The organism is Pseudonocardia sp. ICBG1293 (assembly GCF_020131355.1).
Classification (GTDB): Bacteria; Actinomycetota; Actinomycetes; order Mycobacteriales; family Pseudonocardiaceae; genus Pseudonocardia.
The window spans coordinates 1-57152 of the sequence record NZ_JAHLEL010000046.1 but is presented as its reverse complement, the minus strand read 5'-3'; the positions used below and the strand labels follow the sequence as shown (position 1 = coordinate 57152).

Annotated in this window: 49 protein-coding genes, 3 rRNA genes and 3 pseudogenes (1 of these 55 running past the window's edge); 24 read left to right on the top strand and 31 right to left on the bottom strand. The window is 72.2% G+C overall.

The genetic code is table 11. The annotated features are described in order from the left end of the window. The 5 genes from KPF47_RS23375 to KPF47_RS23355 form a co-directional block, all read right to left on the bottom strand. Window positions 1-1079, bottom strand: the 5' portion of a protein-coding gene (locus tag KPF47_RS23375) for a B12-binding domain-containing protein (RefSeq protein ID WP_224390968.1). The gene continues 40 nt to the left of window position 1, outside the view; 1079 of the gene's 1119 nt are visible here — the first part of the coding sequence; it begins with the start codon at window positions 1077-1079; the stop codon falls past the left edge of the window. After that, complete coding sequence (locus KPF47_RS23370) at window positions 1076-2722, bottom strand: PP2C family protein-serine/threonine phosphatase (RefSeq protein ID WP_224390967.1); 1647 nt, start codon at window positions 2720-2722, stop codon at window positions 1076-1078. Before KPF47_RS23370 ends, KPF47_RS23375 begins: the two co-directional genes overlap by 4 nt. A 130-nt stretch (window positions 2723-2852) precedes the next feature. Next, window positions 2853-3602, bottom strand: coding sequence for a YqjF family protein (locus KPF47_RS23365; RefSeq protein ID WP_224390966.1), 750 nt, complete (start codon window positions 3600-3602; stop codon window positions 2853-2855). 53 nt (window positions 3603-3655) lie between these two features. Next, window positions 3656-4330 (bottom strand): DUF4383 domain-containing protein, encoded by a 675-nt coding sequence (locus KPF47_RS23360; protein ID WP_224390965.1) that lies wholly within the window; start codon window positions 4328-4330, stop codon window positions 3656-3658. A gap of 119 nt (window positions 4331-4449) precedes the next feature. Then, a complete protein-coding gene (locus tag KPF47_RS23355; RefSeq protein ID WP_305080465.1) occupies window positions 4450-5196 on the bottom strand; it encodes an AI-2E family transporter in 747 nt (248 codons plus the stop codon). Window positions 5197-5268: 72 nt separating this feature from the next. On the opposite strand from KPF47_RS23355, the gene KPF47_RS23350 reads away from it, so the two are divergent. Further along, a complete protein-coding gene (locus KPF47_RS23350) occupies window positions 5269-5721 on the top strand; it encodes an IS5 family transposase (RefSeq protein ID WP_224390964.1) in 453 nt (150 codons plus the stop codon). A gap of 171 nt (window positions 5722-5892) precedes the next feature. Here KPF47_RS23350 and KPF47_RS23345 read toward each other — a convergent pair whose 3' ends face one another. Next, on the bottom strand, window positions 5893-6735 hold the full coding sequence (locus KPF47_RS23345) for an IS5 family transposase (protein ID WP_224386276.1): 843 nt from the start codon (window positions 6733-6735) through the stop codon (window positions 5893-5895). Window positions 6736-6919: 184 nt separating this feature from the next. On the opposite strand from KPF47_RS23345, the gene KPF47_RS23340 reads away from it, so the two are divergent. Further along, on the top strand, window positions 6920-7759 hold the full coding sequence (locus KPF47_RS23340) for an IS5 family transposase (RefSeq protein WP_224386569.1): 840 nt from the start codon (window positions 6920-6922) through the stop codon (window positions 7757-7759). Window positions 7760-7790: 31 nt separating this feature from the next. On the opposite strand, the pseudogene KPF47_RS23335 reads toward KPF47_RS23340, so the two are convergent. From KPF47_RS23335 to KPF47_RS23315, 5 genes and pseudogenes are all read right to left on the bottom strand, one after another. Then, window positions 7791-8383: pseudogene (locus tag KPF47_RS23335) on the bottom strand (plasmid pRiA4b ORF-3 family protein). A gap of 206 nt (window positions 8384-8589) precedes the next feature. Further along, window positions 8590-9813 (bottom strand): IS701 family transposase, encoded by a 1224-nt coding sequence (locus tag KPF47_RS23330; RefSeq protein WP_374108788.1) that lies wholly within the window; start codon window positions 9811-9813, stop codon window positions 8590-8592. Window positions 9814-9867: 54 nt separating this feature from the next. Then, a complete protein-coding gene (locus tag KPF47_RS23325) occupies window positions 9868-10254 on the bottom strand; it encodes a hypothetical protein (protein ID WP_224390963.1) in 387 nt (128 codons plus the stop codon). A gap of 46 nt (window positions 10255-10300) precedes the next feature. Then, window positions 10301-11791, bottom strand: coding sequence for a cell wall metabolism sensor histidine kinase WalK (locus KPF47_RS40385; RefSeq protein ID WP_224390962.1), 1491 nt, complete (start codon window positions 11789-11791; stop codon window positions 10301-10303). Then, the gene (locus KPF47_RS23315) at window positions 11788-12492 is read right to left on the bottom strand and encodes a response regulator transcription factor (RefSeq protein WP_224390961.1); all 705 of its coding nucleotides are present in this window, start codon (window positions 12490-12492) and stop codon (window positions 11788-11790) included. The genes KPF47_RS40385 and KPF47_RS23315 overlap by 4 nt, the downstream gene beginning before the upstream one ends. 136 nt (window positions 12493-12628) lie before the next feature. On the opposite strand from KPF47_RS23315, the gene KPF47_RS23310 reads away from it, so the two are divergent. The 5 genes from KPF47_RS23310 (at window position 12629) to rrf (ending at window position 20185) form a co-directional block, all read left to right on the top strand. Further along, a complete protein-coding gene (locus KPF47_RS23310; protein WP_224390960.1) occupies window positions 12629-13147 on the top strand; it encodes a CvpA family protein in 519 nt (172 codons plus the stop codon). 92 nt (window positions 13148-13239) lie between these two features. Beyond that, window positions 13240-13890, top strand: a complete 651-nt coding sequence (locus KPF47_RS23305) for a hypothetical protein (RefSeq protein WP_224390959.1) — start codon at window positions 13240-13242, stop codon at window positions 13888-13890. Window positions 13891-15014: 1124 nt separating this feature from the next. Next, window positions 15015-16534: ribosomal RNA gene (locus tag KPF47_RS23300) — 16S ribosomal RNA — on the top strand. Between the two features lie 331 nt (window positions 16535-16865). Beyond that, window positions 16866-19961 (top strand): 23S ribosomal RNA (locus tag KPF47_RS23295). Window positions 19962-20068: 107 nt separating this feature from the next. Continuing rightward, window positions 20069-20185, top strand: a 5S ribosomal RNA gene (gene rrf, locus KPF47_RS23290). Together the 16S, 23S and 5S rRNA genes form the textbook arrangement of a ribosomal RNA operon. Before the next feature lie 709 nt (window positions 20186-20894). Here rrf and KPF47_RS23285 read toward each other — a convergent pair. Next, window positions 20895-21752, bottom strand: coding sequence for an IS5 family transposase (locus tag KPF47_RS23285; RefSeq protein WP_224389877.1), 858 nt, complete (start codon window positions 21750-21752; stop codon window positions 20895-20897). A 254-nt stretch (window positions 21753-22006) separates the two neighbouring features. Then, on the bottom strand, window positions 22007-22849 hold the full coding sequence (locus KPF47_RS23280; protein ID WP_224386276.1) for an IS5 family transposase: 843 nt from the start codon (window positions 22847-22849) through the stop codon (window positions 22007-22009). A 180-nt stretch (window positions 22850-23029) separates the two neighbouring features. Between KPF47_RS23280 and KPF47_RS23275 the strand changes: the two genes are divergently transcribed. Continuing rightward, window positions 23030-23623 (top strand): plasmid pRiA4b ORF-3 family protein, encoded by a 594-nt coding sequence (locus tag KPF47_RS23275; protein ID WP_224386178.1) that lies wholly within the window; start codon window positions 23030-23032, stop codon window positions 23621-23623. Between the two features lie 31 nt (window positions 23624-23654). Here the strand turns inward: KPF47_RS23275 and KPF47_RS23270 are convergent, their stop codons facing one another. Then, window positions 23655-24494 carry an IS5 family transposase gene (locus KPF47_RS23270; protein ID WP_224387494.1) on the bottom strand — a complete coding sequence of 280 codons (840 nt, stop codon included), beginning with the start codon at window positions 24492-24494 and terminating at the stop codon, window positions 23655-23657. Between the two features lie 68 nt (window positions 24495-24562). Beyond that, window positions 24563-26068, bottom strand: coding sequence for an IS1634 family transposase (locus KPF47_RS23265; RefSeq protein WP_374108799.1), 1506 nt, complete (start codon window positions 26066-26068; stop codon window positions 24563-24565). Window positions 26069-26202: 134 nt separating this feature from the next. Between KPF47_RS23265 and KPF47_RS23260 the strand changes: the two genes are divergently transcribed. Further along, window positions 26203-26604 carry a zf-HC2 domain-containing protein gene (locus KPF47_RS23260; RefSeq protein WP_224390958.1) on the top strand — a complete coding sequence of 134 codons (402 nt, stop codon included), beginning with the start codon at window positions 26203-26205 and terminating at the stop codon, window positions 26602-26604. Between the two features lie 109 nt (window positions 26605-26713). Then, on the top strand, window positions 26714-27229 hold the full coding sequence (locus KPF47_RS23255; protein WP_224390957.1) for a hypothetical protein: 516 nt from the start codon (window positions 26714-26716) through the stop codon (window positions 27227-27229). 10 nt (window positions 27230-27239) lie between these two features. On the opposite strand, the gene KPF47_RS40380 is transcribed toward KPF47_RS23255, so the two are convergent. Both KPF47_RS40380 and KPF47_RS23245 read right to left on the bottom strand, forming a co-directional pair. Beyond that, window positions 27240-28454, bottom strand: coding sequence for a glycosyltransferase (locus KPF47_RS40380; protein WP_224390956.1), 1215 nt, complete (start codon window positions 28452-28454; stop codon window positions 27240-27242). Window positions 28455-28493: 39 nt separating this feature from the next. Further along, on the bottom strand, window positions 28494-28937 hold the full coding sequence (locus KPF47_RS23245) for an Lrp/AsnC family transcriptional regulator (protein WP_224390955.1): 444 nt from the start codon (window positions 28935-28937) through the stop codon (window positions 28494-28496). Between the two features lie 154 nt (window positions 28938-29091). Here KPF47_RS23245 and KPF47_RS23240 point away from each other — a divergent pair, with 154 nt between their 5' ends. Both KPF47_RS23240 and KPF47_RS23235 read left to right on the top strand, forming a co-directional pair. Further along, window positions 29092-32550, top strand: a complete 3459-nt coding sequence (locus KPF47_RS23240; protein WP_224390954.1) for an indolepyruvate ferredoxin oxidoreductase family protein — start codon at window positions 29092-29094, stop codon at window positions 32548-32550. Window positions 32551-32727: 177 nt separating this feature from the next. Further along, complete coding sequence (locus KPF47_RS23235; protein ID WP_224390953.1) at window positions 32728-34875, top strand: transglycosylase domain-containing protein; 2148 nt, start codon at window positions 32728-32730, stop codon at window positions 34873-34875. A gap of 5 nt (window positions 34876-34880) precedes the next feature. Here KPF47_RS23235 and KPF47_RS23230 read toward each other — a convergent pair whose 3' ends face one another. Together KPF47_RS23230 and KPF47_RS23225 are read right to left on the bottom strand one after the other, a co-directional pair. Then, the gene (locus KPF47_RS23230) at window positions 34881-35396 is read right to left on the bottom strand and encodes an isochorismatase family protein (RefSeq protein ID WP_224390952.1); all 516 of its coding nucleotides are present in this window, start codon (window positions 35394-35396) and stop codon (window positions 34881-34883) included. A gap of 59 nt (window positions 35397-35455) precedes the next feature. Further along, window positions 35456-35905: a MarR family winged helix-turn-helix transcriptional regulator gene (locus KPF47_RS23225; RefSeq protein ID WP_224390951.1), complete on the bottom strand. Its 450-nt coding sequence runs from the start codon at window positions 35903-35905 to the stop codon at window positions 35456-35458. A 47-nt stretch (window positions 35906-35952) separates the two neighbouring features. On the opposite strand from KPF47_RS23225, the gene KPF47_RS23220 reads away from it, so the two are divergent. Together KPF47_RS23220 and KPF47_RS23215 are read left to right on the top strand one after the other, a co-directional pair. Beyond that, window positions 35953-36339 carry a DUF5313 family protein gene (locus tag KPF47_RS23220; protein ID WP_224390950.1) on the top strand — a complete coding sequence of 129 codons (387 nt, stop codon included), beginning with the start codon at window positions 35953-35955 and terminating at the stop codon, window positions 36337-36339. 91 nt (window positions 36340-36430) lie between these two features. Beyond that, window positions 36431-37471, top strand: coding sequence for a GAF domain-containing protein (locus tag KPF47_RS23215; protein ID WP_224390949.1), 1041 nt, complete (start codon window positions 36431-36433; stop codon window positions 37469-37471). Here KPF47_RS23215 and KPF47_RS23210 read toward each other — a convergent pair. From KPF47_RS23210 to KPF47_RS23195, 4 genes are all read right to left on the bottom strand, one after another. Next, on the bottom strand, window positions 37437-38669 hold the full coding sequence (locus KPF47_RS23210) for an IS110 family transposase (RefSeq protein ID WP_224386690.1): 1233 nt from the start codon (window positions 38667-38669) through the stop codon (window positions 37437-37439). The genes KPF47_RS23215 and KPF47_RS23210 overlap by 35 nt on opposite strands. A gap of 189 nt (window positions 38670-38858) precedes the next feature. Then, on the bottom strand, window positions 38859-40388 hold the full coding sequence (locus KPF47_RS23205; protein WP_224390948.1) for an MSMEG_0567/sll0787 family protein: 1530 nt from the start codon (window positions 40386-40388) through the stop codon (window positions 38859-38861). A gap of 3 nt (window positions 40389-40391) precedes the next feature. Then, on the bottom strand, window positions 40392-41564 hold the full coding sequence (locus KPF47_RS23200) for an MSMEG_0568 family radical SAM protein (protein ID WP_224390947.1): 1173 nt from the start codon (window positions 41562-41564) through the stop codon (window positions 40392-40394). Between the two features lie 160 nt (window positions 41565-41724). Next, window positions 41725-42243, bottom strand: coding sequence for an MSMEG_0572/Sll0783 family nitrogen starvation response protein (locus tag KPF47_RS23195; RefSeq protein ID WP_062396325.1), 519 nt, complete (start codon window positions 42241-42243; stop codon window positions 41725-41727). A gap of 293 nt (window positions 42244-42536) precedes the next feature. Here KPF47_RS23195 and KPF47_RS23190 point away from each other — a divergent pair, with 293 nt between their 5' ends. The 5 genes from KPF47_RS23190 to KPF47_RS23170 all read left to right on the top strand — a co-directional run bounded on the left by KPF47_RS23190 (window position 42537) and on the right by KPF47_RS23170 (window position 46306). Next, window positions 42537-43871, top strand: coding sequence for an MSMEG_0569 family flavin-dependent oxidoreductase (locus KPF47_RS23190; RefSeq protein WP_224390946.1), 1335 nt, complete (start codon window positions 42537-42539; stop codon window positions 43869-43871). Further along, complete coding sequence (locus tag KPF47_RS23185; RefSeq protein ID WP_224390945.1) at window positions 43872-44603, top strand: SH3-like domain-containing protein; 732 nt, start codon at window positions 43872-43874, stop codon at window positions 44601-44603. Next, window positions 44600-45187 (top strand): nitrile hydratase subunit alpha, encoded by a 588-nt coding sequence (gene nthA / locus KPF47_RS23180; protein ID WP_224390944.1) that lies wholly within the window; start codon window positions 44600-44602, stop codon window positions 45185-45187. The genes KPF47_RS23185 and nthA overlap by 4 nt, the downstream gene beginning before the upstream one ends. Then, entirely contained in the window at window positions 45184-45561 is a 378-nt protein-coding gene (locus KPF47_RS23175; RefSeq protein WP_224390943.1) for a nitrile hydratase accessory protein, read from the top strand. The genes nthA and KPF47_RS23175 overlap by 4 nt, the downstream gene beginning before the upstream one ends. Before the next feature lie 184 nt (window positions 45562-45745). Next, window positions 45746-46306: a hypothetical protein gene (locus KPF47_RS23170; protein ID WP_224390942.1), complete on the top strand. Its 561-nt coding sequence runs from the start codon at window positions 45746-45748 to the stop codon at window positions 46304-46306. A gap of 6 nt (window positions 46307-46312) precedes the next feature. Here KPF47_RS23170 and KPF47_RS23165 read toward each other — a convergent pair whose 3' ends face one another. Then, window positions 46313-46837 carry a PaaI family thioesterase gene (locus tag KPF47_RS23165; protein ID WP_224390941.1) on the bottom strand — a complete coding sequence of 175 codons (525 nt, stop codon included), beginning with the start codon at window positions 46835-46837 and terminating at the stop codon, window positions 46313-46315. Then, on the bottom strand, window positions 46834-47322 hold the full coding sequence (locus KPF47_RS23160) for a helix-turn-helix domain-containing protein (protein ID WP_224390940.1): 489 nt from the start codon (window positions 47320-47322) through the stop codon (window positions 46834-46836). The genes KPF47_RS23165 and KPF47_RS23160 overlap by 4 nt, the downstream gene beginning before the upstream one ends. Before the next feature lie 157 nt (window positions 47323-47479). On the opposite strand from KPF47_RS23160, the gene KPF47_RS23155 reads away from it, so the two are divergent. Then, window positions 47480-48058, top strand: coding sequence for a type 1 glutamine amidotransferase domain-containing protein (locus KPF47_RS23155; RefSeq protein WP_224390938.1), 579 nt, complete (start codon window positions 47480-47482; stop codon window positions 48056-48058). Between the two features lie 63 nt (window positions 48059-48121). Here the strand turns inward: KPF47_RS23155 and KPF47_RS23150 are convergent, their stop codons facing one another. Then, on the bottom strand, window positions 48122-48481 hold the full coding sequence (locus KPF47_RS23150) for a TraR/DksA C4-type zinc finger protein (RefSeq protein WP_224390937.1): 360 nt from the start codon (window positions 48479-48481) through the stop codon (window positions 48122-48124). Between the two features lie 280 nt (window positions 48482-48761). Between KPF47_RS23150 and KPF47_RS23145 the strand changes: the two genes are divergently transcribed. After that, window positions 48762-49559: an SDR family oxidoreductase gene (locus KPF47_RS23145; RefSeq protein WP_224390939.1), complete on the top strand. Its 798-nt coding sequence runs from the start codon at window positions 48762-48764 to the stop codon at window positions 49557-49559. 47 nt (window positions 49560-49606) lie between these two features. Here KPF47_RS23145 and KPF47_RS23140 read toward each other — a convergent pair whose 3' ends face one another. The 3 genes and pseudogenes from KPF47_RS23140 to KPF47_RS40375 form a co-directional block, all read right to left on the bottom strand. After that, window positions 49607-50281 carry a sigma-70 family RNA polymerase sigma factor gene (locus KPF47_RS23140; RefSeq protein ID WP_224386212.1) on the bottom strand — a complete coding sequence of 225 codons (675 nt, stop codon included), beginning with the start codon at window positions 50279-50281 and terminating at the stop codon, window positions 49607-49609. 308 nt (window positions 50282-50589) lie between these two features. Beyond that, window positions 50590-50964 (bottom strand): annotated as a pseudogene (locus tag KPF47_RS23135) (nuclear transport factor 2 family protein); the annotation flags it as partial. A 222-nt stretch (window positions 50965-51186) separates the two neighbouring features. Then, window positions 51187-51369 (bottom strand): DUF1508 domain-containing protein, encoded by a 183-nt coding sequence (locus KPF47_RS40375; RefSeq protein WP_224386213.1) that lies wholly within the window; start codon window positions 51367-51369, stop codon window positions 51187-51189. A gap of 123 nt (window positions 51370-51492) precedes the next feature. Here KPF47_RS40375 and KPF47_RS23125 point away from each other — a divergent pair, with 123 nt between their 5' ends. After that, a complete protein-coding gene (locus KPF47_RS23125) occupies window positions 51493-52086 on the top strand; it encodes a plasmid pRiA4b ORF-3 family protein (protein ID WP_224386178.1) in 594 nt (197 codons plus the stop codon). A gap of 31 nt (window positions 52087-52117) precedes the next feature. Here KPF47_RS23125 and KPF47_RS23120 read toward each other — a convergent pair whose 3' ends face one another. Beyond that, window positions 52118-52963: an IS5 family transposase gene (locus tag KPF47_RS23120; RefSeq protein WP_224386179.1), complete on the bottom strand. Its 846-nt coding sequence runs from the start codon at window positions 52961-52963 to the stop codon at window positions 52118-52120. Window positions 52964-53165: 202 nt separating this feature from the next. Between KPF47_RS23120 and KPF47_RS23115 the strand changes: the two genes are divergently transcribed. Both KPF47_RS23115 and KPF47_RS23110 read left to right on the top strand, forming a co-directional pair. Further along, the gene (locus KPF47_RS23115) at window positions 53166-54224 is read left to right on the top strand and encodes an SDR family oxidoreductase (RefSeq protein WP_224386214.1); all 1059 of its coding nucleotides are present in this window, start codon (window positions 53166-53168) and stop codon (window positions 54222-54224) included. A gap of 271 nt (window positions 54225-54495) precedes the next feature. Beyond that, window positions 54496-55584, top strand: a complete 1089-nt coding sequence (locus KPF47_RS23110; RefSeq protein ID WP_224386215.1) for a TerC family protein — start codon at window positions 54496-54498, stop codon at window positions 55582-55584. Here KPF47_RS23110 and mgtE read toward each other — a convergent pair. Then, window positions 55548-56875 (bottom strand): annotated as a pseudogene (gene mgtE / locus KPF47_RS23105) (magnesium transporter). The gene KPF47_RS23110 and the pseudogene mgtE overlap by 37 nt on opposite strands. Between the last annotated feature and the right edge of the window lie 277 nt (window positions 56876-57152).

The window sequence follows — 57152 nt, the reverse complement described above, 5'->3', positions numbered from 1 at the left end:
GCGCCCTCGGTGGCGGCGCCGGCCGGGACGGGGCTCGGGGCGGCGGTGTCGCCGCCCGGGGTGTGGGCGGCGGACGCGCGGCGGAGCAGGTCCGAGGCCCGGGTGAAGTCGCGCAGCTCCTCGCCGAGCAGGTCCAGGGCCGGGACCAGCGCTCCGGCGGGTACCGACCGGGCCGCCAGCACCTCGGCGGTCCAGCCGAGGAACTGCTCGAACAGCTCGGCGTCGCCGGTGTAGAGCGCCACGGCGAGGAAGTCGACGATGTGCCGGACGTCCTCGGCGGTGTGCTGGTGCTGCGCGTCGCTGTAGTGGGCCATCGCCGGGATCCGCTCCGGCAGACGCGCCAGCACGGCGGCGACGAGCCGCGGCGCGTTCCGGGTGACCAGCGTGTACTCCTGGTCGGACAGGTGCGGCAGGTCGTCCATCGGCTGGGCGTGCGGGTGGGCGGGGGCGGGCAGCCCGTCGGCCAGGGTCTGTGCTGCGGCGCGCGCGTCCGGGGCCCAGGCGTCGGCTCCGAGGAGGCGGGCGTAGCGACCGTCCGGACCGAACGCCGCACCGCCGACGATCACCGGGACGCCCGTGGCCTGGCAGGCCGTGATCGTCGCGTGTGCGGTCGGGAGCCGGGTCGCGATCGACGAGGACAGCGCCACCGCGTCCGGTCCGGTCCGGTGCAGGTGGGTGATGAGGTGCGCGGTGGGGACCTGGGCGCCGAGGTAGTCGACGGTGAACCCGCGCAGCCGCAGCACCTCGGCCAGCAGCCGGGCGGGCAGGGCGTGCCACTCGCCGTCGACGCAGGCCACGGTCACCCGGCCGCGCCCGCCGTCGTGCCGGCCGCTGGTCAGCGACAGCGTGCTGATCACGCGCTCGTTGATCGCGGTCGCCGCGTGCTCCTGGGCGACGGAGATGCGGTTGGCGGCCCACTCACGACCGACCCGCTGCTGGACCGCGCCGATCACCTCGAGCAGCACGGTCTCGGCGTCGACGCCGTCGCGCAGCGCGTCGACGACGACGTCGACGGCGCTGTACTCGTCGCCGCGCAGCACCGCGTCCCACAGCAGATCCGGGTAGCGCTCGGTCGTCATGCGGTGTACCGACCCCGGCCCGACCCGCCCACCGCGGTGAGGTGCTGACCGCGCGGAGCGGTCACCGCGAGCACCGCCATGTCGTCGTGGGGGTTGCGCCCCACCCATTCGGTGGCGAGCATCTGCACCCGCTCGACGACGGCCTCGGCCGGCATCCCGGCGCACTCGGCGGCCGCCCGCTGCAGCCGTTCGTCACCGAACTGGTCGCGGCCCAGCGGGCCACCCTGCGCCTCGGTGATGCCGTCGGTGAACAGCAGGCACGTCTCGCCCGGCCCGAGGCGGGTCTCCCAGGTCGTCGCGTGGATGTCGGGGAGCGCGCCGATCAGCGTGCCGAGCGTGGCGGCCTCCTCGACGCGGCCGTCCGCCCGGATGATCAGCGGTGGCGGGTGGCCCGCGCAGGTGATGCGCACCCGTACGTCCGGGCCGGAGCGGGACACCGACGCGAGCACCAGCGTGACGAAGCGGGCGTGGTCGTCGGACAGCAGCGCGTTGTTGAGCAGGTGCAGCATCCGCAGGTGGTCGTCGGCCAGCGGCAGCAGCGCGTGCACGGCGCTGCGGATCTTGCCGGTGAGCACGGCGGCCTCGAGGCCCTTGCCACACACGTCCCCCAGCACGGCGAGGGTCTCCTCGGAGCCCTCCGCACCGGGGTGCACGTCGTAGAAGTCGCCGCCGACCCGATCGGAGTCCTGCGCGGGCCGGTACCCGCCGGCGAACTCCACACCGGAGACGTGATGCAGCGACGGGGGCAGCAGGTCGCGCATCAGGATCTCGGTGATCGAGGCCTGCTGGGCGAATATGCGGGCCGCGGACATCGCGAGGCCGGACCGGGCCGCGAACTCGCGCGCGGTGGCCTCCTCGCCCTCGCTGAACGGGCCGGTGCCGGCGCGGCGCAGCAGCACGATCGCACCGGCCGGGATGCCGTGGCCCGGCAGCGGGGTGACGACGATCGACCCGACCTCGCCGAAGCCGTCGGGGGTGACCCACGCCGGCGCGACGGCCGGGTCGATCCAGCGCGAGGGGACGGGCGGGAAGCCCTGGAGGGCCTCGGCGAGCCCGGGGACCTCGTCCGGGTCGATGCGCAGCGTGCGCTGTCGCGGGGCGTCGCCGGTCACGGCGGCGACGACCTGGAACTGGCCGCGGGCGCCGGGGGTCATCACGAGCGCCCCGTCGGCCAGCCCGCTCACGGCCAGCTGGGCGGTGACCTCCATGCACCGGGCGAGGTTCAGCGACCCCAGCAGAGCCGCCGAGGCCTCGGACAGGAAGGCGGCGCGCGCCTGCTCCAGGTGCAGCTCGTCGCGGATGGACCGGACGTCGGTGACGTCGATCAGCCACCAGGTGACCGATCCGTCCTCGTGCCGTACGGGCTGGGCCTCCAGCGCACGGCCGTCGACGATGTCGGAGAACGCGGTGGGGACGCCGCCTGCGGCACCCGCGGTGGCCAGCCAGGGCGCCACCCGCGACAACGGGCCGCCGGGGCCGGCCAGCGGCAGCAGCGCGCGGGCGGCGGCGTTCGCCTGGCGCACGGTCCCGTCGGCGTCGACGGTGAGCGCGGCACAGGGTGCGTCGGCCCAGCGCCGGTCGACCGTGCTCGGCGCGTCCGGGAGGACGGTCGCGTCGCCGGTCGTCGGCTCCAGTTCGGTCACATCAGCTCCTGGCCCGGGCGGGCCGGTCGTCGGCGCCCGGAGGACCGGGACGCTGAACGACCCACCGTACCCCGGACGCGACAGGCCCTCACCCGGGGCGCGCGGCGCGGGAGCGGGGGATGCGTGTCCCTCACCGGGGATCACGGACCCGCCGCCAGCCGCCGAACCGGACGGGGAGACCGGGGGAGGCGAGAACGCTGTCCGGGGGGCCCGACGGCACCGGGGCACCGGCCGCGGCGACCAGGTCCTCGTCGAGGTCGAGCAGCTCGGCTCGGTGCAGCGGCCAGCGCGGATGGTCGTTGCGCCAGCGGACCGTGCCCAGTGGGCGCCGGGTGTGCAGTGCCCAGCGTGCGGTGAGGAAGTGCTCCAGCTCCCCGGGCACCGCCAGCGGTGCGCCGGTGCGGACCCGGGTGCGGGCGGACACCCCGCGCGGGCCGGGGAACCGGCGCGTGCAGGAGTAGGCGATCTCCTCGCCCTCCGCGATCCGCCCCGACACCGTCGAGGGCGACCAGTCGTAGGGCAGTGCCGCGACACCCCGGGCGGCGAGCACGGGCAGCATCCGGTCCGCGTCGAGCGAGCGGAACACGACCCCGCGGCGTCCCTCGGTGTCCACCGAGTAGAGGCGCACGTTGGTCTCGGCGAAGCTGCCCAGCCACGGGATGCCGGGCAGCGGACCGAACCCGAGCCGGTGCATCCGGAAGTGGACGAGCCCGACCCAGGTGACGCCGTCGTGCACGTCGGGACGGGTCCGGGGCGGCAGCAGCGGCGCCACCTCCCCGGGATCGGCCCGCCAGTGCAGGAACACCACGTCGGTCCAGCGCTGGTGCAGCAGCGGGTAGCGGACCGGGACGCGCGGCTCCGGGGTGACCGGCTCGGGCACGACGCCGACGGGCCCGGTCGCGTGGCGTCGCCGCGGTGCCGTGCGGCCCGCGGTCACGCCGGTGCGCTGCCGCGTTCGGTCAGCGACCGCCATGCCGCACGTCGTTCGCCGAGGTCCCGGATGGCGTCGACCTCGGCGAGCATGCGGCGCTGCTCGTCGGTGCCCTCGCCGTTCGCGACGAGCCGCTCGGTCTCGGCGAGCGAGCGGGCCGCGGCGACCTCGGAGGCGCCGGACGGGAGCCGCTGGTCGCGGTCGTCGCCCCCCTCGGCGTCGACGACGTGCTTCTGCTCCGCGGCGTACGGGTTGTCCGAGGGCAGCCGCCCGCTGAACCGTCCGTATGCGCCCAGGACCAGCATCACCAGGCCCACCAGCAGGCTGAACACGACGTTGGGCATCCGGAACGCCAGCACGTTGTAGGGCGTACCGATCAGCAGCACGTTGACCACGCCGGAGAGCAGGAACAGGGCGCCGACCGTCGTGCTGACCGTCGAGGCGAACCGCTCGCCCCGGGCTGCCGCGCCGACCAGCAGTGCCCCGACTACCAGCGACACCGTCGACAGCAGCAGGTTCGTGGACAGCCCCAGCACCGGGGACCCGGTGGTGGAGAAGAAGTCGAGGTTGTCCGTGAGACCCAGCGCCCCGAACACCAGGAGCACGATCCCGACCAGCGCGCTGCTGACCCGGTGCAACCCGTTCAGCCGGCGTGCGTCGGACCCGATCGATGACATGACGTCGTCCTCCGTTCGTCGAGCGAGGCACCCGGGGGATAGCCGGTCGCCTTCCCCGACAAACCGCGCTGAGCTGCGAAGGTGTGGCGTGTCTCGAAACCCGGATCCGGGTTGCGGGATCACACCGGGCCGGGGAGCGCCACGGGCCCGGGGCCCTCGCCGCGCAGCGGCCGCGCCGAGCGCGGGTCCAGCGGGTCGACGGTGCCGGCGTCGCTCAGCGTCCCGTCGCCGGGCCTGCGCAGCGAGCGGACCCCGGCGTCGGCGAGGGTCACCAGCGGCACCGCGAGCAGGGCGCCGGGCACCCCGCCGACGATCAGGCCCGCACTGATCGGCAGCACCACGGCGAGCGGGTGCAGCCGCACCGACCGGCCCAGCAGCAGCGGCTGCAGGATGTAGCCCTCGACGTTCTGGACGATCAGGAGCAGACCGATCACCAGCAGCGCGTCCACCCAGCCGCCGGAGGCGAGTGCGACGAGCACCGCCACGATCCCGGTGACGACGGCGCCGACGGTCGGCACGAACGCCCCGAAGAAGATCAGCGTCGCCAGCGGGACGACCAGCGGTACGCCGATCAGCCACAGGCCGACCGCGGCGGTCACCGCGTCGACCGCGGCGACGACCACGGTCGCCCGGGTGTAGCCGACGAGCGAGGCGAACGCCCGCCGTCCGGCGACGTCCGCGCGGCGGCGCACGTGCCGGGGCACCGCGCCGAGGACGAACCGCCAGATCCGCGCACCGTCGTGGATCAGGAAGATCAGCACGAAGAGCATGAGCAGGGTCTCGGCGGCCAGCTCCCCCGCGGTGCCCAGGGCGCCGAGCACGTTGTTGGCGAGCGCGGCCTGGTTGCGCGCCAGGGTGTCCAGCAGTGACTGGAAGACGGCCGCGAGCTAGGGCGCGTCTCCTAACCCGGCTGGTCGGGCCTGCGCGATGATCAGTAGGTGTCGCGCCGTGCCGTCCTGACCGATGCCCAGTGGGACCGACTCGAGCCGTTACTGCCCTCGTCGGACGGGATGCCAGGGCGCCCGTTCGCCGATCACCGCAGAGTGATCGAGGGGATCATCTACCGGTTCCGCTGCGGGCGGGCCTGGCGTGATGTCCCGGTCGAGTTCGGGCTGTGGCAGACCCTATGGAAACGCCACCGCCGCTACTGCGGTGACGGCACCTGGGACCAGGTTCTCGCAGCTCTGCTCGCCGATGCCGACTCCGCCGGTCTCGTGGACTGGGCCGTGTCGGTCGACTCGACGATCATCCGCGCTCACCAACACGCCGCGACCCTGCAGCGGGACACAGGGGGCCGGATCGAACTACAAGAATCTGCTGATCGAGCCGCCCGATCACGCGTTGGGCCGCTCCCGCGGAGGGCTCGGCACGGAGATCCACCAGCTCGTTGACGGACACGGCCGCCCGCTGGTCGTACTGGTCGGCCCTGGCCAGGCCGGTGACGCCCCGATGTTCGCGCACCTGATGTCACATCTGAGCGTCGGACGGGTCGGTCCGGGCCGACCGCGGACCCGGCCCGAGCGGGTCCGCGCAGATAAGAGGTCGCGCGGATTGGTTGGTGATCATGGACGTCGTGCAGGTCGGGCGTTCCAGCGGTGTGTGGTCCAGGCCTGCCGAATCAAGCTACGGAGTGTGACGATCGTGTCGGCGAGGTCGAAGAACGCGTCGACGACGATTTCTCGTCGTTCGTAGCAGCGCTGCAGCCGGTTGAAGCTGTTGTGCCAAGCGTTGGTCCGCTCGACGTGCCAGCGGCGGGTGGCCTGGATCGGCGCTTTCTCACCCTTGTGCGCGATCTCGCCGTGCAGGCCTCGTTCGGCCAGCGTGTCGCGGGTCTTGCCGGAGTCATAGCCGGCGTCGAGGTGCACGGTGATGTCGTCGGGCAGCGGGCCGAGAGCATCGAGGCGGTCGAGGGTGGGGCCCAGTAGCGGGGAGTCGTGCCGGTTGGCTCCGGCCAGGACTCGGCCCAGCGGGATGCCGTATCCCTCGACGAGCACCGAACGTTTCATACCCTGTTTGCGCCGGTCCACCGGCGACGGACCGGCGACCTCGCCGCCGCCGGGGGCCTTGGTGATGGCGCCATCGACGGCGATGTCGTGCAGCAGCAGACCGACGATGCGGTCGTAGGCGTCCAGGACGATCCGACGCAGCTGGGCGAAGACCCCGAGCCTGATCCACTCGTCACGACGATCGCGGATGGTGGTCGCCGAGCAGGTGCTGTCAGCGATGCCCTCATACGAGCAGCCGAACCGCAGTACCTGCAGGAGCTTGTCGAACACGATCCGATCCGCGATCCGGCGGCGATGGCAGCCCAGCGGATGGGTGGGATCGAACTCGTCTCGATGAGGCAGCAGCGCGGTGAACTGGTCCCACAACGGCTCGGTCAGCCATGATGGCAGGGTGGGCACGCGGCCTCCAGACGATCACGAAGCGTAGATAACTTCATGATCGGCAGGCCCGTACCCGCCCTCGCCCCCAGACACTCGACCGCGGCCAAGCTGTGACCAATCCGCGCGACCTCTAAGAGGTCGTTTCAGAAGTCGGCGTGTCGGTCCTGTGTGGATCGGCGCTGGTAGCTGATCATGTCCGGTCGTGGCGCGGCGATCTTGTGTCGAGCGATTGGTGAGCGACGAGCTGTGGGCGCTGGTGGAGCCGCTGCTGCCCAAGCCGCGCAAGCACAAGCGGGGACGGACAGGCCGTCCGCGGGTGCCGGATCGGGCCGCTCTGGCCGGGATCGTGTTCGTGCTCAAGACCGGGATCAGCTGGAACGCGCTGCCCGCCGAGCTCGGCTGTGGGTCCGGAGTGACCTGCTGGCGGCGGCTACGGCAGTGGCAGCAGGCCGGGGTCTGGGCCCAGCTGCACCGGGTGATGCTCGACCGCCTCGCCCAGCAGGGCCTGCTGGACTGGTCGCGGGCGGCGGTGGACAGCGTGAGCGTGCGGGCCAAGCGCCGCGGCGAGGCCACCGGGCCCTCGCCGACCGATCGCGGGAAGGCGGGCAGCAAGTACCACGTGCTCTGCGACCGAGGCGGGCTCCCGCTGCATGCGCTGGTCACCGGGGCGAACACCCACGACAGTCGGATGCTCGCCCCGCTGCTGGACACCAACCCCGGCGTCCGCGAACGGGCGGGACAGCCGGGGCGTCCGCGACGTCGGCCGGACAAGGTGCACGCCGACAAGGGCTACGACTATCCCCGCTGCCGCCGCTACCTGAGTGGGCGTGGGATCGGGGTGCGGATCGCCCGGCGCGGGATCGAGGACTCCACCCGGCTCGGGCGGGTCCGCTGGGTCGTCGAGCGCACCATGTCCTGGCTGCTGGACTTCCGCCGCCTCGCGCTGCGCTACGACCGCGCCGAATCCACGATCACCGCGCTGTTATCGCTGGCCTGCGCCCTGATCTGCCACCGCCGCCTCACCAAGCCGAAGCCGAAGTGATGGTCGACCCAGCCCTCGCTGAGGCACTCGCCTACGAGGTCGGGGCCAGCGGCCGCCAGGCCAGCCACTCCAAGGCCCGGTCGGCCTCGTCAGGGTCGAAGCGGTGCGGGTCGAACGGCCCGCCCGCCCACTCCAGGCGCTCGGCGCGGTCGGGATGGTCAGGGTCGGCGAGCACGGCCTGGAAGTCCTCATACCCCCGATCCCGCCGACGTCCTCGGGCGGGCACGCCCCCTGCCCGGCGACGCATCGCGGATAGCACACTCCCGGCTCGACGGCCGCGACCGCCTCGACGGTGATCTCGTGGGCCCAGTTGTCACCGAAGTCGTAGACGTAACCGAACCGGTCACCAGCCTTGACCAGCCGAAACAGCTTCTCTTTCGTCTCGTCGGCGACATCCTGTCCGGGCCAGTCCGGGTCTGGGATCCCGTAGCGGCGCCCGACGATCTCGAACTCGTGCAGATGAGAGTTCGTCCAGCCCATCACTGACTGCACCACCTCGTGCAACACCGCCAAGTCGACCTCGCCCGGCACCTGCACCCGACGCCGGACCGCCGGCACCACCTCGGTCAGGACGATCTCCAACTCGAAAATCTTCGTCTTCTCAGACACACGAGGCGCGACCATCAGCCGATGCTGCCAGCCCCGCCGTCACCGGCAGAACCGGGCCCACCACTTCTGAAACGACGTCTTAGGAGACACGCCTAGTACTCCAGCCGCACTTCGTTAGCTGAGCTGTCTTCGTCGTCGATAGTGGCTTTCGCGGGCTCGGTGTTGGTGGCGACGTCGCCAGGTCGACCAGGCCCAGCACGGCGCCTGGGTGGGAATGTGGATCAGAGGTGCCAGGAGACGTCGGATCTCGGCGAGGGTGAGCGGGATGAGCCCGTGATCAGGTCTTTTGGGGCGATCGCCGCGGTGACCGAGAGGTAGGCGTGGGCGAGAATAGCCAGGGTGACGTGGCGGTACCAGGCGTCGTAACGCCGCACTTGATAGTGGTCGAGCCCGACCTCGTTCTTCGCGGTCTGGAAGCACTCCTCGATCGCCCACCGCGGGCCGGCGACGCGGATGAGATCGTCGTCGGTGGTGCCGGGCGGGCCGGCGCACAGGTAGTAGGCCAGATCGGGCTCCTCGCCGGCGGAGAGCTGTGTGTCGGTGAGGATCTGACGTCGGACCAGTAGCCATCGGCCCCATCCGGCCGGGGCGTTCTCGGGCGGATACAGCGAGGCCACGGCCCAGTCGTAGAAGCGTTCTCCCTTCACACCCGGACCGGCTGAGCGGCGCTTCCACGCCCGTCCGGGAGCGCGGGCGACCAGGTCGTCGGCCCGTCGTGAGCCGCTGATCTGACAGATGTCGGCGTCCAGGGACAACGGGACGGACTGGCTGCGCGGAACCGCGACGACGTAGCCGATCCGGCGCTGCTCGCACCAGGTGCGGAACTTGTAGTCCTGCCCGTATGCCTCGTCCGCGGTCACCCATCCTGCGGGAACCCCGGCATCGAGGGCACGGCCGAGCATTTCCTTGGCCAGCGTGGCCTTGGTGGCGAACTCGATCTCCTCAGGCACCGCCGCGGCTCGGCAGCGTTCCCGATCACCGGTCCAGGACTTGGGCAGGTAGAGCTCGCGGTCGATCAACGTCCGGCCCTTGCTCGTGGCATAGGCACAGAAGACTCCGAGCTGGCAGTTCTCCACCCGCCCGGCAGTGCCCGAGTACTGGCGCTGCACCCCCGCCGACTTCGTCCCCTTCTTCAGGAACCCGGTCTCATCGACGATCAGCACCCCACCGGACTCGCCGAGGTGCTCGACGACGTAATCCCGCAGGTCATCACGGACACCGTCGACATCCCAGGTCGCGGAGTTGAGCAGCCGCTGCATCCCATCCGGAGTCGTGTCACCGGCGACCTCGGCCAGCGTCCACCCGTTCTTCCCCGCCAACGGCGCCAACAACCCCCGCACATACGCCCGCGCCCGACGCCGCGGTTCCGTCCGGAAGAACCGGCCCGCCACCAGCCCGAACAGCCCATCCAGGCCACCGGCCCACGCCTCGAGATCCTCCTCCACCTGCACAAGATCGAAGCTTAGCGCACATCAATATCACAAACTGCGGCTGGAGTACTAGGCGTCGTCGAGTCGGAACGGGGGTGCGGCCAGCCGGTCCCGCAGGGCGACGACGGACTCCCCGATGCTCGCCGAGAGGCCCGGCAGGCCGTCGAGGAACGCCGCGACCGCCCACCACAGCACCCCGACCGCCACCGCCAGCCCGCCTGCGACCACGACCCCGGTGGCGACGCCGCGGGGCACCAGCGGGACCCGGTTGACGATCCGGGCCACGGGCGCGAGGAGCGCGGTCAGGATCAGCGCGAGCACCACCGGCACCACCAGCACCGCGAGCTGGGCGATCAGCCACAGCACGACGGCGACGGCGGTCGCGACGAGCAGGCCGCGCCAGGCCAGGCCGGACGCGATGACCAGACCCCGGGGGATCCGCGGTTCCTCGGTCACCGCGGCCTCCCGGATCGGACGATGTCGCACTGACGGTTGCGTGACGTCACGACGGTAGTCCGCCGACGCCGCCCGGGCCCGCCACGGGCAGGGTGAGGACGAAGGTGGCGCCCCCGTCGTCGGGTGGGCAGGTGAGGTCGCCGCCGTGCGCGCGGGCCAGGCCGCGGGCGATCGCCAGCCCGAGACCGGCGCCGCCGCTGTCCCGGTCGCGGGCGTCCTGGAGCCGGACGAGCCGGTCGAAGACGCGCTCGCGGTCGCCGTCGGGGATCGGGGCGCCGGTGTTGCGCACCGTGACCGACACCGTCCCGGACGCGACGTCGGACGCGGTGGCGCCGTCGATCCGGCCGCCGTCGGGGGTGTGCCGGCGCGCGTTGTCGAGCAGGTTCGCCAGGATCCGCGACACCGCCTGCGGGTCGGCGCGCACGACGGCGGCGGGTCCGTGGCCGTCGACGGTCGGTCCGGGCGCGAGCACCGCGGCCCGACCGGCCTCGGCGCGGGCGATCCCTGCGACGTCGACCTCCTGCGGCGCCACCGCGGTGCCCCCGTCGATGCGGGCCAGGTCGAGCATGTCGGTGACCAGCCGCCCGGCCCGACGCGTCTCGCCGAGCAGCAGCTCCAGGCGCCGGGTGCGGCGCGCGGGATCGACGTCGGGCCCGGCGCGTTCCAGCGTCTCGGCGACCGCGGCGATCCCGGAGAGCGGCGTCCGCAGCTCGTGCGCGGCGTCGGCGAGGAACACCCGGGTCCGCTCGGCCTCCTCGCGGGAGCGCCGTTCGGCGTCGGTGAGGGCGTCGAGCATGCCGTCCATCGCCGCCGCGGCGGTGCCGAGGTCGGTGTGCGGGCGGTCGGGCCGGAGCCGGGCGTCGCGCTCGCCCGCGGTGATCCGCCCGGCGAGCGCGGTCATCCGGTCGAGCGGCCGCAGCGCGGTCCGGACGACGGCGGACACCGCGCCGAGGGCGACGAGCAGGGTCAGCAGCACCGATCCCGCCAGCACCGCGCGCAGCCCGGTGCGGACCTGGGTGAGGTCGGAGGCGTCGGCGACGAGCTCGACCGTCGCGCCGCCGGCCGCGTCGAGGGTCACGGACCGGCTGCCGGTCCCCGGCGGGACGGGTGGGCGTCCGCCCGGGGCCGGGGCGGACGGCGGGCTGCCCGGGACGTCGGTGCGGTCGCCACCGGGAGCACGGTCCGGCCGGCCACCGGGCGGTGGGGTGCCGGGTGCGTTCAGTCCGGGGTCGCCCAGGACCTTCCCGCCCGCGGTGGTCACCTTGATCCGGATCTGCTGGCCCGACAGACCGGTGACCAGCTCCGCCGGGGTGGCACCCGCCGCGATCAGCTGCTGGGCCTGCACCACACGGTCCCGCAGCCGGGAGTCGAGGTCGGACTCCAGACGGGCCCCGAGCGCGACGTCGACGAGCACCACCACCAGGACCAGCAGCACCGCCACCACCCCGAGCACCGCGGCGGTCACCCGGCGCCGCAGCGACGGCGTGGCGGTGCGGGCCTGCGCCGGGGTGCGGCCCCGCGCGGCGGCGGAGCTCACGCCGGCCCGCGCAGCGAGTAGCCGAGGCCCCGCACGGTGTGCAGCAGCCGGGGGCCGGGCGCCTCCAGCTTGCGGCGCAGCGCCGACACGTGGACCTCGACGAGGTTGGGGTCGTAGGCGTCGTAGCCCCAGACGGCGCGCAGTATCTGCGCCTTGGACACCGTGCGTCCGCGCTGCTCGGTGAGGTAGGTGAGCAGCCGCAGCTCGGTCGCCGACAGCTCCAGCGACCTCCCCCCGCGGGAGGCGACGGCGGCATCCGGGTCGAGGAGCAGGTCGCCGACCTGCACCGCGGACGGCAGCCGGCCCCGGCGGCGCAGCACCGACGCGACCCGGGCGACCAGCTCGTCGAGCGCGAACGGCTTCAGCACGTAGTCGTCGGCGCCGGCGTCCAGTCCGCGGAGCCGGTCGGCCAGCGCGTCGCGGGCGGTGAGCATGACGATCCCGGCGTCCCCGTGGCCCCGCACGACGTCGATCAGCTCGAAGCCGTCGCGCCCGCCCGGCAGCATCACGTCCAGGACGACGAGATCCGGCCGGAACGCGGCGAGCCGCTCCTCGAACGCGGTGCCGTCGACGACGCCCTCGGCCACGTGCCCGGCATCGGCCAGCGCGTCCACGACGGACTCGCGGATGGCGTCGGAGTCCTCGAGGACCAGGACCCGGGTCGTGGGGCCTCGTCCGTCGTCGCCCTGGCGTGTGTTCACCGGACAAGGGTGCGCCGCGAGGCTGAGGGGGAGCTGAAGACCCCGCCGTCTTCAGGTCCGTCTCAGGTGGCGCGGGCACTGTCGTGTCCGACACCGAGACGACGGGCCGCCCGGCCCGCGGCGCGGAGAGGAAGAGATGACCCTGCTCGACGTGATCGTCCTGATCATCGTGGTGGCCGCCGCGATCGGCGGGTTCCGCCGTCTCGGCGGTGTGGCCCGGGCCGGACGCCTGCTCGGCCTCGTGGTCGGGGCGGGCCTCGGCGCGGCCTGGGGCTCGAACCTGGCCCGCTACGGCGACACCCCGGACTCGGCCTGGTTGTGGGGCCTCGCCGGGGTGGTCGCGGGCCTCCTGCTGGGCTCGCTGGTCGGCGGGTTCCTCGGTGGCCTGGTCAGCCGGGTGCTCGCCCGCGGCAAGCTGTCCCTCCTGGACCGCGTGGTCGGCGCCGTCACCGGTGCCGTGACCGCGCTGCTGGTGATCTGGCTGGTCTCGTGGGTGGTCCCGGCCGTCGTGAGCGCCGAGGCGCTCGCCCCCGTGACGACGCTCGCGCAGTCCCTGGGCGGCAGCCGGGTCGTCGACTCGGTGTCGGAGCTGCTGCCCGCCACCACCTCCGCCGCCCGCGACGTCGTCGACGCCGCGCGGCCCCCCGCCGGCTGACCGGACCGACCCGACCTGCAGCGGTCCGCCGTCCGGCGGCCCGCGACCCGCCGCTGCCCGTGATCGGGCTCGGCACGCTTCCGAGGAGAACCATGAACGACGAGAACCGCACCCCGCGCGACGACGACCGTCCCACCGACCGGCAGCCGCCGGTCCCCGCCGACGACGCCCCCACCGCACACACCCCGGGCCCACAGCCGCGGGACGGTGCGCACGACGGAGGGACGGTCGCCGCAGCCTCCGATGCGGGTGACCCGCCGCGTCGTCGCCGGTTCGCCTCCCTGCGACGCCGGTCGGCACTGCCCGTGGTCGCGGCAGGCGTCATCGGCCTGGTCGTCGGAGCCACCGCGAGCGGGCTGGTCGTGGGGACCGCGTTCGCCGGCCCGGGGGACGGTCCGGCCCGTTCCGCCGTCGCCGCGGACGGTCGCGGCCCCGGTGGTCCCGAGGCGCCCGGTCGGGAGTCCGACGGGCCGGGGCGTGGCCCGGACGGTGCCGGCCCCGGCGGACCCGGTGGGCCGGGTGCCTGCGGTCCGGCCGGTGGGCCGGGTCGTGCGGGGGGTGCGCCGCCTGTCGGGGCTCCGACGCCGCCCGCGCCGCCCGCTGCGGGTGTCGCCCCGGGGGCCACCGCTCCGACGCCGCCCGCTGCCGGTGCGGCCCCGGGCGCGACGGTTCCGGGTCCGGGTGGACCCGCGGCACCGGCGGCGCCCGCCGCTCCGGGACCGGCGGCTCCGGCCGCTCCCTGATCCCGTCCGTGCGGTGGTGCCTGACGGCCGCACCGTGCAGGAGGAGGGGAGAAGGGAGTGCTCCTCGTCGGATCGCGTCGCGCATTCGCCCCCGACGCGCTGCAGGACCCGACGAGGAGCACTCGACGGACCAACGCGCAGGAACGGGCACGGATACCCCCCTGATGCGGTGACGGCGCCGGACGGGAGACCACCATCGGTCGTCCTCGCAGGTCGGACCGTCCTCCTGGGCGTCGTTCCGACGGAACATCGGACGTCGGCCCCGTCGGGACGGCGGTGGCGCGACGTCCCCTCCGGCTGCGGGCCGCGGAACGGAGCGGGAGGAGCTGCACGGCCCGCCGGTGCCGGATCAGCTCCGGCGGGCGGCCGACGACGAGCTCCGGCGGTCCCGGCCGGGCAGCGTCGCCGGACCGGGCGTCCGCTCGGCCGGGCGCCGCCGACGGCACCACGAGCGGGAGGGGGCGACCGGCCCGCCCACCTGCCACCCGACCCGGAACGGCAGAGCGTCGCCGGAACGCACGGACCCGGTGCACGGACGTCGGAAGGACCGTCACCACGTCCGCCCATGGACCTGACGACGCAGGTCAACGACCGATCGACGACCCGGTCGGGTGGTGGCCCGACCACCGAGAAGACCACGTCGGCCACCCGCGGCGAAGTGACCGTGGTCGGCGTCACACAAGACGGTGATCGGCCGGAACGCCTGGTGAGGGGGTCTCGATAACCGTGTGTCGGCCCGTCTCCAGCATCGTGACCTGCGACGACATCGGATGTACGCCGTAGGTACCCCCCGGTTTGACGACCCCGGACACCGTGCCGTAACTTTCTTCCTGTCAGCGAGTGAGCCGGACAGAACGGGCCTGGGAGGCCCGGTCAACAGGCCCCGCGGACATGACCCCCGGTGGTTCGCCGAGTTTCTCGGTGTGATTGTCTTGGTGGGTCGAGATGATCCGTCTTCAGGATCCTGCTCCTTGTGTGGGGGTGGGTGAGTGCGGTGCGGGGGTCTTTTGAGAACTCAACAGTGTGTCGAGCTATTTTTATTCGGTTTGGCGTTTTGTGCCAAATTGTGGTTGCAGCATTCGACCCCGTCGGGTGTTGTGGCCAGTTGTTTGTTTGTCAGGGTTTTGTTGGAGAGTTTGATCCTGGCTCAGGACGAACGCTGGCGGCGTGCTTAACACATGCAAGTCGAGCGGTAAGGCCCTTTCGGGGGTACACGAGCGGCGAACGGGTGAGTAACACGTGGGTGACCTGCCCTCCACTCTGGGATAAGCCCGGGAAACTGGGTCTAATACCGGATAGGACCATTGATCGCATGGTTGGTGGTGGAAAGTTTTTTCGGTGGGGGATGGGCCTGCGGCCTATCAGCTTGTTGGTGGGGTGATGGCCTACCAAGGCGGTGACGGGTAGCCGGCCTGAGAGGGCGACCGGCCACACTGGGACTGAGACACGGCCCAGACTCCTACGGGAGGCAGCAGTGGGGAATATTGCGCAATGGGCGGAAGCCTGACGCAGCGACGCCGCGTGGGGGATGACGGCCTTCGGGTTGTAAACCTCTTTCGCCAGGGACGAAGAGCAATTGACGGTACCTGGAGAAGAAGCACCGGCCAACTACGTGCCAGCAGCCGCGGTAACACGTAGGGTGCGAGCGTTGTCCGGAATTATTGGGCGTAAAGAGCTCGTAGGCGGTGTGTCGCGTCGGCCGTGAAAACTTGGGGCTTAACTCTGAGCGTGCGGTCGATACGGGCATCACTTGAGTTCGGCAGGGGAGACTGGAATTCCTGGTGTAGCGGTGAAATGCGCAGATATCAGGAGGAACACCGGTGGCGAAGGCGGGTCTCTGGGCCGATACTGACGCTGAGGAGCGAAAGCGTGGGGAGCGAACAGGATTAGATACCCTGGTAGTCCACGCCGTAAACGTTGGGCGCTAGGTGTGGGGACCATTCCACGGTTTCTGTGCCGCAGCTAACGCATTAAGCGCCCCGCCTGGGGAGTACGGCCGCAAGGCTAAAACTCAAAGGAATTGACGGGGGCCCGCACAAGCGGCGGAGCATGTGGATTAATTCGATGCAACGCGAAGAACCTTACCTGGGTTTGACATGCACCAGACATCCCTAGAGATAGGGATTCCCTTGTGGTTGGTGTGCAGGTGGTGCATGGCTGTCGTCAGCTCGTGTCGTGAGATGTTGGGTTAAGTCCCGCAACGAGCGCAACCCTTGTTCCATGTTGCCAGCACGTAATGGTGGGGACTCATGGGAGACTGCCGGGGTCAACTCGGAGGAAGGTGGGGATGACGTCAAGTCATCATGCCCCTTATGTCCAGGGCTTCACACATGCTACAATGGCTCATACAGAGGGCTGCGAGACCGTGAGGTGGAGCGAATCCCTTAAAGTGAGTCTCAGTTCGGATCGGGGTCTGCAACTCGACCCCGTGAAGTTGGAGTCGCTAGTAATCGCAGATCAGCAACGCTGCGGTGAATACGTTCCCGGGCCTTGTACACACCGCCCGTCACGTCACGAAAGTTGGTAACACCCGAAGCCGGCGGCCCAACCCTTGTGGAGGGAGCTGTCGAAGGTGGGACTGGCGATTGGGACGAAGTCGTAACAAGGTAGCCGTACCGGAAGGTGCGGCTGGATCACCTCCTTTCTAAGGAGTCCCATCATGTGATGGGGCACCACAATACTCTGTGAGTTCTGCTCATAAGGTGTCTGTGGTTCCTTCATTGAATCGCATTTGCGGCCCCGTTCGTGGGTCGGGTGCGTTGGGTGGAACGCAGGTCGTCGGACCGTTTGGCTTGGCACACTGTTGGGTCCTGAGGGGACACCCCGAGGTTCTTCGGAGCTGTGGGTTGTTTTCTTTGGCCGCTCAGGTTGAGGGTTGTCCTAACGCCCCGGTTGGTTCCGGGTGTGGTGGCTTCTTCTTGGTCTGGTGTGGTTGTGGGTTGAGTGTTGCATAGTGGATGCGAGCATCTTGTTGTGGTCAAGTTGTTAAGAGCACATGGTGGATGCCTGGGCATCAGGAGCCGATGAAGGACGTGGGAGGCCGCGATAGGCCTCGGGGAGCTGTCAACCGAGCTGTGATCCGAGGGTGTCCGAATGGGGAAACCCAGCGCCCGTCATGGGGCGTTACCCGTACCTGAATTCATAGGGTGCGTGGAGGGAACGTGGGGAAGTGAAACATCTCAGTACCCACAGGAAGAGAAAACAATAGTGATTCCGTGAGTAGTGGCGAGCGAAAGCGGAAGAGGCTAAACCGTGTCCGTGTCAAGCCGGCAGGTGTTGCGGGTGCGGGGTTGTGAGACGTGTCGTTCATCTTCTGCCGAGGATGGGACAGCAAGAGCCGGTGTTAGCGGAACGACTCTGGGATGGTCGGCCGTAGTGGGTGATAGCCCCGTACGCGAAAATGTCTGGTTCTGTTGTGGGCGTGTTCTCGAGTAGCAGCGAGCCCGTGAAATTCGCTGTGAATCTGGCGGGACCACCCGTCAAGCCTAAATACTACCTGATGACCGATAGCGGACAAGTACCGTGAGGGAAAGGTGAAAAGTACCCCGGGAGGGGAGTGAAATAGTACCTGAAACCGTGTGCTTACAAGCCGTCAGAGCCTTGAGTCTTCGGACGGGGTGATGGCGTGCCTTTTGAAGAATGAGCCTGCGAGTTATGCTTCGTGGCGAGGTTAACCTGTGTGGGGTAGCCGTAGCGAAAGCGAGTCCGAATAGGGCGTTGTAGTCGCGGGGTGTAGACCCGAAGCGGAGTGATCTACCCATGGCCAGGGTGAAGCGTCGGTAAGACGTCGTGGAGGCCCGAACCCACCAGGGTTGAAAACCTGGGGGATGAGCTGTGGGTAGGGGTGAAAGGCCAATCAAACTTCGTGATAGCTGGTTCTCCCCGAAATGCATTTAGGTGCAGCGTCGTGTGTTTCTTACCGGAGGTAGAGCACTGGATGGCCTAGGGGGCCGACAAGCTTACCGAAGTCAGCCAAACTCCGAATGCCGGTGAGTGAGAGCGCGGCAGTGAGACTGCGGGGGATAAGCTTCGTGGTCGAGAGGGAAACAGCCCAGATCACCGGCTAAGGCCCCTAAGCGTGCGCTAAGTGGGAAAGGATGTGGGATCGCCCGGACAGCCAGGAGGTTGGCTTAGAAGCAGCCACCCTTGAAAGAGTGCGTAATAGCTCACTGGTCAAGTGGTCCTGCGCCGACAATGTAGCGGGGCTCAAGCGCACCGCCGAAGCCGTGGCAATGACACTGTTGTGTTGTTGGGTAGGGGAGCGTCCTGCATCTGGTGAAGCCCGGGAGTGATTTACGGGTGGAGGGTGTGGGAGTGAGAATGCAGGCATGAGTAGCGAATGCAGAGTGAGAATCTCTGCCGCCGGATGACCAAGGGTTCCTGGGCCAGGTTGTTCCGCCCAGGGTGAGCCGGGACCTAAGGCGAGGCCGTCAGGCGTAGTCGATGGACAACGGGTTGATATTCCCGTGCTCGTGATAGTGCGTCCATGCCGAGGCCGGTGATGCTAACCATCCGAACCCACCTTCGCTCCTTCGGGAGTGTTGTTTGTGGGGGAGCGTGGGATCCGATCTGGTAGTAGGTAAGTGATGGGGTGACGCAGGAGGGTAGCTCCGCCACGCGGTGGTTGTCGTGGTGTAAGCCTGTAGCCTGATTTCCTAGGTAAATCCGGGGGATCGTGAAGGGTGAGAGGTGATGCGTAGCCGATTGAGGCGAAGAGAGTGATCCCATGCTGTCGAGAAAAGCCTCTAGCGAGTGCTGTTGCGGCCCGTACCCCAAACCGACACAGGTGGTCAGGTAGAGAATACCGAGGCGATCGAGCGAACTGTGGTTAAGGAATTCGGCAAAATACCTCCGTAACTTCGGGAGAAGGAGGGCCGGTTGTCTTGAGGCTCCTTGCGGGCTAGGGACGGCCGGTCGCAGAGACCAGGCCCAAGCGACTGTTTACTAAAAACACAGGTCCGTGCGAAGTCGCAAGACGATGTATACGGACTGACGCCTGCCCGGTGCTGGAACGTTAAGAGGACCTGTTAGCTCCTTCGGGGTCGAAGCGGAGAATTTAAGCGCCAGTAAACGGCGGTGGTAACTATAACCATCCTAAGGTAGCGAAATTCCTTGTCGGGTAAGTTCCGACCTGCACGAATGGCGTAACGACTTGGGCGCTGTCTCGACCACAGACTCGGCGAAATTGCACTACGAGTAAAGATGCTCGTTACGCGCGGCAGGACGGAAAGACCCCGGGACCTTTACTATAGCTTGGTATTGATGCTCGGTTCGGCTTGTGTAGGATAGGTGGGAGACTGTGAAATCATCACGCCAGTGGTGGTGGAGTCGTTGTTGAAATACCACTCTGGTCGAATTGGGTGTCTTAACCTCGGGCCATGATCTGGTTCAGGGACAGTGCCTGGTGGGTAGTTTAACTGGGGCGGTTGCCTCCCAAAGAGTAACGGAGGCGCCCAAAGGTTCCCTCAGCCTGGTTGGCAATCAGGTGTTGAGTGTAAGTGCACAAGGGAGCTTGACTGTGAGACTGACGGGTCGAGCAGGGACGAAAGTCGGGACTAGTGATCCGGCACCACCTTGTGGAAGGGGTGTCGCTCAACGGATAAAAGGTACCCCGGGGATAACAGGCTGATCTTGCCCAAGAGTCCATATCGACGGCATGGTTTGGCACCTCGATGTCGGCTCGTCGCATCCTGGGGCTGGAGTAGGTCCCAAGGGTTGGGCTGTTCGCCCATTAAAGCGGTACGCGAGCTGGGTTTAGAACGTCGTGAGACAGTTCGGTCCCTATCCGCCGCGCGCGTTGGAGACTTGAGGAAGGCTGTCCCTAGTACGAGAGGACCGGGACGGACGAACCTCTGGTGTGCCAGTTGTCCCGCCAGGGGCACGGCTGGTTGGCTATGTTCGGGAGGGATAACCGCTGAAGGCATCTAAGCGGGAAGCCTGTTCCAAGATGAGGTCTCCCACCACCTTTGAGTGGGTAAGGCTCCCAGGAGATGACTGGGTTGATAGGCCGGAGATGGAAGCCTTGTGAGGGGTGGAGTTGACCGGTACTAATAGGCCGAGGGCTTGCCACAACGAGTTGTTCGCATCCACTGTGTGACCCTGAGCTCACAACCCTGTGCGGGTTGTGTGTTCGTTGGTCCCCCACCCGTTTTTGTGGTGGGGTTTGTTGAATAGTGTTGTCGGTGGTCATTGCGGTAGGGAAACGCCCGGTCCCATTCCGAACCCGGTAGCTAAGCCTTCCTGCGCCGATGGTACTGCACTCGCCAGGGTGTGGGAGAGTAGGTCGTCGCCGACATTCAATGTGGGTGGGAGATGTCCCGGACCTGATGGTTCGGGGCATTTCTCGTTTCTGGCCGTGTCCGGTCCGCCCGGGACGGCCCCGGGGTCGATGTTCGGCGGCCGGTCGTGGTGATCGGTCCGGACGCCAAGCCGTCGTCGGATTTCAGGCTGCTCCAGACACTCGGGCCGTTGTCGGCATTCGGGGCCGCTGCCGGCACCGCGACCTCCGTCGATCTCCAGGTCGCCAGGCCGTCGGCTCGTCGCTCGCGACCCGCCTGCTCGGCGACGCCGGTCGCACCTGCGCGCACCGGTACCGGGGCCCGCGGTCGCGTTGCTCTCCGCGGCCGCTGAACGTCGCACAGGTTCCGGCGACCTCGCAGCCCGTGCAGGGGCTGTGACGTCCCGAGAAGCTCTGCGACACGGTCGGGGGTGCCGTGCAGCGGTGCCCTACGGAGGGGCGGGCCCCCGGGGTGCTTCCGCGCGGGAGCAGCGGAACCCGGTCCGGGGACGGAGCCGGCCACCACGCACCGTGCTCCGCCCCGAGAATCCATCGGGGGTCGGACCTGAGTTGCACAGGTTTAGAGGTCGTTTCAGAACGACTTGTCGAGTTTCCATTGACCCCTCGACGACAGATCAAACGGCAGGTCAGATAGCCGCTTGTCGTCTACAACAGACACGTCGACCTCGTTCTGAAATGACCTCTAAGAGCGCCCGGCGATTGATGGTTATCGGAGTCGACGGGTCGTGGGTCGGGTTGTCCAGCGGTAGCGGCTGCGGGCACGGTTGATCAGCCGGCGGATCACGGTGAGCGCGGCGGCGAGGTCGAGGTAGAACTCGACGATGATCTTCCGGCGATCGGTGAACCGGCGCAGCTTGCCGTAGCCGTTCATCCAGGAATGGGTGCGCTCGACCGGCCACCGCTTACCGACCTGGATCGGGGCGGGCCGGCCCTTGGTGGCGATCTGTGCGTCGAACCCGAGTCGTTCGAGCAGATCGCGGGTCTTGCCTGAGTCATAGCCCCGGTCCAGGTGCAGGCACGGTCGCTCGGGCAGCGGCCCGATCATGTCGTAGATCCCGATCAGGGTCGGTTTCAGCAACGGCGAGTCGTGGTCATTGGCGCGGGCGCTGATCAGGTGCAGCGGGATCCCCGCACCGTCGCAGACCACGGAGCGTTTGGTGCCCTGTTTGCCCCGGTCGACCGGGTTACAGCCGGCGACCTCGCCACCGCAGGGAGCCTTGGTGATCGCTCCGTCGGCAGACAGATCGTCGAGGTCGAGACCGATCATCTGGTCATAGCCGGCCAGCGCGGCCCGAAGGACCTGCTCCCCGACGCCGGCGGCGGCCCACTGGGCGAGACGGCGGCGGATCGTGCGGTCCGAGCAGCCGGGGGTGGCGATGCGTTCGTAGCCGCTGCCGTGCACCAACGCCGCGAGCACGTGCTCGAACACCAGGCGGTCGGGGATACGGCGGCGGTGACATCCCCACGGATGGGCCGGGTCGAACTCCGGGCGCCGCTCTGCCTCGATCAGGGCAGCGAACTCGACCCAGAGGGGGTCGATCAGCGATTCTGGCAATAGAGGCACGGACCCTCCAGGCGACCATCAGGACATCAGCAATCCCATGATCACTTGCAGGTCCGTGTCTCTACCAACACCGACACACGGCCACCTCTACTGCCGGACGCTCTAAGAGGTCGTTTCAGAACGACTTGTCGAGTTTCCATTGACCCCTCGACGACAGATCAAACGGCAGGTCAGATAGCCGCTTGTCGTCTACAACAGACACGTCGACCTCGTTCTGAAATGACCTCTAAGAGGTCGCGCGGATTGGTTGGTGATCATGGACGTCGTGCAGGTCGGGCGTTCCAGCGGTGTGTGGTCCAGGCCTGCCGAATCAAGCTACGGAGTGTGACGATCGTGTCGGCGAGGTCGAAGAACGCGTCGACGACGATTTCTCGTCGTTCGTAGCAGCGCTGCAGCCGGTTGAAGCTGTTGTGCCAAGCGTTGGTCCGCTCGACGTGCCAGCGGCGGGTGGCCTGGATCGGCGCTTTCTCACCCTTGTGCGCGATCTCGCCGTGCAGGCCTCGTTCGGCCAGCGTGTCGCGGGTCTTGCCGGAGTCATAGCCGGCGTCGAGGTGCACGGTGATGTCGTCGGGCAGCGGGCCGAGAGCATCGAGGCGGTCGAGGGTGGGGCCCAGTAGCGGGGAGTCGTGCCGGTTGGCTCCGGCCAGGACTCGGCCCAGCGGGATGCCGTATCCCTCGACGAGCACCGAACGTTTCATACCCTGTTTGCGCCGGTCCACCGGCGACGGACCGGCGACCTCGCCGCCGCCGGGGGCCTTGGTGATGGCGCCATCGACGGCGATGTCGTGCAGCAGCAGACCGACGATGCGGTCGTAGGCGTCCAGGACGATCCGACGCAGCTGGGCGAAGACCCCGAGCCTGATCCACTCGTCACGACGATCGCGGATGGTGGTCGCCGAGCAGGTGCTGTCAGCGATGCCCTCATACGAGCAGCCGAACCGCAGTACCTGCAGGAGCTTGTCGAACACGATCCGATCCGCGATCCGGCGGCGATGGCAGCCCAGCGGATGGGTGGGATCGAACTCGTCTCGATGAGGCAGCAGCGCGGTGAACTGGTCCCACAACGGCTCGGTCAGCCATGATGGCAGGGTGGGCACGCGGCCTCCAGACGATCACGAAGCGTAGATAACTTCATGATCGGCAGGCCCGTACCCGCCCTCGCCCCCAGACACTCGACCGCGGCCAAGCTGTGACCAATCCGCGCGACCTCTAAGACGTCGTTTCAGAAGTGGTGGGCCCGGTTCTGCCGGTGACGGCGGGGCTGGCAGCATCGGCTGATGGTCGCGCCTCGTGTGTCTGAGAAGACGAAGATTTTCGAGTTGGAGATCGTCCTGACCGAGGTGGTGCCGGCGGTCCGGCGTCGGGTGCAGGTGCCGGGCGAGGTCGACTTGGCGGTGTTACACGAGGTGGTGCAGTCAGTGATGGGCTGGACGAACTCTCATCTGCACGAGTTCGAGATCGTCGGGCGCCGCTACGGGATCCCAGACCCGGACTGGCCCGGACAGGATGTCGCCGACGAGACGAAAGAGAAGCTGTTTCGGCTGGTCAAGGCTGGTGACCGGTTCGGTTACGTCTACGACTTCGGTGACAACTGGGCCCACGAGATCACCGTCGAGGCGGTCGCGGCCGTCGAGCCGGGAGTGTGCTATCCGCGATGCGTCGCCGGGCAGGGGGCGTGCCCGCCCGAGGACGTCGGCGGGATCGGGGGGTATGAGGACTTCCAGGCCGTGCTCGCCGACCCTGACCATCCCGACCGCGCCGAGCGCCTGGAGTGGGCGGGCGGGCCGTTCGACCCGCACCGCTTCGACCCTGACGAGGCCGACCGGGCCTTGGAGTGGCTGGCCTGGCGGCCGCTGGCCCCGACCTCGTAGGCGAGTGCCTCAGCGAGGGCTGGGTCGACCATCACTTCGGCTTCGGCTTGGTGAGGCGGCGGTGGCAGATCAGGGCGCAGGCCAGCGATAACAGCGCGGTGATCGTGGATTCGGCGCGGTCGTAGCGCAGCGCGAGGCGGCGGAAGTCCAGCAGCCAGGACATGGTGCGCTCGACGACCCAGCGGACCCGCCCGAGCCGGGTGGAGTCCTCGATCCCGCGCCGGGCGATCCGCACCCCGATCCCACGCCCACTCAGGTAGCGGCGGCAGCGGGGATAGTCGTAGCCCTTGTCGGCGTGCACCTTGTCCGGCCGACGTCGCGGACGCCCCGGCTGTCCCGCCCGTTCGCGGACGCCGGGGTTGGTGTCCAGCAGCGGGGCGAGCATCCGACTGTCGTGGGCGTTCGCCCCGGTGACCAGCGCATGCAGCGGGAGCCCGCCTCGGTCGCAGAGCACGTGGTACTTGCTGCCCGCCTTCCCGCGATCGGTCGGCGAGGGCCCGGTGGCCTCGCCGCGGCGCTTGGCCCGCACGCTCACGCTGTCCACCGCCGCCCGCGACCAGTCCAGCAGGCCCTGCTGGGCGAGGCGGTCGAGCATCACCCGGTGCAGCTGGGCCCAGACCCCGGCCTGCTGCCACTGCCGTAGCCGCCGCCAGCAGGTCACTCCGGACCCACAGCCGAGCTCGGCGGGCAGCGCGTTCCAGCTGATCCCGGTCTTGAGCACGAACACGATCCCGGCCAGAGCGGCCCGATCCGGCACCCGCGGACGGCCTGTCCGTCCCCGCTTGTGCTTGCGCGGCTTGGGCAGCAGCGGCTCCACCAGCGCCCACAGCTCGTCGCTCACCAATCGCTCGACACAAGATCGCCGCGCCACGACCGGACATGATCAGCTACCAGCGCCGATCCACACAGGACCGACACGCCGACTTCTGAAACGACCTCTTAGTGCCCCGGCGCGGTGATGGTGGGGAGCCGGTCGAGAATGGCACGCGCGCCGCTGGTGATCTGCGGGGCGGCGGTGATCGGGTGACCGCCGACGTCGACTCGGACGGTTCGTAGTGGGCGCAGGGCTGTGACCAGCTTCTTGATGGTCACGCCTGCCGCGTCCTGGAGGTGTCGGGAGACCGCGAGGGCGGCGAAGACGACGGTGAGGTGGGCTTCGATGGCGTCGCGTTCGCGGTGGAAGATCGGTCGGGCTCGCAGGTCGGACTTGGCCATGCGGAAGCTGGCCTCGACCTGCCACAGGTCGTGGTAGGCGGCCACGACCTTGTGCCCGTCCATGGTGGACTCGGCCAGGTTGGTGACGTAGCCCTTCAACCCGGCGAGCTGGCGGGCGCGTTCGACCAGGCCCCAGTCGACCTCGGTGCCGGTGGAGGCGATGCGGACGAAGCGGTCCTTCTTCAACGGCCGGGTGCCGGCGGCGACCTTCTCCGCGCGGTCGACCATGGCGTTGATCGCCCGGTCATCGTGTTTGTGGCGGGCGAAGCGGTACTGGTAGACGACCCGCCGGCTCCGTTTCGCCTTCCCTGTCCCCATGTCGCGGCGCGACTCCAGGACCTGGCCGTCGTCGAAGGCGTTGCCGTGACGCTCGACGTGCGCGGCCAGATCGTAGGGCGCCTTGCTGATCCTCGACCCCACGATGAAGGAGAACCCGTTGTCCTCCAACGCGTTCAGGTTCGACGCGGACAGCATTCCGGCATCGGCGACGACCACCATGTCCTTCACGTCGTGCCGTTTGCGGAAGTCCTCCAGAACGGGTAGCAGAGTGGTCGTCTCGGCCTTGTTGCCCTCGAAGCAGCGGACCTCGAGCGGGAACCCGGACGGGTCGACGAGCAGCCCGACCTGGATCTGCGGGTCGACCCGGCGTTCCTTGCTCATCCCTACCTTGCGCAGCGTGTCCTCGTGCTCGACCTCGAAATGCAGCGTGGTCACGTCATAGAGCACCAGCGACGCCGCCCCCACCCGCGAGGCCACGGTGCAGGCGGCGGCCAGGACGGCCCGGTAGTCCTTGTCGCTGCAGCGGCGCAGCGCCGCGGTGAAGGTGTTGCGATGCGGCGCGACCACCCCGAGTTCATCGAGGACCCCGACCGCGGCAGAGGTGCTGGTGGGCTCCACGATCCTGGCGAGCACGAGCGCCCGGAACACCTCGTCGGCGAGCTGGTCGAACCCCAACCGGCGGTAGGCATCGCACAGGACGTTCCACAGGACCTCGCTCGCCGACCCGGTCACGACCGCGCCCGCCGCGCCCCCGGTGGCAGGGGCGTCGAGGTCGAGGGCCTGCTGACCTGCATGGATGCGATCCCGCGCTGAGGCGATCAGCACTGCGAGCTCGGCGTCATCATGAGCGGAACCGACGTGGGCGACGATCCGCCGGACCCCGTGGCGCTTCTCCACGATCTGCACCGCCGTCGCCCCGGACGCCGTCTTCACCTTCCGGACGAACACCACCCGAGACTACCGATTAGTGCCCCAGATCCCGACCCCACAGCCCGCTGACCAGCAACGACACCTCACAACCCCCGACTACCTGTGCAACTCAGGTCGGATGGAACCGGACGGGCCTCGTGTACGACAGTGTGGGTATGGACTGTCAGGGCTACCGCGAGGTGCTGTCCGCCCGTCTCGACGGTGAGGCGGGCGACGACGAGCGTGCGGCGGCCGAGGACCACCTCGCCGGATGCGCGTCCTGCCGTGCCTTCGCCGACGGCGCCGACCGGCTCGGTCGGCTCGCGCGTGTCGGCCCGGCGGGTCCGGTCCCCGACCTCGCCGACCGGGTGCTCGCCGCTCTCGGGGTGGCGGTCCCGGCAGTCCCACCGCCTGCGCCCGAGGTCCCCCGCCTGAGCTGCCTGGACGGCGGCTGCTGCGGCGGGTCGGCGACTCCCGGGCCGGTGGGCGCGGCCACGTCGGCGTGTGGGTGCGCGAGCACCTGCGGTTGCGGTTGCCGGCAGGGCTCGCCCTGCCGGTGCGCCGTCCGCGCGGCGTAGCCGCACGACCGTCCGGCGGGCCGCTCCGGTGGTGGTGCCGCGCGGAGCACCACCCGTGGTGCACTGTCGGAGGAACACCCCGGTACCGGAGTGACGACGAGGGATCCGCATGAGCGCACCGCGCACGCCCGGCCCGGGCGCGCCGTCCCCGCAGGCCACCCCCGAGCTCGCCGACGAGCTCACCCGCATCGCCTGGCGGGTCGACCGGTGGATCGATCCCGGCCCGGCCTCGGTCGTCGCCGGGGCGGGGGTCGCCGCCGTCCTCGCCGCCCTGTTCATGCCCTGGTCGGTCCGTGGCGCCGGGTGGGAGGTCCTCGCCGGCCGGGCGGTGATGGGGCCGCTGCCGTGGTTGTTCACCGTCGTCGCGGTCGTGGCCGTCGCGGTGTCGGTGGTGGCGCTGCTGACCCGGTTCTGGCCGTTGGTGTGGACCGCGGCCACCGTCACCGGTATCGGCTCGCTCGCCGGGCTGTGGGCGGTGTGGTCACGGCAGACCGCCGTCACCGGTACCGACGACATCGGACCGGGCCTGGTCGTCACCGTGCTGGGCGTGCTCGTGCTGTTCGGTACCTGGGCGCGCACCGTCGTCGCCTGCGGGCCGCGCATCCCGCAGCGCCCGTACGCCTGACGCCCGGCGGTCAGGGCGCGAGCGCGGGGACCCGCCGTTCGGCCAGCTCCTCCAGGACACCGACGGCGTCCTCCACCGGCGGCAGCGTCAGCATCGCGCGCTGGGCGGAGCGCATCCGCGCGCGGACGTCGTCGTCGCCGAGGAGCCGGGTGCAGGTCGCCGCGACCTCGTCCGCGTCGGGGGCGCAGTGCGCACCCAACCCGAGCTCGGCGATGCGCCGGGCGTTGTGCTCCTGGTCCCCGAACTGCGGCAGCACCGCCAGCGGGACACCGTGCCGCACGGCCTCGCGGACGCCGTTGTAGCCGCCGTGGGTCAGGAACAGGTCCGCGACCTGCAGCAGCAGCGGCTGCGGCACCCACGACGCGGGATGCACGTGCGCGGGCAGCGCCAGGTCCTCGACCGGCAGACCGCCGGTGGACAGCACCACCTCGGCGTCGAGCCGGGAGGCCGCCTCGGCCACGGTGCGCAGGGCGGCCTGCGGGTCGACGGGGGCCCGGCGCCCGGCCCGCCCGGCCATCGCCGTACCCAGACCCGCGACGACCAGCGGGCGGCTCCCGGGGAGCGCGCCGACCCAGCCGGGCAGGGCCTCTCCCCGGGCGACCTGGTCGTCCTGGCGGAACGCCCGCGCCGGCGCGATCTGCGGCCCGGCCAGCGAGAACTGCGGGGGCATGCAGTCCAGCCGTCCCCAGCGGTGCAGCGCCGTCGGGTCGTCCGGAGCGGCGAAGCCCAGCTCGTCGCGGCGTGCGGCCAGCGCCTCGGCGACGAGTTCCGGGGCGAGGACGTTGCCGGCACCCGACGGTGCCGCCACACACGGCACCCCCAGGTGCTCGGCGACCAGGAACCCCGCGGTCTCGCCCCCGTCGCGCAGCACCAGGTCGGGGGTCCCGTGGGCCTGCACCAGCGCGAGGAGCGCCCGCGCGGCGTCGGTCACCTGCGGGCCGGCGAACAGGGTCGGCAGCAGGGCCGTCGTCACCTCGGTCGGGGTCAGGGTCGCCAGCGCGGCGGGCCCGCCGAGCTGCGCGAGGGCCGGGCCGAGGTGCTCGGCGGCGTCGGCCATCGTCGCGAAGACCGGCGCGACGACGACGGGCGCCCGATCGAAGACCCCCGCGATGTCGGGCGGACAGGCGACGACGACCCGGTGGCCGGCGACGCCCAGCGCCCGGGCGAAGGGGAGCACGGCGCGACCGTGCGAGGGGGAGCCGGTGACGCTGCAGAGGACGAGCACCCGGCCATGATCGGCCGGATCGTTGCGGTAAGCAAATGATCAGGTACGGGTCCAGCGCCCCAGCACCATCAGCGTCCTCGTCCCGGTCACCGTCCCGTTGCGTCGCAGCCGGTCGATGACCTCCTGCAGGTGCGCCAGGTCGCGCACCCGGACCTGCACCAGCGCGTCGAGGTCGCCGGCCAGGGTGTACACGGCCTGCACCTCCGGCTGCCGCGAGGCCGAGTCGACGATCTCGGAGACGCTCGCGGTGCCCGCGTAACGGATCTCACTGAACGCCTCGACCGCCCAGCCGAGCTTGGCGTGGTCGACCTGCACGGTGAAACCGGTGATCACCCCGGACTCGCGCAGCCGGTCCACCCGGCGCTTCGTCGCCGCGGTGGACAGGCTGACCCGCTCGGCCATGTCGGCGTAGGTGCGACGGGCGTCGGCGTGCAGCAGTCGCAGGATGGCATGGTCGAGGTCGTCGACCTGGGTGTCGGGCACGGTGCCTCCAGCGCAACGGATCGTCGGTGATCGGAGCCTCGAACGGTATCCGTTGCGTTCTCGCGGGCAGTGTCCCGTCACCTGTTGTGTCGTGGCGGCGGTCACGCTGTCCTGGTCGGGCCGCGCCGCCCCACCCGACGAGGAGCTGTCACCGATGACCGTGCTGGACGACAAGTACCTCGCGAGCCGGGGCCGGGCGCCGATGAGCGGGATCCAGGCGCTGGTGCGCCTCGTGCTCGAGCAGGCTCGTCTCGACACCGCCCGCGGCTTCGACACCGCCTCCTTCGTCAGCGGCTACCAGGGTTCCCCGCTCGGCTCCTTCGATGCCGAGCTCGGCCGCGCCCGGACCCATCTCGACGCCGAGCGCGTGGTATTCCGGCCCGGACTCAACGAGGAGCTCGCCGCGACCGCCGTCGCCGGCACCCAGCTGCTCGACGCCGTACCCGGTCGCCGTCACGACGGTGTCGTCGGCTGGTGGTACGGCAAGAACCCCGGTCTCGACCGGGCTGCCGACGCGATCCGGCACGGCTCCCTGGCCGGGACCGCCCGACTCGGCGGCGCCGTCGCGATCATCGGCGACGACCCGTCCTGCAAGTCCTCCACCGTGCCCAGCTCCTGCGAGCCGATGGCCCAGTCGCTGGCGATGCCGCTGCTCGCGCCCGGCTCGGTGTCCGAGGTGATCGAGTTCGGGCTGCACGCCGTCGCGCTGTCCCGGGCCACCGGTCTCTGGACCGGCCTGAAGATCATCGCCGACGTGGCCGACGCCTCCTGCACGGTCGACCTCGGTGCGCTGCGCCCCGCACTGCTCGGCGTCCCCGCCCCGCCCGCCACCGACCGCGCCCAGGCCGGCCCGCTCGTCGGGCCCGCCGCCGTCGAGGCCGAACACGACCAGCTCACGCGCAGGCTCGACCTCGCCCGTCAGTACGCCCGGGAGACCGGGCTGAACCGCGTCACCTTCACCTCCCGCGACCCGCACCTGGCGGTCCTCGCCTCCGGTACCGGCTACGCCACCGTGCTGCGCGCCTGCGAGGACCTGGGCCTGGGCGAGGCCGAGCTCGACGCGCTCGGCGTGCGCCTGATCCGCCTCGCGATGCCGTTCCCGGTCGACGCCGACGCGCTCGCCGGGCTCGTCGAGGGCTGCGCGGAGGTGCTCGTGGTCGAGGACAAGGTCCCGTTCCTGGAGGGGCACCTGCGCGACGCGCTCTACGGGCGCGAGCACCGCCCCACGGTCACCGGCCGACGTGACGAGCGGGGCCGGCCCCTGCTGTCGGCCCGCGGCCAGCTCGGTGCGGAGGACGTCGCCCGCGCGCTGGCCGCCCGGCTCACCGCCGCCGGCCGGACCCTGCCCGCCGCCGCGGCCGCGCACCTGGAGCGCCTCGCCCCGCCGAAGCCGTCCCGGATCGGGCTGGACCTGCTCGGGAACCGGACGCCGTACTTCTGCTCCGGCTGCCCGCACAACACCTCCACCCGCACCGGCGACGACACGCTCGTCGGGGTCGGGATCGGCTGCCACGCGATGATCGCCCTCGACGGCGAGCACCGTGGCCACCAGATCGGGCTGACCCAGATGGGCGGCGAGGGTGCCCAGTGGATCGGCCTGGCCCCGTTCACCGACGACCGCACCCTCGTGCAGAACCTCGGTGACGGCACCTTCCACCACTCCGGCTCGCTCGCCGTCCGCGCCGCCGTCGCGGCCGGGGTCACCATGACCTACAAGCTGCTCTACAACGACGCCGTCGCCATGACCGGAGGGCAGCGCGCCGAGGGCCGCATGAACGTCCCGGACATCACCCGCTCGCTCGCGCTGGAGGGGGTGCGCCGGATCGTCGTCACCACCGACTCGCCCCGCGACTACCGCGGCATCGCCCTCGACCCGATCGCGAGCGTCCGCCACCGCGACCAGCTCGCCGCCGTCGAGGAGGAGCTCACGGCCACCGACGGCGTCACCGTGCTGATCCACGACGACCGCTGCGCCGCCGAGGAGCGCCGCCTGCGCAAGCGCGGGAAGCTCCCCGCCCCCGCCGAGAAGGTGCTGATCAACGAGCGGGTCTGCGAGGGCTGCGGGGACTGCGGCGACCAGTCGACCTGCCTGTCGGTGCTGCCGGTGGAGACCGAGTTCGGTCGCAAGACCACCATCCACCAGGCGTCCTGCAACACCGACTACTCCTGCCTCAAGGGCGACTGCCCGTCGTTCCTCACCGTGGTGCCCGGCACCCGTCCGCGACGCGAGATCCCGGCGCTGCCGGTCACGCTCGTCGACCCCGAGCCGCGGGTCGACCCGGACGCGGCCCTGATCCGGATGCCCGGCATCGGCGGGACCGGCGTCGTCACGGCCTCGGCGATCCTGCAGATGGCCGCGCACCTCGACGGGCTGTTCGCCGCCGGCCTGGAACAGGTCGGACTCGCGCAGAAGGGTGGCCCGGTCGTCTCCGACGTCCGGATCTCGAAGCAGCCCCAGCACGGGATCCTGCGCGCCTCCCGCGGGACCGCGGACGTGCTGATCGGGATGGACCTCGTCGGCGCCGCCACCGACGCGACGCTGGCCGTCGCGCGGGCCGGGCACACGGTCGCCGTCGTGAACACCTCGCTGGTGCCGACCGCGGCCATGGTCACCGGGCGGGTCGTGCTGCCCGGCTCCACCGACGACGCCGTCGACCGGATCGGTGCGGTCACCCGCGACCTGCTCGCGGTCGACGCCCAGACGCTGTCCGAGGCGCTGTTCGACGACCACCTGCCGACCAACATGCTGCTGCTCGGCGCCGCCTACCAGCACGGGGTGCTCCCGGTGTCGGCCGAGGCGCTGGAGGAGGCGATCCGGGTCAACGGTGCGGCCGTGGAGACCACGCTGACCGCGTTCCGCTGGGGCCGGGCCGCCGCGATCGACGCCGCCGCCGTGCGCACCGCGCTGGTCGCGCCGCAGCCGGGTCCGGTCGCGGTCGACGCCGCGTCCGCGGCGCTGGCCCGGTCGGTCGCCGCCGGCACGGGGCTCACCGACGCGCTCGCCACCCGGATCGCCGACCTCGCCGGCTACCAGGACGCCGACTACGCGGGCCGCTACGCCGAGGAGGTCCGACGGGTCGCGGCCATCGCCGCCGCCAGGGCCGGGGACACGGCCGGAGAGCGCGTCGGCGCCGCCTATGCCCGCGGCCTGCACCGGCTCATAGCCTACAAGGACGAGTACGAGGTCGCCCGCCTGCACCTGGACCCGGTCGAGACCGCCCGCCGCGACGCCGCGTTCGGCCCCGACGCCCGGGTGGCGGTCATGCTGCACCCTCCGGTGCTGCGCGCCATGGGGATGGACCGCAAGATCGCGCTCGACGGGCGGTGGGCCGCACCCGCGTTCCGCGCACTGCGCGCGGCCCGGCGGCTGCGCGGCACCCCGCTGGACCTGTTCGGCCGCGCCGGGGTCCGACGCGTCGAGCGGGAGCTGGTCGGGGAGTACCAGGCGCTGGTCCGCTCCGCGCTCGACCTGCTCGAGACCGACACCGTGGACGGGGTGGTCGCCGTCGCGGAGACCGCGGACCTGGTCCGCGGCTACGAGGACGTCAAGCTGGCCTCGGTGGAGCGCTTCCGGGAGCAGGCCCGCACCCGGCTGGCCGCCCTGAACGGCTGACTCTCAGCGACGCGCGCGGCCGGGTCTCAGGCGTGCCTCAGCGTTGCGGCGCACAATCACGGCGTGGGGCAACGCGCGACGGCACGACGCTGGCTCGACCGGATCCCGGGGGGTGCCCGCCTCCGGCGACGCCCGCCGGGGGACACCTGGGAGCGGGGGCGGCGCCGGGTCCGGCCGGTGTCCCCTGAGATGGGCGGGCGGCGGTCGGCCCGGGTGGACGGCCGGACCGCACGGCGGCTCGGCGCGGCGGTGCTGGCCGGGGGACTGGTCCTCGCCGGGTGCGCCGCACCGGCCGCGGCCGGGATCGCCGCGGTGGCGTCCACCGTCCCGGACGGTGCCACCGGGGACCTCCCCGACGCCGCGACGCTGCCGGCCGCGACGGTGCTCACCGACCGGGAGGGCGCCCCGATCGCCTACCTCGACGAGCAGTACCGGATCCCCGTGTCCTACGACCGGATCGCCCCGGCGATGGTCGCCGCGATCGTCGACGTCGAGGACCGCCGGTTCTTCGACGAGTCGGGGGTGGACCCCGTCGGCACCCTGCGCGCGCTGGTCACCGACGCCGCGGGCGGCGCCGTCCAGGGCGGTTCCACGATCACCCAGCAGTACGTGAAGAACTGGCTGATCGACGTCGTCGACCGCGACGACCCCGCCGCCCAGCGGGCCGACCACGCCGACACCCCGACCCGCAAGATCCGCGAGGCGGTGCTGGCCCAGCGGCTGGCCCACAGCACGTCCAAGCAGGACGTGCTGGCCGGGTACCTGAACACCGTGGAGTTCACCGGCCACGTCTACGGCGTCGAGGCCGCCGCGCGCGCCTGGTTCGGCACCGACGCCGCGCACCTGACCGTCCCGCAGGCCGCGCTGCTCGCGGGTGCGGTCAACAACCCCACCCTCTTCGACCCGTTCCGGCACCCGCAGGCGGCGACGGACAGGCGCGACACCGTCGTCGCGGCCATGCGCGTCGCCGGGTCGATCACCCCGGCCCAGGCCGCCGAGGCCACCGCCGCACCGCTCGGCGTGCGGCCCGGCGGGCCGCAGACCCCCGGGCACAACTGCTACGGCGCCACCGACGGCGCCGGGTTCCTCTGCGAGTACGCGGTGTCCGAGCTGGAGCGGGCCGGGTTCACCGAGCAGCAGCTCGACACCGGCGGCTACACGATCCGGACCACCCTCGACCCGGCCGCGACGGCGTCGGCGCAGCAGGCGGTCGACGCGAACGTGCCCCGCACCCAGGACGGCGTCGCGAACACCCTGGCGTTGATCCGGCCCGGGCACGGTGACGCCGCCACCGGTGACCACCAGGTGCTCGCCATGGTCGCCAACCGGCGGCCGGGCACCGACGCCGCCGCCGGTGACACGACCCGGGACCTCGTCGCCGCACCGTCGAACGTGTTCGGCGCCGGGTCCACCTTCAAGATCTTCACGACGGCGGCGGCGCTGGAGGCGGGCACCGTCGGTTTCGACAGCACGCTGCCCGACCCGCCGTCGGCCTGCTTCCCGGGTGCGGGCACCGCCTGCTACCCGGTCAGCAACGACACGCCCGGCTACCCGGACCCCATCCCGCTGCCCGTCGCGCTCGCGACCTCGCCGAACACCGCGTTCGTCGACCTGGAGGAGCGCACCGGGATCGGTCGCGTGGTGGACATGGCGCGCCGGCTCGGGCTGCGCGACACCCTCGCGTCGAACGCGGCCGGCGGCACGCCGGACCCGTCCTCGCCGGACGCACGGATCTCCCTGCCGCAGTCGGCGTTCTTCGCCGACCTGCCGTCGTTCACGCTCGGGGTGAGCCCGGTGTCCACCCTGGAGATGGCGAACGTGACCGCGACCGTCCAGAGCGACGGGGTCTGGTGCGCCCCGGACGCCGTGCTGTCGGTGACCGACCGCGCCGGGGCCGCGGTGCCGGTGCACCGGCCCGCCTGCGAGCAGGCCGTGGCCCCCGGGATCGCGCACACCCTCGCGGCCGGGCTCGGTGGGGACACCGTGACCGGCACGTCCGCCGCCGCGGCCCGCGCCGCGGGCTGGACCCGCCCCACCATCGGCAAGACCGGCACCACGAACTCCTCCGAGTCGGTGGCCTTCGTCGGCGCCACCGGTGGCATCGACGGCGTCGCCGGGTCCTCGATGGTCTTCGCCGACGGGCCGCAGCCGTCCGAGATCTGTCCCGGCAGCCCCGTGCACCTGGGCGACTGCGGGCACGGTGCCTTCGGCGGCACGGTCGCGGCCCCGCCGTTCCTCGCCGCCGTCGCCCCGCTGCTCGAGGGGTCGGCCGACGTGCCGCTGCCCGGTCCCGACCCCGCCTACCTGCAGCCACGGACCGGTTGACGGGGCTACTTCAGCAGCTGTTGGACCTCACGGAAGCGTGGGTGCGCCGCGTCCCGGAGCCACTCGAACAGCACCATCTCGGAGGTGACGATCCCGGCGCCGGCCGTGCGGAGGCGCTGCAGGGCCAGCTGCTCGTCCTCGACGGACCGGGAGCCGACGGCGTCGGCGACGACCAGCACCCGCCTGCCGTCGGCGAGCAGCTCCAGCGCCGTCTGCAGCACGCAGACGTGTGCCTCCACCCCGGCGACGACGACCTCGGCGCGGCCGGGCGGGAACAGCACGTCGTCGGCGGCGGCGAAGCGGGTCTTGGGCACCACCAGATGCGCCACGTCCGCGAGCCGCGCGACGGTGGGCCCCAGCTTGTCCGGGGCCTGCTCGGTGGCCAGTACCGGGACCTCCAGCAGGGTCGCGGCCTCGGCGAGCCGGGCGGCGCGGGCGACGACCCGCTCGCCGTCGTGCATCGCGGGGACGAGGCGCTCCTGCAGGTCCACCAGGAGCAGGACGGCGTTGCCTGCGCTCATCAACACGCCACGACGGTACGGGCTCGGTGCCCGCGGCCGGTCCCGCGACGTCCTCGTGGTCAGCCCCGCGACGCGTGGATCACCCGGTCCAGCACCGTCCGCAGCGCCTCCAGCTCCGACAGCGGCATCCCGAGCCGCTCGACGACCGCCGGCGGGATCGCCTCCGCCTGCGCGCGCAGGGCCCGACCGGCGTCGGTCAGGGACACGGCCATCGTCCGCTCGTCGCCGGGGACCCGGCGCCGGTCCACCAGCCCGGCCGCCTCCAGTCGCTTGAGCAGCGGTGACAGCGTGCCCGGATCGAGTGCCAGCTCGCGGGCCAGGTCGCCGAGCGAGCGGGGCGAGCGCTCCCACAGGGCGAGCAGCACCAGGTACTGCGGGTGGGTCAGGCCCATCGGCTCCAGCAGCGACCGGTACAGCGCGATGACGTTGCGGGCCGCGACGGCGAGGGCGAAGCAGACCTGACGATCGAGCCGGAGGAGGTCGTCGTCACCCGGGGATGCGCTCGTCATGGCGCCCACCGTACACTCTTGGGGCACCAAGAATTGGGGGACCAACAGTGAACGAGCGGCCGAACCCGTTGCGGTGGCTGGCCTACGCCTACGGCGCCGGCCTGCCCGCCCGGCACCACGGCTGGGTGCTGCACGACGTCACGACCCGGACCTGGCAGCTGCGCCATCTGGCCCGCACCACGGTGCAGCTGCTCCCGATCGGGGTGCTGCTGTACCTGCTCATCCCCGGCCCCGTGTACGTCCGCGCGCTGTCGGTGCTGGCCGGGGCGATCCTCGGCTACTTCTACTCGGTGGCCTACATGTACGAGTCCGCCGAGCACCGCGTCGCGAAGGCCGGGTACCCGGTGGGTCACGCCGCCGCCGTGCGCGAACAGGCCGACGGGGGCCGGCGGGACGCGGCCCGGGAGCGCTACGAACGGCGCTGGCGCGGCTGAGCCCCACCCCGCCGACCGACCCGCGCGACGCGGAGACGCGCGCCCGGGGCAAGGACGCCCCGCCGACCGCCCGGCACGGCAGGATGGGCGCGTGCGCACCGTCCTCGACCTGCTCCGGCTGCTGGCCGACCGGGCCGACGGCGACGCCGCGACCGACGCCGCACAGGGGGAGCTGGAGCGGGCCGTCACCGAGCTCGTCGCGTCCGACCCCGAGGCGGGCGCCCTGGTCCTGCGGGTACGCGCGGCGATGGCCGCCGGCCGGCGCCAGGAGTCCGAGCTCGCCGCGCTGGTCGGCATCGCCCGCGACCTCGCCTCGGAGTCCGACCCCGGCTCGGTCCTGCAGACGATCGTGCGCCGCGCGCGCGGGCTGCTCGGCACCGACATCGCCTACCTGACCCTGCACGACCCCGAGCGCGGGGACACGTTCATGCGGGTGACCTCCGGGTCGGTCTCGCGCCGTTTCCAGTCGCTGCGGCTCCCGCTCGGGGCGGGGCTGGGCGGCCTCGTCGCCGCCAGCCGTACCCCGCACTGGACCGGGCGCTACGCCGGCGACGGGCGGTACCGGCACACCGAGGAGATCGACACCGCGGTCGCCGAGGAGGGCATCGTCGGCATCTGCGGTACGCCGCTGCTGGTCGACGACGAGTTCGTCGGCGTGCTGTTCGCCGCCAACCGCACCGCACGGCCGTTCACCGCCGAGGACGTCGCCCTGCTCGGCTCGCTCGCGGCGCTCGCCGCGGTGTCGCTGGTGCAGACCCGCCGCCTGGCCGACACCGCCGCCGCGCTGCGCGAGCTGCGCGGCGCGCACGCCGCGATCGCCGAGGCCGCCGCCGCCCACGACCGGTTCGCCGGGGTCGCGGTGACGTCGGGGACCTCGCCGAGGCCCTGGGCAGGCTGCTCGGCGGGTGGGTCGCGGTGCTCGACGGTGAGGGCGCCACCGCCGCCGCGTACGGCCCGGTGCCGTCCGGCCTCGACGTGCACGCGGCGGTGCGCCGGGCCGAGGAGCGCGACGCCGCCGGGCGCCCGGTCGCGGTGTCCTGCGCCGGTGGCGTCCGGGTCACCGCGGTGGTCGCCGGGGGGGTGTCTCTATGGGTTCGTCAAGCGGCGGCGAGTTCTGGATCGGGGTTGTTGACCGTGGGCGGGTTGTAGGGGCGGCGGTCGCGGAGCATGGCGTAGATGACGTCGGTGCGGCGTCGGGCGAGGCAGATCAGGGCGGCGTTGTGTCGTTTGCCGGCGGCTCGTTTGCGGTCGTAGTAGGCGCGGCTGGCGGGGTCGGCCAGGGCGGCGAATGCGGACAGGAACAGCGCGGATTTCAGGGCGTGGTTGCCGCGCTGGGATCGGGTTTCGCCTTTGATCGAGGTGCCGGAGCGGCGGGTGACTGGGGCGAGGCCGGCGTAAGCGGCGAGGTGCCCGGCGGTGGGGAACCCGGAGCCGTCGCCGACGATGGTGAGGATCTTGATGGCGGTCCTGACCCCGAGTCCGGGCATCGAGGTCAGGACCGGTCCAAGAGGGTGGGCCTCCAGGCGGGCTTCGAGCTCGTCGGCGAGCTGGTCGCGTTCGGTGTGGACCTGGCGCAGCTGCCCGGCGACGCCGGTGATGACACGGGCGAACGCGGCCGTGCCGGGAACGGTCAGGCTCTGGGCGTCGAGCGAGGTCAGGATCTGGGCGGGAAGGGTGCGGGCCAGTCGAGGCGACCGGGCCCGCATCGTCTCGGCGATCCCGTCAGCGCCGAGCTCTCGCAGGGCTTGCGGGGTGGGCGCGGCCGCGAGCAGGTCGAGCACGCCACCGCGGTCCAGGCGTGGCCCGAGCAGGCGTTCCAGGGCGGGATGAACATGCAGCAGGGCGTCGCGCAGCCGGTTCGTCAGCCGGGTGCTCTGCCCAGCCAGGTCATCGTCGTAACCGGCGAGCACAGTGAGTTCGGCGAGGGTCTCGTCGTCGGTGCCGACCCGGCGCAGGGTGTGCGGCATCGTCCGGGCGGCCTCGGCGATCACGTGGGCGTCGCGGGCGTCGGTCTTGGCCTGCCCGGGATGCAGGTCGGCGATGCGGCGCATCGCCAGCCCGGGCAGGTAGGCCACCGTGATCCCCAGATCACGAGCGACGGCGATGGCCAGCGCTCCGATCGAGGCGGGCTGGTCGATGACCATCAGCACCGCGCCGTGCTCGGCCAGCCCGGACAGCACGGTGCGCAGCGCCGATTCGTCGTTGGGCAGGGCCTTGTCGTGCACCCGCTTCCCGTTGGTGTCGACCGCGCAGGCGTGGTGTTCGGACTTGCCCACGTCCAGGCCGCAGAACACCGCGAACCCGGTCGGGTGCTGGTCAGGATCGGGCAACCGCCGCTCCCTTCTCGTCGCGGCAGGCCGACCACGAGCACCCGCGCCGGCAGCCACGTTACGAGCAGACCACACGGGTCAGGTCTCTATCAGCGGTCGTTGGCGCCCTCCGGCCACGGCGACAACACCCCCCAGATCATCGGGCGACAGGGGCAGTCAGTCATACCGCGGCCGGCGGCCTGCAAGCCCTCAGCGGGCTTGATCAAGAAGGTAACGGGGGGGGGCGCCGGCGCGGCCCATGCCGGTGACGCCCGCGGTGACGGCCTCGGTCTCTTCGCCGTCCGGCCAGCGCAGCCGGACGCCGGTACCGGCCACGAGCTCGCCGCACTCGGCGGAGACCGCGGGGCCGGCGTCGGGGGCGGGTGCGCCGGGGTCGTCCGCGGTGAGCAGCCCGAACCCGGGGAAGCAGGTGAACCAGTCGCCGGCGGTGGCGCCGTCCGGCCGGGGGACGGCGGCGACGTCGAGCACGGCGCCGACGCCGGAGGCCTCGGCGAGCATGCCGAGGGTCCCGGCCAGCCCGGCCATCGACACGTCCTTCGCCGCGGCGGGGCGGTGCGCCGCGTCCGGCCCGATGGCCCCGACGGTCGCGGCCAGCTCGGCGCGGGTGCGTGAGGTGGTCGAGTCCCACTGGCGTCCGGTGTAGCCGGGACGCCAGCCGCCACCCAGATCGGTGGTGAGCCGGACCCGGTGCCCGGTGCGCCCGCCACCGGCGGGGACGGGGTCCCCGGTACGTCCGAGAGCGGTCAGCGACAGCGCCGCGGGCACGTCGAGCTGGGTGTGCCCGCCGAGCAGCGGGACGCCGTAGGCGTCGGCCGCGGCGCGCACCCCGCTGAGCACGCGGTGGGCGAAGGAGGCGTCCCGGGCGCCGACGGCATCGAGCAGCCCGACCGGGGCGGCGCCCATCGCCGCGAGGTCGTTGATGTTGACCAGCACCCCGGCCCAGCCCGCCCACTCCGGGTCGCGCTCGACCATCGCCGGCACGATCGCGTCGCAGCAGGCCACGACGTCGGTGCCCGGGACCGGCGCGCCGTCGTCGCCGACGAACCCGGCCGGGCCGAGGCCGCCGACCAGCGCACCCAGCGGCGCCTTGGTGGCGACGACGAGGTCCTGGACGCGCGTCATCGGCCATCGCATCGTGACGTGCGGGGCCCCGGCGACCACGCTGTCGCGGACCCGGGTCCAGCCGAGCCGGTCGAACAGGACCGCACCCGCGGCCTGGACGTCGGCGTCGAAGCGCAGGGCGCCCGCGGCCTCGGCGCGTGCGCAGGCGGCGCGGACCAGCGCCGCCCCGACGCGCACCCCGGTGCGGCGCCGCGCGGTGGGGGCGACGACCAGCCTGCTGCCGGTCCACCACCCGATGTCGGGGTGGGCCGCGCGGGCCGGGCCGAGGCGCACCCCGCCGAGCAGGGTCCCGTCGGCGTCGTGGGCGAGCAGGACGACCACGCGCGGATCGGCGTCGTGGTCGTCGAGGTCGGCGGTGGGCCGGTCGGGGAACAGCCCCTGCTCGACGCAGAACACCGCGCGGCGCAGCGCCCGGTACCCGGCGATCCCGGGGTCTCCCGCGTCGTCGGCGCGGGCCTCGCGGATCGTCACCGGTGGGGTGTCGGTGCCGCGGGCCGGGCGGCCGCCGAGCAGCTCGTCGGCGATCCAGCGCGGGACGGGGGTGAGATGACGGGGTGCCCCGCTCACGAAGCGGGGGCGGGGGTCGGTGGTGCTCATGGTTCAGCCCCCTGCCGCCGACAGCGCGCTGCACGCCCCGCAGGCGGCGCAGCCCGCGGCCTGGTCGGCGCCGCGCATCCCGGCCTCCCGCAGCACCGCGGCGACCCGGCCGGTCACGTCGGCGAGCAGGTCCGGGTCGGGTGCGGGGACACCGTCGGCGAAGGCGAGCGTGCCGGGCAGCGGCCGGTAGGGGACGACGAACGGGTACACCCCGGCCGCGACCAGCTCCGCGGCGCCGGCGACGAGCTCGTCGGGGTCCTCCCCGAGCCCCACGATGAGGTAGGTCGACACCGCGTTCGGGCCGAACACCCGCACCGCCTCGTCCCAGGCCGCCCGGTACTGGGACAGCCCGACGGTGGCCTTGCCGGGCATCCAGCGCCGGCGGACGTCGTCGTCGAGGGACTCGACGTGGATGCCGATCGCGTCGGCGCCCGCGGCGGCCAGCTCGGCGAGCACACCGAGGTCGTCGGGGGCGGGCGGCTCGCACTGGACCTGGATCGGCAGCCCGGGGACCCGTTCGCGGATCGCGCGCACGCAGCGCAGCAGGTGCCGGGCACCGCGGTCACGTCCGTTGGAGGTGCCGGTGGTCAGCACCATCTGGCGCACCCCGTCCAGGCGGACGGCGGCCTCGGCGACCTCGGCGAGCTGGTCGGGGGTCTTGACCGCCGTGGTCGCGCCGGACTCGAGGGACTGCTCGATGGCGCAGAACCGGCAGCGGTCGGCCTCGCCGTAGCGCACGCAGGTCTGGACCACGGTGGAGGCGAGCACGTCGTCACCGTGCAGCCGGGCGATCTTCTCGTAGGAGACGCCGTCGGCGGTGGTCAGGTCGTAGAAGGCGGGTCGGGCGACGGTGTCGACGGCGACGCCCATGTCGGTCACGCCCCCGCCGGGTTCGCGGCGCAGCAGCCGCCCGTCCCGGAGCCGGTACGGGGAGTCGGCGACGATCGGGACGGTGGTGGCCAGCCCGTCGACGAGCACGTGGCCGTCGGCGGACGGCCCGGCCCCGCCGGGGCGGCGCAGCGGGATGACCGACCCGAGGTCGGTCACGCCGGAGGGGCGCTCGGGCCCGGTGCCGGATGCGGTGTCGGGCCCGGTGTCGGGGTCGAGCCCCACGCCGCGGACGGCCAGCTCGGCGCGGGCCCGCAGACCGGGCTCGGTACGGGACGGTGCGGACATGCGGACGGACCTCCGGGGATGCGACGGGCCGGGTACGGCGGGGTGCGACCGGTGCACCCGGCCGCACTGAGATGCAGCCCACGGCTGCCGCGACGGACGCCGGGGCGCCCTGAGCTGCATCTCGGTGCGGATCCGGGACGCGGTGGCGTCCCGCCGTCGGTCAGAGCTGGTAGGTCGAGTTGATGATCGCGCCCTTGCGGGCGTAGTGGATGAGCGCGTCCTGGACGTCGAGCGGGTGCGTCGGGATGACGCCCTCGATCAGGTCCTCCTCGCGGGCACCGTGCAGCGACAGCCCGAAGCGGCAGCAGTAGACCTTGCCGCCCTCGCCGATGAAGGTCTTGAGCTGGTCGTTGATGTTGTGCTCGCCGGGGAACGCGGACGTGCCGGTCGTCGGGAAACCGCGGGTGGCCAGACAGTTCAGCGAGCCCGGGCCGTAGAAGTACATGGCCGACTCGAAGCCCTTGCGCAGCGCACGGGTCGCCTGCAGCACGGCCACGAAGCTGACCGAGGACTCGTGGGCGATGCCGTGCACGAGGGTGAAGTAGGTCTCGCCGTTCTCGGCCTGCAGGTCCGGGAAGACCTTGGTGCCGCCGTAGATGCTCGAACCCTCGGGCAGCGAGGGGTGCGGGATCTCCTCGAGGCTCTTCTTCTCGACGTCGGACAGCTCGGCGCTGGTCATGGGGATGCTCCTCGTGGTGTGACGGATCCACGCCGGGATTAGGGGTGCGTGGGAGCGCCGGGGGAGGGACACTGCGAAGGAATCGGGCCCCACCGTTTCCGGCAGTACCCACAACACCAGTGATCTGTTTCCGGAACGTTGAGAGCGGACTACGACGGCAATTCTTGATCAGCGCTTTGTGACCGTCGTGTTGCGTAACACGGGGCAATACTCCCGTCGTCCGAACGACACGATTCGGTAATACGACGGGTCGACCGTGGTGGCGTTCCCCGATCCCCCACGAGGAGGCCCCCATGACCGCGGTGATCCGGCGCGAGGACCGGCGCACCCCGCCGACCGAGCTCGACGGCGAGCACCGGACGGTGGTCGTCGTCGGCGGTGGACAGGCGGGGCTGTCGATGAGCCGCTGCCTGGACGTGCGCGGCATCGACCACCTGGTGCTCGAGCGCGACGTCGTCGCGTCGTCCTGGAAGCGGCACCGCTGGGACACCTTCAGCCTGGTCACGCCGAACTGGCAGTGCGACCTGCCGGACTTCCCCTACGCCGGGCCGGACCCGCACGGGTTCATGGTCCGCAGCGAGATCGTCGACTACCTCGAGGCCTACCGGACCTTCGTCGACCCGCCGCTGGTCGAGGGCGTCGAGGTGACCCGGCTGCACCGTGACGACCGGGGGACCTTCGTGGTGGAGACCTCCGCCGGGACGTGCACCGCCGACCAGGTCGTCGTCGCCACCGGCGGGTACCACACACCGCTCACCCCACCGCTGTCCGAGCCGCTGCCGGGACACATCGCGCAGGTGGGGTCGGAGGACTACCGCAACCCCGCGCAGCTGCCGCCGGGGGAGGTGCTGGTGGTCGGGTCCGGGCAGTCCGGTGCGCAGATCGCCGAGGACCGGCACCTGGAGGGGCGCACGGTGCACCTCGTCGTCGGGCACGCGCCGCGGGTGGCCCGCTTCTACCGGGGCCGCGACGTCACCGACTGGCTGGACGAGATGGGCTACTACCGGATGCCGGTCACCCGGCACCCGCGTCGCGAGGCGGTGCGCGCCCAGGCCAACCACTACGTGACCGGGCGCGACGGCGGCCGGGACATCGACCTGCGTCGCTTCGCCGCCGAGGGCATGCACCTCTACGGTGCGCTGACCGACCACGCCGGGGGCCGGCTCACCTTCGCCCCCGACCTGGAGTCCTCACTGGACCACGCCGACGAGGTCAGTGAGTCCATCAAGGACACCATCGACGGCTGGATCGCCGAGCAGGGCGTCGACGCACCGGTCGAGGAGCGCTACACCCCGGTGTGGCGGCCGGAGCGCGAGGTCACCGAGCTGGCACTCGAGGGCTCCGGGATCACCTCGGTGGTCTGGTGCATCGGGTTCCGGCAGAACTTCTCCTGGGTCGACCTGGGGGTCTTCACCGGGCGTGGTGCGCCGGTGCACAGCCGCGGCGCGACGGCCGTCCCCGGGCTGTTCTTCCTGGGCCTGCCCTGGCAGTGGACCTGGGGGTCGGGCCGGTTCTCCGGGGTCGGCGCCGACGCGGCGTTCCTCGCCGAGCGGATCCGGTCGCAGCGCGGCCTGACCTCGACCGGTGGCCGCGGCGACGTCTGCAACGTCCTGGCCCTGGGGTCCTGAGTGGGCGGGGCCGACGCCGCGGACGACCCCGCCGACCTCGGCGGCACGACGGGCTGGGGGCGTGTCGTCGCCCCGGCGGCCGTCGAGCCCGAGCCACCCTTCGCGCAGCGCTGGGAGGGGCGGGCGTTCGCCCTGACCGCGCTGACCATGGGCCGCATCTCCGGGCGCAACCTCGACGCCTTCCGGCACGCACTGTCCCGGTTGGACCGTGCCAGGTACCTCGACGACGGCTACTACGGCCGCTGGCTGAACGCGGCCGAGCTGATGCTGGTCGACTCGGGCGTCCTGGCGCCCGGCGCGGTGACGGCACGGGCCCGGCGCGGGCGCGGTGAGGAGGTGACCGAGCCGGTCGACCCGCCGGTGGCCAAGCCCGACTACGCCCCCACCGGCCCCGGGTCGCTGCGCACCGTCGGGAACGCCCCGCGCCTCGCCCCCGGCGACCCGGTCCGCGCCCGCGAGGAGCCGCCGGACGTCGCGCCGCCCGCGCCGTCGGCCGGACCGGTCGGCCGGGGGCCGTGCAAGCTGCCCCGCTACCTGCGCGGGATGCCCGGCACCGTGACCGCGGTGCGGCCCGCGCACGTGCTGCCCGACACCCACGCGGTGTTCGCCGGCGAGCACCCCGAGCACGTGTACACCGTCGCGTTCGCCGCATCGGACGTGTGGGGGCCCGGCGCGGACCCGCACGTCACCGTGCACGCCGACCTGTTCGAGTCCTACCTGGAGCCACGATGACCGACGACGATCCCGGTCCGGCGCTGCGCACCGCGGCGCTGGAGGAGCTGCTGGTCGAGCGGGGGCTGGTGGACCCGGCCGTCGTCGACGGGTTCGTGCGCACCTACGAACGCGACGTCGGCCCGCTCAACGGCGCGACGGTCGTCGCCCGCGCCTGGACCGATCCGCAGTACCGGGACTGGCTGCTGCGCGACGGCACCGCGGCCATCGCCTCGCTGGGGTTCAGCGGGCCGCAGGGCGAGCACATGGTGGTGCTGGAACAGACCGAGCAGGTGCACCACGTGGTGGTCTGCACGCTGTGCTCGTGCTACCCGTGGCCCGTCCTCGGACTGCCCCCCAGCTGGTACAAGGACCCGGCCTACCGGGCCCGGGTCGTGCGCGAGCCGCGCACCGTGCTCGCCGAGATGGGCCTCGACGTCCCCGCCGGGCGACGGATCGAGGTGTGGGACTCCTCGGCGGAGGTCCGCTACCTGGTTCTGCCGCGCCGCCCGGCCGGTACCGACGGGCTCACCGCCGAGGAGCTCGCCGGGCTCGTCGGGCGGGACGCGATGGTCGGGGTGGCCGAGGCGGGGGAGCCGTCGTGAGCAGTCCGGTGCTCGACACCGCGGGCCCCGCGGCCCCGCCGCGCGCCAACGGCGAGCTGGTGTTCGCCGCGCCCTGGGAAGGCCGCGCGTTCGGGCTCGCCGTCGCGCTCGCCGAGGCGGGGGTGTTCACCTGGGACGGGTTCCGTGACCGGCTGATCGCCCGGATCGCCGCCGAACCCGGCGCCCCGTACTACGGCTGCTGGCTCGCCGCCTGCGAGGACGCGCTCGTCGCCGCCGGCAGGCTGGGTGCGGCCGACGTACCCGCCCGCGCCGCCGGTCTCGCCGCGCGGCCCGCCGGTCACGACCACGCCGACGGCGGCCACGGCCACGGCCATCACCGTCACGGCCACGACGACCACGGTCACGGTCGGTAGGAGAACGCCGACCTCCGGTGACCGAGCGGTGCGGCGACCGCATTCCGTGCATTACCCCAGCAGAATTCGGAACGGAACTCGGCCGACCCGATCGGGGCCGTGCACGACCCGGCCGGTGTCACCGCTCGATAACCGATCATGATTTCGGAGGGCCGATCCCGTGGGGCGCGGATAGATTGGTGGCATGAGCGGATCCGGGTCGACGGTCCTGCGGACCGTCGCCTGGTGCGCCGGGGTCCTGGTGGTGGGCGCGGGGGTGATGGTCGCCGTCGTCGTCGGGTTCGGCGCGCTCGTCGCGCCGGGCGAGGCGCGCGCCTCCCGCGAGCTCGACCCGGCCACCGAGTTCACCCGGCTCGCCGCCGAGGACCCGGCCGCCGCGCTGCGCTCCTGCACCCCGGCGCGCGGCACCCTCGTCGACGCGCTGTCCGGGGCGCTCCCGGTGGGTGCGGTGCCCGGCGCCGACCGGTTCACCGCGACCGACGGTGACCTCACGTTCGTCTCGGCGCCGATCACCGGCACGGTGCGCGGTGCCGGTGACCGCGCCGTCTGGGCCTGGGGGAGACAGGGCTTCGCCGCCGTCACCGACGACGCGCGCGCCCTCACCCCCGAGCTGCCCGGCCCCGCGCTCTACGCCACCGGGCCGGACGCGGCCGGCGCGGTCCGGGCCGCCACCTGCGTCGAGGCGGCGCAGCGTGTGGACCGTTCCGGTGCCGCGCCGACCCAGGGGCCGGTCGCCCCGCGCTGAGCAGGCTCAGCCGCCGGGCAGGATCAGGCAGCTCGACGTGGCCTCGCCCAGCAGGCGGCCCCCGGCGTCGGTGAGCTCGGCCCGGGCCAGGGCGGTGCGCCGCCCCGCCTGCACGACGTGGCCGGTGCAGGTCACGGTGCCGGTGTCGACGGTGATCCGGCGCAGGAACCGCACCGACAGGTCCAGGCTGGTGTAGCCGGTCCCGGCCGGGAGCGTGGAGTGCACCGCGCACCCGCAGGCGGAGTCGAGCAGCGTGGCGTAGACCCCTCCGTGCACCGAGCCGATCGGGTTGTACTGGTGCTCGCCGGGCTCGAAGGCGAAGGCGACGCGTCCGTGCTCGGCGGAGACGGCGCGGAACCCGACGAGGCTCGCGATGGGGGCCCCGGGCAGTCTGCCGTCGACGATCCGGCGCAGGTACTCCAGACCGTCCAGCCCGGACGCGGCGGCGGCGAGCACCATCGGGTCGGTCCATTCGTGCTCGCGGCGGCGGGTGGTCGCGGACCCGGTCGCGGGTTCAGCTGCGGAGGTCATCGTGGCTCCTGCTCGGTGTCGGGGACGGGGGCTCCGGGGCCCGGGCGGAGGTGGACCTCGTCGGTGCGGCCCAGACGGTGCCCGGCGCCGCACACGCTCACCAGGCGCACCGGGGCACCGCAGCCGGTGTGCACGCGGACCACCGGGGGCCCGGCGTCGCCGGCGAGGTGCCGGTCGCCGAAGTCCATGAGGGCCGCCAGCACGACGCCCAGGTCGCGGCCGCGGCGGGTCAGCCGGTACTCCGCGCGGGTCCGCGCGCCGGGCTCCCGGTAGTCCACCCGTTCGACGACGCCGTCGCCGACCAGGTCGGACAGCCGCCGGCTCAGAACGGTGCGCGCGACCCCCAGGCCGCGGGCGAGCTCGTCGAAGCGGCTGACCCCGCGGCCGAGGTCGCGCACGAGCAGCACCGTCCAGGGGTCGGCGAGCAGCGCCGCCGTGCGGGCCACCGAGCACACCTGGGACGCGGCCGCCGTCCGTGCGTCCATCCCGCCTCCCTGGGTCTCGCTGCGCTACTCAGCCGGGAGCGTAGCCGGTCGGGACGGGGCGCGACAGGGCCGTGTCCCGTCGTGCGCGATTGATCGCGAGCAGAGCGGGAAGCCGGGAGGGGACAGCTACGAGCACGAGACCGAGGAGGAACCCACGGTGGCGAACGAACTGCAGGGCCGGACCGTCGCGATCCTGGCCGCGGACGGCGTCGAGAAGGTCGAGCTGGTCCAGCCCCGCGACGAGCTGCAGAAGGCCGGCGCCCGGGTCGAGGTGGTCTCGCTGTCCACCGACCCGATCCAGTCGATGTCGGCCGACATCAACCCGGACGAGAAGATCGACGTCGACCGGGCCGTCGCGGACGTGTCCGCCGACGACTACGACGCCCTGGTGCTGCCCGGCGGCACCGTCAACCCGGACAACCTGCGGGCCGACGCCACCGCGGTGGCGTTCGTGAAGGCCTTCTTCACCGCAGGCAAGCCGGTCGGCGCGATCTGCCACGGCCCGTGGACCCTGGTGGAGGCCGACGTGGTGAAGGGCCGCACCCTCACCTCGTTCCCGAGCATCCGGACCGACCTGCGCAACGCCGGCGCCACCGTCGTCGACGAGCAGGTCGTCACCGACAGCGGCCTGGTGACCAGCCGCAACCCCGACGACCTCGACGCGTTCTGCGCGAAGCTGATCGAGGAGTTCGCCGAGGGGAAGCACCCGGTGCACCCGGAGGGCGCGACCGCCTGAGAAGCCGTCGCAGCACGGCGACGGGCCCGGCACCCCGGACGGGGGCCGGGCCCGTCGGCACGCTCAGCCCTCGACGGGGCCGGGTAGCTGCGCGTCGTCCTCGGGGTGGTCGCGGCACCGGTCGGTGTCGGGGCGCACCTCGAGCCGCTCGTCGTCGATCTGCTCGCCGCACACGTCGCACCGGCCGTACTCGCCCGTGTCGAGCCGGGTGAGTGCCGCCCGGACGCGGACCGTGCGGGCGCGCCGGGTGCGCTCGTCCAGGTCGTGGGCCATCGACTCGTAGGCCCGCGAGCCCTCGTCGCCGAAGTCGAGACCCTCGCCGACGCGGTCGTCGCCCGGGGCCGGCTGCTCGGTGACCACCGGGCCGTCCTCGAGCCGGTCCAGCTCCTCGGTGAGCAGGGTGCGTGCCCGCTGCGCGTCCATCGGGTCTCCTCTCGTGCCGTGCGACCGGACGGCCGCACGGGGACCGGACTACCCCACCGGGAGGCGCGCACACGCACGTCGTTTCACCCCCGACGGCCCGGGTAGGCGTGGTCCGGCCGGCGGGTGCGGCCGTGTTCCCCCCTCGGTGGTGCCCGCCGGTGCCCACCCCGTCCCGACGAGGTCGCGTCACCGGCGCCGGCCCCGGACCGACCCGAGAGGGAGCCCCGTGCCCGACAGCCCGCCCGCCCAGCAGCAGACCCCGCCCGGTGACACCGGCGCGATGGACCCCGAGCCCCGCGACGAGATGCGCGGCTACCGGGGCCGCGACCTGCTCGCCGGCACCGTCGCCCTGGTCACCGGCGGCGACTCCGGGATCGGGCGTGCGGTGTGCGTCGCGTTCGCCAAGGAGGGTGCCGACGTCGCCCTGGCCTACCTGGACGAGCACGCCGACGCCGAGCACACCGCCGGGCTCGTCCGGGCGGAGGGACGGCGCTGCCTGACGCTGCCCGGTGACCTCGGCGACGCCGGGCACTGTGCCGAGGTCGTGCGCCGCACCGTCGAGGAGCTGGGCAGGCTCGACACCGTCGTGAACAACATCGCCACCCAGGAGCCGGTCGACGCACTCACCGACATCGACGACGACGCCTGGCTGCGGACCTTCGAGGTCAACATCCACAGCTACTTCCGGGTCACGAAGGCGGCCCTGGAGCACCTGCCCGACGGCGGTGCGATCGTCAACACCGGCTCGATCAACGGCCTGCGCGGGAACAAGAGCCTCATCGACTACTCGGCCACCAAGGGCGCGGTGCAGTCGCTGACCTACTCGCTCGCGCAGTCGCTGACCCCACGCGGCATCCGGGTCAACTGCGTCGCCCCCGGTCCGGTGTGGACGCCGTTGATCCCGGCGACGATGCCACCGGACACGGTCGAGGGATTCGGTGAGCAGACCCCGATGGGACGCCCCGCGTCGGCGGACGAGATCGCTCCGTCCTTCGTGTTCTTCGCGGCGCCGCGACTGTCGTCCTACTACACCGGCGAGGTCCTCGCACCGGTCGGCGGCGAGACGCTGCCGGGGTGAGCCTGCGGGCCCCGCCGCCGCGCCGGCGGCGGGGCGGCCGGGGATCCTCAGTCGCCGGCCAACCGCTCGCGCAGCCGCGCCAGGGTCCGCGACAGCAGCCGCGAGACGTGCATCTGCGAGATGCCCAGCTCGGCGGCGATCTGGGACTGGGTCCGGTCGCCGTAGAAGCGCAGGACCAGCATCCGCCGCTCCCGTTCGGGCAGCTCGTTGAGCGCCGCCCGCATGCCGGGGCCGTGCGCGGCGAGGTCCAGTGCCGGGTCCTCGGAGCCCATCCGCTCGGCGAGTGGCAGCTCCTCACCCGAACCGTTGTCGCCGACCGGCGCGTCCAGGGACTTGGCGTGGTGGGACTCCAGCGCGCCGAGCGCGTCGACGACCTCGCCGATGGGCACACCGACCTCGGCCGCGATCTCCGACGGCCGCGGCGGGCGGCCGAGCCGCCGCCCCATCTCGTCGGCGACCCGCCCGACGGTGACGGCGAGCTCCTTCAGGTCGCGCGGGACCCGCACCGCCCACGAGTAGTCCCGCAGGTGCCGCTTCATCTCGCCACGGATGCTCGGCACCAGGTAGCCGAGCGGTCCGCCGGTGGCCGACGACGGGTCGTAGCGGTCGACCGCCTTCACCAGGCCGAGCATGCCGGCCTGCTCGATGTCCTCGACGCCCCGGCCAGGAGCGGCGAAGCGCCGGGACAGGTTGCGCACGAGGGGACGGAACTCACGGATCACGTACTCGCGCAACGCGTCCCGGCCCGGCGCGCCGGGTGGGGTGGCCGCCAGCTCATCGAGGTCGGGGATGAGGTCGTCGTAGCCGCGGCGGCCGTCGCGGGCCGGGTGGGCAGGGTGGGACTTCGCATTGTCCCTCGCAATCGCCGATGGCAGGTGCGGGGTCCGCTGCGCGGTTGAACGGATCTCGTGTGGACCGGTGGGCGAGCGGATCCGCGTCGGCGGTGTCCTTCGTGCGCCCGGTACCGGGGATCCGACCGTAACCCCGGCCCGCGCGGTCCACAACCCGGGCGGGCGGGCCGCGGGGCGGCTCAGCCCCGGGCGCGCGGCGGGGTCACGAACACCGCGGTGTCGTAGTAGGTGCGCAGGGCGGTGACCGCGCCGGTGCCGTCGCCGGCGCCGTCGTCGGTGAGGTCGAGGACGGTGACCCCGCGCACGGTCACCGGGCGGCCCCCGGCGAGCACGGCGTCGCCGGCCCACTCCAGCGCGACGGAGTCGCCGGTCTGCACGGCGTGGTGGAAGGTCGTCGCGACCCGGTCGAAGGGGGAGCGGTACTCCCGCCAGAACGCTCCGAGGTCGGTGCGCGGCCCGCGGCCGTCGAGCCGCTCGGCCGTGGCGCCGTCGGCGAACCGGGCGAGCAGGTCCTCGGCGTCGCCGTCGCGCTCGAAGGCCTGCAGGGCGTCGGCGAACGCGCGGACCCGCCGGTCGGTGAGGTCCGTGTCCCCGGGGGGGGGTGTCCGCGAAGCCGGTGTCGTCGGGGGTGGAGTCGTCGCGGGTGGTGTCGTCCGGTGCGGTGTGTCGTCGCATGGCGGGCGGCTACCCGCCGGACGCGTTCCGACCCGTCGTGGACCGGACGCGTCCGGCGGGCTGCCGGTCGGGTCGGTGACACGGACCCGGGGCGGGTCCGTTCAGGCGTCGGTCTCGACGACGGTGGCGCCGTCGGCGGCGCGCTGGACCGACTCGCACCCCTTGTGGGCCGCGGCCTTGGTCTCGTAGGCCTCGCCCACGGCGACGACCTGCCCGTTGCTCGCCTTCAGCCGGAACCGGAACTTCCCGCCCCGGTCCTCGTACACCTCGAACTTGCCTGCCACAGTGGCCTCCTCGGCTCGATCGACCACCCGCTGATGGGCGCGGATGGGGGCGCACGTTAGACGTCGTTTCAGAAGTGGTGGGCCCGGTTCTGCCGGTGACGGCGGGGCTGGCAGCATCGGCTGATGGTCGCGCCTCGTGTGTCTGAGAAGACGAAGATTTTCGAGTTGGAGATCGTCCTGACCGAGGTGGTGCCGGCGGTCCGGCGTCGGGTGCAGGTGCCGGGCGAGGTCGACTTGGCGGTGTTGCACGAGGTGGTGCAGTCAGTGATGGGCTGGACGAACTCTCATCTGCACGAGTTCGAGATCGTCGGGCGCCGCTACGGGATCCCAGACCCGGACTGGCCCGGACAGGATGTCGCCGACGAGACGAAAGAGAAGCTGTTTCGGCTGGTCAAGGCTGGTGACCGGTTCGGTTACGTCTACGACTTCGGTGACAACTGGGCCCACGAGATCACCGTCGAGGCGGTCGCGGCCGTCGAGCCGGGAGTGTGCTATCCGCGATGCGTCGCCGGGCAGGGGGCGTGCCCGCCCGAGGACGTCGGCGGGATCGGGGGGTATGAGGACTTCCAGGCCGTGCTCGCCGACCCTGACCATCCCGACCGCGCCGAGCGCCTGGAGTGGGCGGGCGGGCCGTTCGACCCGCACCGCTTCGACCCTGACGAGGCCGACCGGGCCTTGGAGTGGCTGGCCTGGCGGCCGCTGGCCCCGACCTCGTAGGCGAGTGCCTCAGCGAGGGCTGGGTCGACCATCACTTCGGCTTCGGCTTCGGCTTGGTGAGGCGGCGGTGGCAGATCAGGGCGCAGGCCAGCGATAACAGCGCGGTGATCGTGGATTCGGCGCGGTCGTAGCGCAGCGCGAGGCGGCGGAAGTCCAGCAGCCAGGACATGGTGCGCTCGACGACCCAGCGGACCCGCCCGAGCCGGGTGGAGTCCTCGATCCCGCGCCGGGCGATCCGCACCCCGATCCCACGCCCACTCAGGTAGCGGCGGCAGCGGGGATAGTCGTAGCCCTTGTCGGCGTGCACCTTGTCCGGCCGACGTCGCGGACGCCCCGGCTGTCCCGCCCGTTCGCGGACGCCGGGGTTGGTGTCCAGCAGCGGGGCGAGCATCCGACTGTCGTGGGTGTTCGCCCCGGTGACCAGCGCATGCAGCGGGAGCCCGCCTCGGTCGCAGAGCACGTGGTACTTGCTGCCCGCCTTCCCGCGATCGGTCGGCGAGGGCCCGGTGGCCTCGCCGCGGCGCTTGGCCCGCACGCTCACGCTGTCCACCGCCGCCCGCGACCAGTCCAGCAGGCCCTGCTGGGCGAGGCGGTCGAGCATCACCCGGTGCAGCTGGGCCCAGACCCCGGCCTGCTGCCACTGCCGTAGCCGCCGCCAGCAGGTCACTCCGGACCCACAGCCGAGCTCGGCGGGCAGCGCGTTCCAGCTGATCCCGGTCTTGAGCACGAACACGATCCCGGCCAGAGCGGCCCGATCCGGCACCCGCGGACGGCCTGTCCGTCCCCGCTTGTGCTTGCGCGGCTTGGGCAGCAGCGGCTCCACCAGCGCCCACAGCTCGTCGCTCACCAATCGCTCGACACAAGATCGCCGCGCCACGACCGGACATGATCAGCTACCAGCGCCGATCCACACAGGACCGACACGCCGACTTCTGAAACGACCTCTTAGCCCAGATGGTGTTGCGGGGAGTAACGGAACGCCGTGCCCGGTGGGGTGGTTCCGACCGGGCCTCAGCGGGCTCTCAGCGGAGCGGGCGTTCTCAGGGGCCCCACAGCGAACCGTCCCTAGCGTCCGCGTCATGCCGACTGCACTGGTCACCGGAGCGAGCCGCGGGCTCGGCGCCGCCTACGCCCACGAGCTCGCCGAGCGCGGGTGGTCCGTCGTCCTGGTCGCGCGCGACGCCGTCCGGCTCGCCGACGTCGCCGAGCGGATCGGCCGCGCCACCGGCGCGATCGTCGAGACGCTGCCCGCCGACCTGACCGACCCGGCCGGGCTGGCGGCCGTCGAGCGCCGGGTCGTCCAGCGGGACCTGCCGGTCGAGCTGCTCGTCGACGACGCGGGTGCGGAGACCGGCCTCGACCGGACGGCCCTGGTCGGCCTGACCCACGCCGCCGTGACCGCGATGACCGCCCGCGGGCGGGGCGGGGTGCTGAACATCGCCGGGCACCTCCCGGTGCCCGGTGACGCCCACGGCGCGCCGCGGTCCTGGGTGCCGGAGTTCTGCGCGGGCGTCGCGGCCTCGTCGCACGGCACCGGTGTCACCGTCACCGCGGTCCTCACGGGCCGGATCCGGACCGACGACCCGCAGGGTCCACCCTGGCCCGAGCACCGTGACGTCGTGCGCCGCTCCCTGGACGATCTCGCCCGCGGCCGGACGCTGTCCGCACCGGGCCGGGTGCACCGGGCACTGGCGGGCTACCTGGAGGCGCCGGGGACCGCGCTGTGGCTCGCCGCCCGGGTGGCGGGCCGGGGCCGGGAGCATGGCCGGGACCCGGTGCACGGGCACACCCGGCCCTCGCCGGTGCCGACGCCGTTCCGGGACGGGCCCGCTCCGGCGCGGGGTCGGTCCGCCGCGACGGTACGGGCGGTGGGCTCCGCGACCCCGGCGCCGCCCGCGCTGCCGGAGGAGCCGGTGCGGCCCGCGCACGTCGCCGCCGCGACGTTCCCGGCGCCGCGGGTGTCGGGCACCGGGCCGCTGCCGGTCGTCCGCGCCCGCGCGACCGGCGCCGCCCCGCCGCCCGCCGCGCGGGCGGCCACGTCGGCCACCGCCCGCGCCGCCGTCCGCAGGCTGTCCGGCGCCGCACGTCCGGTGCAGCCGGCCCGCGCCGCCGCGACCGCGCGCCTGGCGGCGGGCTGACCCGGTGGGTGCGTCTCCGGGTGCGGGAGACGCCCTCCGGGAGGGTCACCGGTGGAAACGGACAGATGTGACGAGGCTCGCGTACCCCCCACTGTCGGAACCCGCGGTCGTGCCCTAGCGTTCTGTCCGTCGAAGGGGAGTACTCCCGAACACGGCGTCGCCGTCATCACGGAACCGGTCCGAGCCGGTCCCGGTGGCGCCGGTCCGCCGCGGTCACCGCGGCGGGCGGAGGAGACCTTCAGCGTACCTACCTGCGCTGGAGGGCCCTGTCATGAACGTTCCCCTCTGGGTGTGGCTGGCGACGCTCGCAGTCGTCGTCGGCATGCTGGTGTTCGACTTCGTCGGGCACGCCCGTGACCCGCACGAGCCCACGCTGCGCGAGTCGGCGATCTGGTCGGCCGGCTACATCGCGGTCGCACTGCTGTTCGGCGTCGGCGTCGGCGTCTTCTCCGGCTGGCAGTACGGCGGCGAGTACATGGCCGGCTGGCTGACCGAGAAGGCCCTGTCGGTCGACAACCTGTTCGTCTTCCTGCTGATCATGACGAGCTTCGCGGTGCCGAAGGTGCACCAGCAGAAGGTGCTGCTGATCGGCATCGCGATCGCGATCGTCATGCGCGGCGCGTTCATCGCGGTCGGCGCAGTGATCATCGAGCAGTTCGTCGCGGTGTTCTACCTGTTCGCGATCATCCTGTTCTGGCTGGCCTGGTCCCAGATCCGGGAGGCGATGTCCTCCGACGACCACGAGCAGGCCGACGCCGGCGACTCGAAGCTGATCCGCCTGGTCCGCAAGGTGCTGCCGACCTCCACCGAGTACGACGGCGCCAAGCTCGTCACCCGCATCGACGGCAAGCGCCTGCTGACCCCGATGGCGCTGGTCATCGTCGCGATCGGGCTGACCGACCTGCTGTTCGCGTTCGACTCGATCCCGGCGATCTTCGGGCTCACCCAGGAGCCGTTCCTGGTGTTCACCGCGAACGCGTTCGCCCTGCTCGGCCTGCGGCAGCTGTACTTCCTCATCGGCGGGCTGCTGGAGCGCCTGATCTACCTGGCGCACGGCCTCTCGGTGATCCTCGCGTTCATCGGCGTGAAGCTGACCCTGCACGCGCTGCACGAGAACAACGTGCCGTTCATCAACGGCGGGCAGCCGGTGCCGGTGCCCGAGGTGCCGATCTGGCTGTCGCTGCTGGTCATCACCGGGACGATCGCCGTCGCCGCGGTCGCGAGCCTGGTCATGTCCCGGCGTCGCGCCGCAGCCGCCCCCGCCTCCCCGGAGGTCGCCGGCTCCGACACCGACGACGCGCGGGACGGGACCGCGGACGCGGGTCAGATCCCCAGCACCACCCGGGCCACCGAGAAGTAGATCAGCAGCCCGGTCGCGTCGACGAGCGTCGTCACCAGGGGGGCGGACACCACCGCCGGGTCGATCCCGAGCCGGCGGGCCAGCAGCGGCATCGTCGCGCCGACCGTCGCCGCCCAGCCGCAGATCGCCACCAGCGTCACCGCCACCACGACGGCGACCTGGACCCCGACCAGCAGCGAGGCGACGAGCAGGCCGAGCGCGCCGAGCAGGGTGCCCAGCAGCAGGCCGACCCGCAGCTCGCGCCACACGACGGCGGGCAGGTCGGCGAGCCGGACCTCGCCGACGGCGATCGCCCGGACCGCCGCCGACGCGGACTGGGCGCCCGCGTTGCCACCGGTGCCGACCAGCAGCAGCGGGATGAACAGGGCCAGGGCGGTGACCTGCTCCAGGGAGTCCTCGAAGATCTGCAGCACGTTGACCGTGAGGACTGCGGCGAGCAGCAGCACCGCCAGCCACACCGCGCGGGTGCGGGCCAGCTTCGTGACCCGCACGTACATGTAGTGGCCCGACCACGGCGCGGCACCGGACTGGCGGGCGGCGTCCTCGGTGTCGGCGCGTTCCAGGATCTCGACGGCGTCGTCGATGGTGAGCAGGCCCAGCAGCCGGTCCTCCGAGTCGACGACCAGCAGGTCGAGCAGGTTCGCCTCACCCATCAGACGGGCCGCGTCCTCGGCGGCGTCGGTGGCCCGCACCCGCGGCGCGTCGTCGTCGACGAGGTCGGCGACGGCGGCGTCCGGCCGGGCGAGCACCAGGTCGCGCAGCGAGACGGTGCCGGTCACCCGGCGTCCGGCGTCGGTGACGGCGAGGGTGTAGACGGTCTCGGCCTGCGCGCCCTTGCGCCGCACGACGGCCAGTGCCTCGGTCACGCTGCTGTGCAGCGGTACGGCGACGGTCTCCGGGGTCATCACCCGCCCGACCGAGCCGTCGGGGTAGCCCAGCAGCGCCGCGGTCATCGACCGTTCCCCGGCCGACAGCCCGGCCAGCACCGGTTCGCGACCTTGGCCGGAGCCTCGCCCAGCATCCGGGCGCGGTCGTCGGGGTCCATCTCCTCGACCAGCGCGGTCACCGCGTCGTCGCGCAGCCCGGCCAGCAGCTCCTGCTGGTCGACCGGGTCGAGCTCCTCGAAGACGTCGAGCGCACGGTCCTTGCCGAGCAGCCGGAACACCCAGCCCGCGTCCACCGGTTCCATCCGGGCCAGCGCATCGGCGATCTCGTGGGCGGGCCGTCCGTCGAGCCGGTCGAGGACTCCGGCGGGGTCGTGGCGTTCGACGAGATCGGTCCAGCGGTCCATGCCGGTGATCCTGCCGCCGGTGCCTGCCGCGTGCAGCGGCGGGAGTATGTCCGTTTCGGTAGGATCGGTGACGTCTACCGCACATCCCGGATGACTGCCCCCGGGAGCGGGAACCCGGTCGGTGGCACCGAGGAGGTCACGATGTCCGTCACACCCCCGCCCCTGCCGCCGTCGTCGGTGGCGGCGGTACCGCGACCCGACCCGCGGCCGGCCGCTCGGCCGCTCGACCGCGACGAGGAGCTGCGGCTCTCCGGTCTCGAGCAGGAGCTGCGCCGGT

Coding starts and splice junctions, on each gene's coding strand:
- KPF47_RS23360 (WP_224390965.1), bottom strand. CDS start 4,330: ATGTCATCGATCGGGTCCGACGCACGCCGGCTGAACGGGTTGCACCGG.
- KPF47_RS23310 (WP_224390960.1), top strand. CDS start 12,629: ATGACCCTGCTCGACGTGATCGTCCTGATCATCGTGGTGGCCGCCGCG.
- KPF47_RS23305 (WP_224390959.1), top strand. CDS start 13,240: ATGAACGACGAGAACCGCACCCCGCGCGACGACGACCGTCCCACCGAC.
- KPF47_RS23275 (WP_224386178.1), top strand. CDS start 23,030: ATGGTCGCGCCTCGTGTGTCTGAGAAGACGAAGATTTTCGAGTTGGAG.
- KPF47_RS23260 (WP_224390958.1), top strand. CDS start 26,203: ATGGACTGTCAGGGCTACCGCGAGGTGCTGTCCGCCCGTCTCGACGGT.
- KPF47_RS23255 (WP_224390957.1), top strand. CDS start 26,714: ATGAGCGCACCGCGCACGCCCGGCCCGGGCGCGCCGTCCCCGCAGGCC.
- KPF47_RS23240 (WP_224390954.1), top strand. CDS start 29,092: ATGACCGTGCTGGACGACAAGTACCTCGCGAGCCGGGGCCGGGCGCCG.
- KPF47_RS23230 (WP_224390952.1), bottom strand. CDS start 35,396: ATGAGCGCAGGCAACGCCGTCCTGCTCCTGGTGGACCTGCAGGAGCGC.
- KPF47_RS23225 (WP_224390951.1), bottom strand. CDS start 35,905: ATGACGAGCGCATCCCCGGGTGACGACGACCTCCTCCGGCTCGATCGT.
- KPF47_RS23205 (WP_224390948.1), bottom strand. CDS start 40,388: ATGAGCACCACCGACCCCCGCCCCCGCTTCGTGAGCGGGGCACCCCGT.
- KPF47_RS23200 (WP_224390947.1), bottom strand. CDS start 41,564: ATGTCCGCACCGTCCCGTACCGAGCCCGGTCTGCGGGCCCGCGCCGAG.
- KPF47_RS23195 (WP_062396325.1), bottom strand. CDS start 42,243: ATGACCAGCGCCGAGCTGTCCGACGTCGAGAAGAAGAGCCTCGAGGAG.
- KPF47_RS23190 (WP_224390946.1), top strand. CDS start 42,537: ATGACCGCGGTGATCCGGCGCGAGGACCGGCGCACCCCGCCGACCGAG.
- nthA (WP_224390944.1), top strand. CDS start 44,600: ATGACCGACGACGATCCCGGTCCGGCGCTGCGCACCGCGGCGCTGGAG.
- KPF47_RS23170 (WP_224390942.1), top strand. CDS start 45,746: ATGAGCGGATCCGGGTCGACGGTCCTGCGGACCGTCGCCTGGTGCGCC.
- KPF47_RS23165 (WP_224390941.1), bottom strand. CDS start 46,837: ATGACCTCCGCAGCTGAACCCGCGACCGGGTCCGCGACCACCCGCCGC.
- KPF47_RS23160 (WP_224390940.1), bottom strand. CDS start 47,322: ATGGACGCACGGACGGCGGCCGCGTCCCAGGTGTGCTCGGTGGCCCGC.
- KPF47_RS23150 (WP_224390937.1), bottom strand. CDS start 48,481: ATGGACGCGCAGCGGGCACGCACCCTGCTCACCGAGGAGCTGGACCGG.
- KPF47_RS23145 (WP_224390939.1), top strand. CDS start 48,762: ATGGACCCCGAGCCCCGCGACGAGATGCGCGGCTACCGGGGCCGCGAC.
- KPF47_RS23125 (WP_224386178.1), top strand. CDS start 51,493: ATGGTCGCGCCTCGTGTGTCTGAGAAGACGAAGATTTTCGAGTTGGAG.
- KPF47_RS23115 (WP_224386214.1), top strand. CDS start 53,166: ATGCCGACTGCACTGGTCACCGGAGCGAGCCGCGGGCTCGGCGCCGCC.
- KPF47_RS23110 (WP_224386215.1), top strand. CDS start 54,496: ATGAACGTTCCCCTCTGGGTGTGGCTGGCGACGCTCGCAGTCGTCGTC.